Origin of the sequence: Facklamia hominis CCUG 36813, from assembly GCF_000301035.1 — a bacterium.
Taxonomy (GTDB): Bacteria; Bacillota; Bacilli; order Lactobacillales; family Aerococcaceae; genus Facklamia; species Facklamia hominis.
The window spans coordinates 1524848-1578416 of sequence record NZ_JH932292.1 but is presented as its reverse complement, the minus strand read 5'-3'; the positions used below and the strand labels follow the sequence as shown (position 1 = coordinate 1578416).

General features: G+C 37.6%; 55 protein-coding genes. 22 read left to right on the top strand and 33 right to left on the bottom strand.

Annotated elements, in window-relative coordinates:
* Positions 1 to 781: 781 nt before the first annotated feature.
* The 3 genes from HMPREF9706_RS07380 to HMPREF9706_RS07370 all read right to left on the bottom strand — a co-directional run bounded on the left by HMPREF9706_RS07380 (position 782) and on the right by HMPREF9706_RS07370 (position 3256).
* On the bottom strand, positions 782 to 1318 hold the full coding sequence (locus HMPREF9706_RS07380) for a G5 domain-containing protein (RefSeq protein WP_006908745.1): 537 nt from the start codon (positions 1316 to 1318) through the stop codon (positions 782 to 784).
* A gap of 56 nt (positions 1319 to 1374) precedes the next feature.
* Complete coding sequence (locus HMPREF9706_RS07375; protein ID WP_006908744.1) at positions 1375 to 2148, bottom strand: TraX family protein; 774 nt, start codon at positions 2146 to 2148, stop codon at positions 1375 to 1377.
* A gap of 532 nt (positions 2149 to 2680) precedes the next feature.
* A complete protein-coding gene (locus HMPREF9706_RS07370) occupies positions 2681 to 3256 on the bottom strand; it encodes a TetR/AcrR family transcriptional regulator C-terminal domain-containing protein (protein ID WP_006908743.1) in 576 nt (191 codons plus the stop codon).
* A 154-nt stretch (positions 3257 to 3410) separates the two neighbouring features.
* Between HMPREF9706_RS07370 and HMPREF9706_RS07365 the strand changes: the two genes are divergently transcribed.
* The 3 genes from HMPREF9706_RS07365 to HMPREF9706_RS09445 all read left to right on the top strand — a co-directional run bounded on the left by HMPREF9706_RS07365 (position 3411) and on the right by HMPREF9706_RS09445 (position 8075).
* Positions 3411 to 4115, top strand: a complete 705-nt coding sequence (locus HMPREF9706_RS07365) for an ABC transporter ATP-binding protein (protein ID WP_006908742.1) — start codon at positions 3411 to 3413, stop codon at positions 4113 to 4115.
* 7 nt (positions 4116 to 4122) lie between these two features.
* Positions 4123 to 7773: an FtsX-like permease family protein gene (locus tag HMPREF9706_RS07360; protein ID WP_006908741.1), complete on the top strand. Its 3651-nt coding sequence runs from the start codon at positions 4123 to 4125 to the stop codon at positions 7771 to 7773.
* Between the two features lie 164 nt (positions 7774 to 7937).
* On the top strand, positions 7938 to 8075 hold the full coding sequence (locus HMPREF9706_RS09445) for a helix-turn-helix domain-containing protein (protein ID WP_155949078.1): 138 nt from the start codon (positions 7938 to 7940) through the stop codon (positions 8073 to 8075).
* 81 nt (positions 8076 to 8156) lie between these two features.
* Here the strand turns inward: HMPREF9706_RS09445 and HMPREF9706_RS09105 are convergent, their stop codons facing one another.
* Positions 8157 to 8339: a hypothetical protein gene (locus tag HMPREF9706_RS09105; protein WP_006908740.1), complete on the bottom strand. Its 183-nt coding sequence runs from the start codon at positions 8337 to 8339 to the stop codon at positions 8157 to 8159.
* A gap of 1213 nt (positions 8340 to 9552) precedes the next feature.
* Between HMPREF9706_RS09105 and HMPREF9706_RS07355 the strand changes: the two genes are divergently transcribed.
* From HMPREF9706_RS07355 to HMPREF9706_RS07285, 15 genes are all read left to right on the top strand, one after another.
* Positions 9553 to 9873 (top strand): helix-turn-helix domain-containing protein, encoded by a 321-nt coding sequence (locus HMPREF9706_RS07355; protein WP_006908738.1) that lies wholly within the window; start codon positions 9553 to 9555, stop codon positions 9871 to 9873.
* Positions 9874 to 9891: 18 nt separating this feature from the next.
* Entirely contained in the window at positions 9892 to 11013 is a 1122-nt protein-coding gene (locus HMPREF9706_RS07350) for a hypothetical protein (RefSeq protein WP_006908737.1), read from the top strand.
* A gap of 14 nt (positions 11014 to 11027) precedes the next feature.
* Complete coding sequence (locus HMPREF9706_RS07345) at positions 11028 to 11579, top strand: sigma-70 family RNA polymerase sigma factor (RefSeq protein ID WP_006908736.1); 552 nt, start codon at positions 11028 to 11030, stop codon at positions 11577 to 11579.
* A gap of 58 nt (positions 11580 to 11637) precedes the next feature.
* Positions 11638 to 11841: a hypothetical protein gene (locus HMPREF9706_RS07340; protein ID WP_006908735.1), complete on the top strand. Its 204-nt coding sequence runs from the start codon at positions 11638 to 11640 to the stop codon at positions 11839 to 11841.
* Positions 11842 to 11855: 14 nt separating this feature from the next.
* Positions 11856 to 12107, top strand: coding sequence for a DUF2922 domain-containing protein (locus HMPREF9706_RS07335; protein ID WP_006908734.1), 252 nt, complete (start codon positions 11856 to 11858; stop codon positions 12105 to 12107).
* 246 nt (positions 12108 to 12353) lie between these two features.
* Positions 12354 to 12614: a hypothetical protein gene (locus tag HMPREF9706_RS07330; protein WP_006908733.1), complete on the top strand. Its 261-nt coding sequence runs from the start codon at positions 12354 to 12356 to the stop codon at positions 12612 to 12614.
* The gene (locus HMPREF9706_RS07325) at positions 12605 to 12856 is read left to right on the top strand and encodes a phage holin (protein ID WP_006908732.1); all 252 of its coding nucleotides are present in this window, start codon (positions 12605 to 12607) and stop codon (positions 12854 to 12856) included. The genes HMPREF9706_RS07330 and HMPREF9706_RS07325 overlap by 10 nt, the downstream gene beginning before the upstream one ends.
* Positions 12841 to 13887: a glucosaminidase domain-containing protein gene (locus HMPREF9706_RS08860; protein WP_006908731.1), complete on the top strand. Its 1047-nt coding sequence runs from the start codon at positions 12841 to 12843 to the stop codon at positions 13885 to 13887. Before HMPREF9706_RS07325 ends, HMPREF9706_RS08860 begins: the two co-directional genes overlap by 16 nt.
* Before the next feature lie 343 nt (positions 13888 to 14230).
* Entirely contained in the window at positions 14231 to 15511 is a 1281-nt protein-coding gene (locus tag HMPREF9706_RS07315; RefSeq protein WP_006908730.1) for a dicarboxylate/amino acid:cation symporter, read from the top strand.
* 525 nt (positions 15512 to 16036) lie between these two features.
* Positions 16037 to 17791, top strand: coding sequence for an oligopeptide ABC transporter substrate-binding protein (locus HMPREF9706_RS07310; protein ID WP_006908729.1), 1755 nt, complete (start codon positions 16037 to 16039; stop codon positions 17789 to 17791).
* Between the two features lie 568 nt (positions 17792 to 18359).
* Entirely contained in the window at positions 18360 to 19238 is an 879-nt protein-coding gene (locus tag HMPREF9706_RS07305) for a transporter substrate-binding domain-containing protein (protein WP_006908728.1), read from the top strand.
* Positions 19239 to 19303: 65 nt separating this feature from the next.
* Positions 19304 to 20035: an amino acid ABC transporter permease gene (locus tag HMPREF9706_RS07300; protein ID WP_006908727.1), complete on the top strand. Its 732-nt coding sequence runs from the start codon at positions 19304 to 19306 to the stop codon at positions 20033 to 20035.
* 5 nt (positions 20036 to 20040) lie between these two features.
* Positions 20041 to 20787 (top strand): amino acid ABC transporter ATP-binding protein, encoded by a 747-nt coding sequence (locus HMPREF9706_RS07295; protein ID WP_006908726.1) that lies wholly within the window; start codon positions 20041 to 20043, stop codon positions 20785 to 20787.
* A 9-nt stretch (positions 20788 to 20796) separates the two neighbouring features.
* On the top strand, positions 20797 to 21795 hold the full coding sequence (locus tag HMPREF9706_RS07290) for a sulfurtransferase (RefSeq protein WP_006908725.1): 999 nt from the start codon (positions 20797 to 20799) through the stop codon (positions 21793 to 21795).
* 10 nt (positions 21796 to 21805) lie between these two features.
* The gene (locus tag HMPREF9706_RS07285) at positions 21806 to 22807 is read left to right on the top strand and encodes a sulfurtransferase (RefSeq protein ID WP_006908724.1); all 1002 of its coding nucleotides are present in this window, start codon (positions 21806 to 21808) and stop codon (positions 22805 to 22807) included.
* Positions 22808 to 23481: 674 nt separating this feature from the next.
* On the opposite strand, the gene HMPREF9706_RS07280 is transcribed toward HMPREF9706_RS07285, so the two are convergent.
* The 7 genes from HMPREF9706_RS07280 to HMPREF9706_RS09095 all read right to left on the bottom strand — a co-directional run bounded on the left by HMPREF9706_RS07280 (position 23482) and on the right by HMPREF9706_RS09095 (position 30025).
* A complete protein-coding gene (locus HMPREF9706_RS07280; RefSeq protein ID WP_006908723.1) occupies positions 23482 to 24171 on the bottom strand; it encodes a response regulator transcription factor in 690 nt (229 codons plus the stop codon).
* Positions 24164 to 25564: a histidine kinase gene (locus HMPREF9706_RS07275; protein WP_006908722.1), complete on the bottom strand. Its 1401-nt coding sequence runs from the start codon at positions 25562 to 25564 to the stop codon at positions 24164 to 24166. The genes HMPREF9706_RS07280 and HMPREF9706_RS07275 overlap by 8 nt, the downstream gene beginning before the upstream one ends.
* A 54-nt stretch (positions 25565 to 25618) precedes the next feature.
* Complete coding sequence (locus tag HMPREF9706_RS07270) at positions 25619 to 27058, bottom strand: alanine/glycine:cation symporter family protein (protein WP_006908721.1); 1440 nt, start codon at positions 27056 to 27058, stop codon at positions 25619 to 25621.
* Between the two features lie 6 nt (positions 27059 to 27064).
* Positions 27065 to 27823 carry an alpha/beta hydrolase gene (locus tag HMPREF9706_RS07265; protein ID WP_006908720.1) on the bottom strand — a complete coding sequence of 253 codons (759 nt, stop codon included), beginning with the start codon at positions 27821 to 27823 and terminating at the stop codon, positions 27065 to 27067.
* 15 nt (positions 27824 to 27838) lie between these two features.
* Complete coding sequence (locus HMPREF9706_RS07260) at positions 27839 to 29107, bottom strand: serine hydroxymethyltransferase (protein WP_006908719.1); 1269 nt, start codon at positions 29105 to 29107, stop codon at positions 27839 to 27841.
* A 308-nt stretch (positions 29108 to 29415) separates the two neighbouring features.
* Positions 29416 to 29847, bottom strand: a complete 432-nt coding sequence (locus HMPREF9706_RS07255; RefSeq protein ID WP_006908718.1) for an OsmC family protein — start codon at positions 29845 to 29847, stop codon at positions 29416 to 29418.
* Positions 29848 to 29869: 22 nt separating this feature from the next.
* Positions 29870 to 30025 (bottom strand): hypothetical protein, encoded by a 156-nt coding sequence (locus HMPREF9706_RS09095; protein ID WP_155949077.1) that lies wholly within the window; start codon positions 30023 to 30025, stop codon positions 29870 to 29872.
* A gap of 248 nt (positions 30026 to 30273) precedes the next feature.
* Between HMPREF9706_RS09095 and HMPREF9706_RS07250 the strand changes: the two genes are divergently transcribed.
* The 4 genes from HMPREF9706_RS07250 to HMPREF9706_RS07235 are packed head-to-tail and all read left to right on the top strand — an operon-like array spanning position 30274 to position 34180.
* A complete protein-coding gene (locus HMPREF9706_RS07250; protein WP_231285862.1) occupies positions 30274 to 31242 on the top strand; it encodes a methionine ABC transporter ATP-binding protein in 969 nt (322 codons plus the stop codon).
* A gap of 11 nt (positions 31243 to 31253) precedes the next feature.
* On the top strand, positions 31254 to 31910 hold the full coding sequence (locus HMPREF9706_RS07245; protein WP_006908716.1) for a methionine ABC transporter permease: 657 nt from the start codon (positions 31254 to 31256) through the stop codon (positions 31908 to 31910).
* A 14-nt stretch (positions 31911 to 31924) separates the two neighbouring features.
* Positions 31925 to 32791, top strand: coding sequence for a MetQ/NlpA family ABC transporter substrate-binding protein (locus HMPREF9706_RS07240; RefSeq protein ID WP_006908715.1), 867 nt, complete (start codon positions 31925 to 31927; stop codon positions 32789 to 32791).
* A gap of 51 nt (positions 32792 to 32842) precedes the next feature.
* Positions 32843 to 34180, top strand: coding sequence for a rhodanese-like domain-containing protein (locus HMPREF9706_RS07235; RefSeq protein WP_006908714.1), 1338 nt, complete (start codon positions 32843 to 32845; stop codon positions 34178 to 34180).
* A gap of 281 nt (positions 34181 to 34461) precedes the next feature.
* Here HMPREF9706_RS07235 and HMPREF9706_RS07230 read toward each other — a convergent pair whose 3' ends face one another.
* The 22 genes from HMPREF9706_RS07230 to HMPREF9706_RS07125 all read right to left on the bottom strand — a co-directional run bounded on the left by HMPREF9706_RS07230 (position 34462) and on the right by HMPREF9706_RS07125 (position 53241).
* The gene (locus tag HMPREF9706_RS07230) at positions 34462 to 34716 is read right to left on the bottom strand and encodes a Txe/YoeB family addiction module toxin (protein ID WP_006908713.1); all 255 of its coding nucleotides are present in this window, start codon (positions 34714 to 34716) and stop codon (positions 34462 to 34464) included.
* On the bottom strand, positions 34716 to 34961 hold the full coding sequence (locus HMPREF9706_RS07225) for a type II toxin-antitoxin system Phd/YefM family antitoxin (protein ID WP_006908712.1): 246 nt from the start codon (positions 34959 to 34961) through the stop codon (positions 34716 to 34718). Before HMPREF9706_RS07225 ends, HMPREF9706_RS07230 begins: the two co-directional genes overlap by 1 nt.
* Before the next feature lie 542 nt (positions 34962 to 35503).
* Entirely contained in the window at positions 35504 to 35707 is a 204-nt protein-coding gene (locus HMPREF9706_RS07220) for an ATP-binding cassette domain-containing protein (protein ID WP_006908711.1), read from the bottom strand.
* Between the two features lie 110 nt (positions 35708 to 35817).
* The gene (locus HMPREF9706_RS07215) at positions 35818 to 36249 is read right to left on the bottom strand and encodes an OsmC family protein (RefSeq protein WP_006908710.1); all 432 of its coding nucleotides are present in this window, start codon (positions 36247 to 36249) and stop codon (positions 35818 to 35820) included.
* A 22-nt stretch (positions 36250 to 36271) separates the two neighbouring features.
* The gene (locus HMPREF9706_RS07210) at positions 36272 to 37390 is read right to left on the bottom strand and encodes an acyl-CoA dehydrogenase family protein (RefSeq protein ID WP_006908709.1); all 1119 of its coding nucleotides are present in this window, start codon (positions 37388 to 37390) and stop codon (positions 36272 to 36274) included.
* A gap of 2 nt (positions 37391 to 37392) precedes the next feature.
* Entirely contained in the window at positions 37393 to 38214 is an 822-nt protein-coding gene (locus HMPREF9706_RS07205) for a MetQ/NlpA family ABC transporter substrate-binding protein (protein ID WP_006908708.1), read from the bottom strand.
* A 23-nt stretch (positions 38215 to 38237) separates the two neighbouring features.
* Positions 38238 to 39038: a MetQ/NlpA family ABC transporter substrate-binding protein gene (locus HMPREF9706_RS07200; RefSeq protein ID WP_006908707.1), complete on the bottom strand. Its 801-nt coding sequence runs from the start codon at positions 39036 to 39038 to the stop codon at positions 38238 to 38240.
* Between the two features lie 10 nt (positions 39039 to 39048).
* Positions 39049 to 39708, bottom strand: a complete 660-nt coding sequence (locus tag HMPREF9706_RS07195) for a methionine ABC transporter permease (protein WP_006908706.1) — start codon at positions 39706 to 39708, stop codon at positions 39049 to 39051.
* Positions 39708 to 40667, bottom strand: coding sequence for a methionine ABC transporter ATP-binding protein (locus tag HMPREF9706_RS07190; RefSeq protein ID WP_040444741.1), 960 nt, complete (start codon positions 40665 to 40667; stop codon positions 39708 to 39710). Before HMPREF9706_RS07190 ends, HMPREF9706_RS07195 begins: the two co-directional genes overlap by 1 nt.
* Positions 40668 to 40688: 21 nt before the next feature.
* A complete protein-coding gene (locus HMPREF9706_RS07185; RefSeq protein WP_006908704.1) occupies positions 40689 to 41543 on the bottom strand; it encodes a phosphate/phosphite/phosphonate ABC transporter substrate-binding protein in 855 nt (284 codons plus the stop codon).
* A 640-nt stretch (positions 41544 to 42183) separates the two neighbouring features.
* Entirely contained in the window at positions 42184 to 42945 is a 762-nt protein-coding gene (locus HMPREF9706_RS07180; RefSeq protein WP_006908703.1) for an ABC transporter permease, read from the bottom strand.
* Between the two features lie 21 nt (positions 42946 to 42966).
* Positions 42967 to 44163 carry an ABC transporter substrate-binding protein gene (locus HMPREF9706_RS07175; protein ID WP_006908702.1) on the bottom strand — a complete coding sequence of 399 codons (1197 nt, stop codon included), beginning with the start codon at positions 44161 to 44163 and terminating at the stop codon, positions 42967 to 42969.
* A gap of 11 nt (positions 44164 to 44174) precedes the next feature.
* A complete protein-coding gene (locus tag HMPREF9706_RS07170) occupies positions 44175 to 44975 on the bottom strand; it encodes an ABC transporter ATP-binding protein (protein WP_006908701.1) in 801 nt (266 codons plus the stop codon).
* A gap of 36 nt (positions 44976 to 45011) precedes the next feature.
* Positions 45012 to 45803, bottom strand: a complete 792-nt coding sequence (locus HMPREF9706_RS07165; protein WP_006908700.1) for a phosphate/phosphite/phosphonate ABC transporter substrate-binding protein — start codon at positions 45801 to 45803, stop codon at positions 45012 to 45014.
* A gap of 17 nt (positions 45804 to 45820) precedes the next feature.
* The gene (locus HMPREF9706_RS07160; protein WP_006908699.1) at positions 45821 to 46951 is read right to left on the bottom strand and encodes an acyl-CoA dehydrogenase family protein; all 1131 of its coding nucleotides are present in this window, start codon (positions 46949 to 46951) and stop codon (positions 45821 to 45823) included.
* Between the two features lie 430 nt (positions 46952 to 47381).
* Complete coding sequence (locus tag HMPREF9706_RS07155) at positions 47382 to 48530, bottom strand: trans-sulfuration enzyme family protein (protein ID WP_006908698.1); 1149 nt, start codon at positions 48528 to 48530, stop codon at positions 47382 to 47384.
* Between the two features lie 13 nt (positions 48531 to 48543).
* Positions 48544 to 49476, bottom strand: coding sequence for a PLP-dependent cysteine synthase family protein (locus HMPREF9706_RS07150; protein ID WP_006908697.1), 933 nt, complete (start codon positions 49474 to 49476; stop codon positions 48544 to 48546).
* Positions 49477 to 49732: 256 nt separating this feature from the next.
* The gene (locus HMPREF9706_RS07145; RefSeq protein ID WP_006908696.1) at positions 49733 to 49969 is read right to left on the bottom strand and encodes a DUF3343 domain-containing protein; all 237 of its coding nucleotides are present in this window, start codon (positions 49967 to 49969) and stop codon (positions 49733 to 49735) included.
* Positions 49969 to 51249: a double-cubane-cluster-containing anaerobic reductase gene (locus HMPREF9706_RS07140; RefSeq protein WP_006908695.1), complete on the bottom strand. Its 1281-nt coding sequence runs from the start codon at positions 51247 to 51249 to the stop codon at positions 49969 to 49971. Before HMPREF9706_RS07140 ends, HMPREF9706_RS07145 begins: the two co-directional genes overlap by 1 nt.
* Positions 51240 to 52052: a 2-hydroxyacyl-CoA dehydratase family protein gene (locus HMPREF9706_RS07135; RefSeq protein WP_006908694.1), complete on the bottom strand. Its 813-nt coding sequence runs from the start codon at positions 52050 to 52052 to the stop codon at positions 51240 to 51242. The genes HMPREF9706_RS07140 and HMPREF9706_RS07135 overlap by 10 nt, the downstream gene beginning before the upstream one ends.
* Positions 52049 to 52804, bottom strand: coding sequence for an acyl-CoA dehydratase activase (locus tag HMPREF9706_RS07130; protein ID WP_006908693.1), 756 nt, complete (start codon positions 52802 to 52804; stop codon positions 52049 to 52051). The genes HMPREF9706_RS07135 and HMPREF9706_RS07130 overlap by 4 nt, the downstream gene beginning before the upstream one ends.
* A gap of 11 nt (positions 52805 to 52815) precedes the next feature.
* Positions 52816 to 53241 carry a metal-sulfur cluster assembly factor gene (locus HMPREF9706_RS07125; protein WP_407918969.1) on the bottom strand — a complete coding sequence of 142 codons (426 nt, stop codon included), beginning with the start codon at positions 53239 to 53241 and terminating at the stop codon, positions 52816 to 52818.
* Positions 53242 to 53569: the final 328 nt, after the last annotated feature.

Sequence of the window (53569 nt, the reverse complement as noted above, 5' to 3'; positions counted from 1 at the left end):
GCAACAAGAGTTACAGTTCGAGCCCATTTTTGTACTCTCAGGGCAACAAGAGTTACAGTTCGAGCCCATTTTAGTACTCTCAGCACAACGAGAGTTACAATTCGAGGCCAGTTTAGTACTCTCAGAGCGATGAGAGTTACATTTCGGGGCTAATTTAGTACTCTCAGCACGACGAGAGTTACAATTTGGGACCAATTTAGTACTCTCAGCACGATCAGAGTTACAATTCGGGGCTAGTTTAGTACTCTCAGCACGATCAGAGTTACAATTCGGGGCTAGTTTGGTACTCTTAGCACGACGAGAGTTACAATTCGGGGCCAATTTGGTACTCTCAGGGCGATGAGGGTTACAATTCAGCGCCAGTTTAGTACTCTCAACACAACAAGTGTTACAATTCGGAGCTATTTTAGTACTCTCAGCGCGCTCAGAGTTACAGTTCGGGGCCAGTTTAGTACTCTCAACACAACGAGTGTTACAATTTGAGGCTAATTTGGTACTCTCAGCACATCGAGAGTTACAATTCAGGGCTAGTTTAGTACTCTCAACACAACAAGAGTTACATTTCGGAGCTAATTTAGTACTCTCAGAGCGATGAGAGTTACATTTCGGAGCTAATTTAGTACTCTCAACACGCCAAGGGTTACAATTAACGATCACGATTCTTGGCAAGCCATGAGGAGATTTATGGGGTGGGATTACCAACAAAGTATAGACGCCACAAAAAAAGAACCAAGCCCCTTCCAGTTGCTTAGTTCTTTTGCTTATTCCTATCCATCAGCCTCTAAAGGCCGATCTGCCTATTTAATCGCTTATTGACCTTAGAGCGAGGCTTAACTAATCCAACACTGGCAAGAATCGATAAGGCTGCCATCCCAAAAATCAAGCTAGGATCACTTTCGCCCGTTTGAGGCAACACCGCTACTTGAGGTTTAGCAGGAGCTAGCGCCCCTTTGTCCGCTGGACGGCTTTGAGCCTGTCCTTGAGAAGCTTTATTGCTTTCCTTTGGTTGGTCTTGAGCTTGTCCTGGAGAAGGTCGGCTTGTTTCCTTGGATGGTTGTTCTGGTTGAACTGGCTTCTCATCACCAGCTTGTCCTTGGGATGGTGAAGATTGGCTTACCAACTTGGTTCCCACTTCGATAATCTCATCGATTGGTAGACGATCATCCGCAGTATAGTCTAAGACTTTTCGAGTTACTTTCCCATTAGCATGGGTCGTCACTTCGGTAAAGGTACGTTTCAAGCCCATTTGCCCTTTTTGAATGATCCGACGCTCGCTGAAATTGATATCGCTTAAAGCGGTATAGGGAATCTTCTTCATATACCTTGCCGAGATGTTTTGTTGGCAATATAGACGTTATAAAACCTCCGTTGTTGTTATGCAAAATAGCTTATGATCGCAATAATCCACAAATGGGCAGGATAAAAAATATAAAAGAAATATTTTGTAAATTTGTTATTTTTGCCTCGTTCCCCATTGTAAAGATACATAAATGGAAGAACTGTAATAAATAACCAGTCCGAATTATATAACATCATATCCAAAGCAATCATTGGATCCTCATAATTGAATATATCACTTATAGACAACGCTGCAAGAATTACTGCATATATAATATATATCAAATTTCGCTTTTTAGGTGATCCTCTAAACAAATATGTAATAAGCATAAATGGAATTACAATATTACCACCTTCGGCAAATATGAATCCTACAATAAATACACCAATTTCCAACAACACTTGAAGCACTCTTGTTAAGCTATTTTTTACGAACCACTTTTTGGAATCCGCATTTATATTCAGAATCAATACACCCAGTGCCAGTGTCAAAAAGATATTATTATCAATATGAATATCTTTGCTTCTTAATAATACTTCCATCAAACTGTTTCCAGCAGCCATAAATACAGCCCAGCCAAACAATCTCAGATTGTATTGAATCTGACTCCTTGTATGCAGAAAACCTTCTACAGCATTAAATGCAAACCATACCGCCACGCAACGTGTTACTGCATGGAATATACCTACCAATAAAGGTGGCACCAGTCCTGGAATATGTGGCAAATGATCTAATACCATAAGCATTGCCATAAACAGCTTAATTTGAAATTGGTTAAATTGATATCGTTTATTATTTTGAACAGACATTGATATAGTCTCCTTTCTCGTTCTGTAGTCAGTATAATAAAAAACTTCATATCACCAGTTGAATATAGACATTTAGGATCAGCTATCAGTTATTGGTTATTCTTAAATTACTACGTTCGATTTTAGATTGTACAAATAGATGTTGACAATCCAATGATAGTTATAATTTAATTGATCGAATAAGCTTATCGATTAATTGTTTCCATCGTTCAATTATCTAGTTGGTCTGCTGTTTTTAAAATAACTTAAACATTTTTTACACTTACCCTTAAGTATAATTGATCAAGGCCTTTATGTAAACTCTTCCGCTATTCCACTTTTATAAAATAGGTGAGGGATTATCCCTAAATTAAACTTAATCGTCAAACCTCTAAAAAATGGAGACTACTTAACTAGAATTGAAAATTTGAAAGAATAGCTACCTTCAAAGCCTGAATACCCATAAAAAAATTAAGCAGAACGTCCCTTATCGATGACATTCTGCTTAATCTTTTTATGATTGATTATTTGTTTTAAGGATTCATCTTGGCGTTCACTCTTTATACGCCTTTAGAGAGGCAATGATGGTATTAACCGTCGTGACTTGAATAAAGTGGTTGATTTTCTCGCGAGGGATCGCCTCTTTAGCATAAATAAGTTCAATTAAAATCCCTGCCGTGGCTTCTGTAACATAGGTTGTCAGGAAATTTCTGTAATCTTCATCGATCTCGACCATTAATTCTTTTTCCGCCAGACGAATAAAGTTTCCAATTATTTCCATAAAATCCTTGGATAAAAATCTTTTTAAGTCACGCTCCCCCACAGAATTGATGATATTTGTCAGAAAATCGCGATTCTCATCAATATAATCCAGTGTAAAATTAATCGCATCATCAATATCATCAATCGTATTGTAGTCACGGACTTTCTTTATCGCCTCCTGCTCCAAAAGCCAACATAATAAATCGTAGATATAGTCAAAATGATAATAAAAGGTATTCCTATTGACTTCACTCAGCTTGGTAATTTCAGTCACTGTCACTTCTGAAAAGGACTTGTGTTTTAATAGTTCTTTTAGGGTATTTGCCAGTAAAAGCTTGGTATTATAGGAATTGATCGCGTTTCTCATAGGCCCTCCTAATCTAAGTTTTCTAAAATTCTACACCACTTTTATGCATTTGTCTAATAAATAGACACTAGTTATAAGTTGCTAATTGTACCCCTATAGTTATCTTTGTAAAATATGGTCTTACTAGTCAATAACGAAAGGAGCTATATTTAAGATGAGTTATATAAAAATGAAAAACTCTTATAAAATATATAACGAAGGCAGACAAAACGAAATCGTTGCGAATCGTGATGTGAATTTTGAAATCGAAGAAGGTGAATTGGCGATCATCCTTGGAAACTCAGGAGCTGGTAAATCAACTATCCTTAATATTCTAGGCGGTATGGATACCAATAGTAAAGGGCAAGTCATCATCGATAATAAGGATATCTCCAATTACAGTAAAAAAGAATTAACCGACTACCGAAGAAATGACGTCGGATTTGTCTTTCAATTTTATAATCTGGTCCAAAATTTAACGAGCAAGGAAAATGTGGAGTTGGCATCAGACATTGTCAAAGATGCCCTAGACCCTGAGGAAGTTTTAAAAAGTGTCGGTCTTGAGAAAAGAATGAACAATTTTCCCGCAGAGCTATCAGGTGGAGAACAACAGAGGGTAGCTATAGCCCGTGCCATTGCTAAAAACCCAAAAATTTTGTTATGTGATGAACCAACCGGCGCCCTCGACTATGAAACAGGTAAGCAAGTCCTCAAAATCTTACAAAATATGAGTCGTCAAAAAAATACCACAGTCGTCATTGTCACCCACAACTCAGCCATTGCTCCCATTGCAGACCGAGTTATTAGAGTCCGTGATGCCACGGTGGAAAAGATTGAAGTCAATCCACACCCCGCAAATATCATGGATTTAGAATGGTAGGTGTGTTATGAAATCACTCAAGAAAAGCATCATCAGAAGTTTTAAATCATCAACCGGCAGATTTTTTTCAATTTTTATGCTAATGATGATCGGATCTTTTGCCCTTGTAGGGTTAAAAGTTACCGGACCGAATATGGTAACAACAGGCGAAAACTATTTTAACCAGACCAATCTAACAGATGTCACCGTCATAGGGTCTATGGGAATTGATCGTGATGATGTGAAGCAAATCGATAAAGTAAGTGGCATCAGTCAGATTGAATATGGCTACTTAAAAGATGTATCGATCGATGACAGCAACAGCTCGATTAGAATCTTATCCCAACCTAAAGAGATTTCTAAATATATCATCCAAGAAGGAAATGACTTGAAAAATCAAACAGATATCCTTCTTTCAAAAAACTTTGAAGATCGCTATAAAATTGGGGATAAGATCAGCTTTATCGAAAAAACAGGTATCGATGATAAAATGGTCCTCAAAAATCATAGCTATAAGCTAGTAGGTTTTGTCGATTCGGCAGAATATATTTCCTATGCGAATATGGGAGCTTCCCAAGCCGGTGATGGTAACTTGACCGGTTTTGCTTATGTCATGGATGACAACTTTGACTCGGATTATTTCATGATCGCAAGAATGCGTTATGAAGATACCAACAATCTCAATCCTTTTTCTGATGAATATCGGCGTAAAATCGAAGCCCACACCGATGAACTGAACGATCGATTAAAAGACCGAGGAAGTCATCGCTTGGCAACGATCAAATCGAATATCCAAGATGAAATCGATGAGGGGCAAGCTAAGATCGATGACGCTCAAAGTAAAATAAATGACAAGCAACAAAAATTAGACAGTGCCAAAGATAAGATAGCCGATGGTAAAGATCAATTAGCTGATGCGGATAAAAAATTAAAAGACGCCAAAGGATTACTTAGTTCCAGTAAAAAGACCTTAGATCAAAAATGGCAGGAACTCCAAGCTGGAAAAGCCAAATTAGATGCTGGTAAATCTTCCTTAATCATGGCAGAAAATCAATTAAACAATGCTTTTGGACTCATTAACCAAGGCAAAAAAGACCTCGCAACCGCCCAAAATACCTTAGCCAACAAAGAAAATGAGCTGGCTAATGGCAAAGACCAATTGGCTGCAGGACTGGATCAATATGAACAGAAGAAAGCAGAAGTGGATAGTAAGAATGAACAGCTAACCGCCGCTGAAAATGAACTACAGCAAAAACAAGATCAAGTGACTAACTTATTAAACGGAATTTCCGAAGTAGAAAACAACATAGCCCCACTTGAAGCAAGAATTGATCAAATAACGATCGACCTTTCGAATCCGGATATCGATGATGAAACAAAAGAGAATCTTACCAGCGAACTCGTGGCCAATCAAGCAAATCTGGACGGACTAAAACAAAAACTTAATGAACTCAATCAAACAAAAGCAGCAATGCTTACCCCAGAGGTAGAAGCACAATTAGAAACTGGCAAAAAAGAACTCGACAACAAACGCACTGAACTTAATGTCGCTTATGAAAAATTAGGTACTGCAAAAGCCGACTTGGATGAAAAACAAGCTGAAATTGCGGCTGGTGAAGAAAAATTGGAAGCTGGCAGAGCAAATCTCCAGCAAAAAGAAGCGGAACTCAATCAAGCAAAAGCAGACTATCAGTCCGGCAAAGCTCAATATCAGTCAAGTGTCAATCTCTACACACAAAATTTAAATACCTACTACCAAGGCCTTAATAATTGGAATGCAGCTTTTGAAAAATTAAATCGCAAAGAAGCTGAATATCAATCCAATCTTGATAAATACAAGACAAATGTCAAAGAACTAGAAGAAAAAGAACAAGAATACCAAGATGGCTTGAAAGAATTTAATGAAAAATCAACAGAGGCCAACGATAAAATCAAAGATGGTGAAGAGAAAATAAAGGCTGCCAAAGAGCTAATGGATTCCATCGAAACACCTGTTTATAATATTTATAACCGACGTGAAGCGCTGGGTTCTGCTGGATATACGATCTATCGAACCATTTCAGATATTGTCGATAAGCTATCTAATATCTTCCCAGTCTTCCTCTATTTTGTAGCAGCTTTAGTCACACTTACAACAATGACAAGATTTATCGATGAGGAACGAATCAACTCCGGCACCTTAAAAGCTCTAGGTTATCAAGATAAAGATATCATTAAGAAATTTACTATCTATGGATTTATTGCTGGAATCTTAGGAACGCTATTTGGCGTCATCCTCGGTCATACGCTTCTTCCATTAATAATATTTAATGCCTATGGCAAACACTTTAGTGTGCCTAAGATACAGCTAGCCTTCTACCCCAAGCTTGTCGTGATCTCTCTCATTCTTTCTCTGATAAGTTCCGTGATACCGGCGTTCATTGTGGCTAAAAAACAATTAAATGATAAGCCAACCAACCTACTTCTACCTAAACCACCTGCAAAGGGTTCGAAAATTTTACTTGAGAAAATCACACCCATTTGGAGTAGGATGGGCTTTATCCAAAAAGTAACGGCTAGAAATATTTTTAGATACAAAAAAAGAATGTTCATGACAATCTTTGGGGTAGCGGGTGCAGCCACCTTGTTATTTGCAGGTTTTAGCGTTCAAAGATCCATTGAAGGAATTGAAACTACCCAATTCGGTGAACTCATCAATTATGATCTCATCGTCGCCTTTAACAATCAACAAAGCGATGATGATAAGAAACAAATCGACGACCTGCTAACTAGTCACCAAGTAACCAACCACACAGGATTACATTATGATAAAGTCACAAAAGTTGCCGGAGATTTCAATGATAAACAAGAAATTAATCTGCTGGTTAGTAATGATGTTGATAAGGTCAATGAATTTATTATCCTAAGAGATCGTAAATCCGGAAAAACCATTAAGCTTCCTGAGGATGGCGTGGTCATTAGTGAACGGCTAGCAGATATTACCGGAACAAAAATTGGCGATGAGTTAACCATTCAAGATAAACATGACCATGATAAAACTGTAAAAGTTGCTGCTATTTCAGAAATGTATGCAGGACACTTTATGTTTATGACCGATAAAAACTACGAAAAAGCCTTTGGCGAAAACTATGAGGCAAATGCCGAGATTGTTACACTCGCTGACAGTAGCCTTGATAATGCCAATAAGGTTGCTAAACAATTCATGAACATCGACGGCGTAAAGGGCGTTGTTTCAAACACACTCATTGAAAATCAAACCAATATTGTGGTAACCGCTCTAAACAAAATTATGTTACTTATTATCGTTGTAGCCACCTTATTAGCCATGGTAATTCTCTATAATTTAACCAATATCAACGTACAAGAGAGGATCAGAGAGCTTTCAACCATCAAGGTTCTAGGTTTCCACAATAGGGAAGTTACCATGTATATCTATAGAGAAACCATTTTCCTTACACTTCTCGGAATTTTTGCCGGCTATATTCTAGGGGACGCCTTATTTATATATATCCTAAAAATTGTCCCTCCTGCAGAAATCATGTTTAATCCCGCTCTAAGCTGGATCTCTTTTGCAATTCCATTAGGAATCATTGGAATAATCACCCTCATTTTAGGAAGATTAGTATTCCATAAACTAAAACATGTGGACATGTTAGAAGCATTAAAGTCGGTAGAATAACCAAAAGATACATATACATAAAACGAATCCTCGATTATAGTCGGTAAAATAAAATCCCCAAACAAAAAGGTTGATGACGCTTCGGCGTTCATCAACCTTTTTGTATTAACAGAAGTGATCAAAATCATTTATCTTAAGGGGATTAAGACTTTATTGAATAATCGTTGCTGCCCCATCTTCTAAGAGCTCGAATTACCCGAATCGAGAGCATCCTCAATATCGACATGAATAACAGTAGCGACCGCATGCAGCTTCAAATCGCCATCACGCTCTATCATTTATTACACTTTATCTTTTCTTAAAAGGCCACATTCAATGGGCTAATATATAACAAAAACCCGCCCTAGTTGCTGACTGCGAATAGGGCGGGTTTGATTAACTTTTTAGAACAAGAGTTGGGCTAGGGGGATACCTACTAAGACAATAATGAGGATCTCTCCTAGGACGAATAGGCTGGTATATCGATAGACATCCTTAGCTGTCACAAAATCCTTCTGGGCAAAAATTGCTGCCGCTTGACGCAATTTAGTACTCTCCGCACAACGAGTGTTACAATCCAGGGCCATTTTTGTACTCTCAACACGACGAGAGTTACATTTTGGAGCGATTTTAATACTCTCAGCACGATGAGAGTTACAATTCGGGGCCAGTTTAGTACTCTCAGCTCATCGAGAGTTACAATTCGGGCCTAATTTAGTACTCTCAACACAACGAGAGTTACATTTCGAGGCTAGTTTAGTACTCTCAACCCATCGAGAGTTACATTTCGGGGCCAATTTGGTACTCTCAACGCAACGAGAGTTACATTTTGGAGCGATTTTAGTACTCTCAGTACGATGAGAGTTACAGTTCGAGCCCATTTTAGTACTCTCAGGGCAATAAGAGTTACATTTCAGAGCTAATTTAGTACTCTCAACGCAACGAGAGTTACATTTCGGGGCCAATTTAGTACTCTCAGCACACTGAGAGTTACAATTCGAGCCCATTTTAGTACTCTCAGGGCAATAAGAGTTACATTTCGGGACCAATTTAGTACTCTCAGGGCAATAAGAGTTACAATTCGAGGCCATTTTTGTACTCTCAGCACAACGAGAGTTACAATTGGGAGCCAAATTAGTACTCTCAGAACGATCAGAGTTACAATTCGAGGCCAATTTAGTACTCTCAGCATACCAAGAGTTACAATTCGAGGCCATTTTGGTACTCTCAGAGCAACAAGAGTTACAATTCAACGCCTTTTTAGTACTCTCAAAACCCGCAGAGTTACAGTTCGGGACCATTTTTGTACTCTCAGGGCGCTCAGAGTTACATTTTGAGATCATTTTAGTACTCTCAGCACGCCAATTAACGATCAGCTCAATCAAAATCATGCGCCTAGCTTATCTAACTACTTCATCCAACGATGTTTCGTTTTGAAAACGATACCAAATAAACCGATTTTTCACTCCTCAACTTCGTCTAAAAATTTAAAAATTTATTTATTTGAAAACTCAATAGATCAAATTAGACTATACAAAATCTTATCTAAATAGCTTTTAGATCATAATTATTAAAAATCATCCAGGTCACCATTCTGGCGCTTTCATTCTAATTAAACACACTAAGTCACGCCAGTCAAGCCTTTTAGACACTTTTCTCAAAAATCCCAAAAGAATGGCGTTTTTTCATCTATCAGTAATCATATATTTACAAGGCTATCCATAATCGCTTATACTAAGCCTTGGGTCAAGGAAGCGGTATCAGTCCTAGGCCTAATACATTAAGAAAGAAGGTCATTCCATGACTAAGAATAAATCATATATCAACCACCGATTGGATGAAGCCATTCGGCGCGCAGGCTTAAATTACAAGCAATTTGCCAAATTCATCAAGGTCTCACCCAATTGTATCTATAATGTGCTCTATGGCTACAACTCTCCTTCTTATAACTTCATCTACAAGACTTGTCTTGCCCTCCAACTTAGTCCCAGAGACCTCTTTCGCACCTTCTTCTATGATGACGAAGCTCAATGTCATCAACCTTATCTGAATGACGATCTAATGAACTTTCTCGATGAGATGTCCGATAACGACAATTCCATCGACTCCAATGATCCCTAAGTGAAAGGAGGCCAAGCCATGACCATTAAACGCATTGTCGATGTTAGCTTCTGGGAAGATCCTCAAGTCATTGATCACTTCTCCATCGAAGACCGCTACTTTTATCTCTATCTGCTCACCAATCCCAACACCAGCCAATTAGGGATCTACACCCTCCCCATCAAGACCATCTCCGACAAAACCGGCTTCAGCCGAGAAGTGGTCCTCACCCTCCTTGACCGCTTCCAGGAAAAACTCCAGGTCATCCGCTATTCCAAGAAGACCCAGGAGATCGCCGTCTTGAATTCCTTACGAACCTCCATCGTCAAAGGAGGCGTCGCCGTTGAACGCTTGCTCAAGAAGGAAGTCGCCCAAGTTAAGGACCTAACCCTAATCCAGGCCACTCTAACTCATAACACCCGCTACTTCCGCCTTTCCAACCGGTCTTTCGACCAAAAAATCTACACTCTCTTACAAGAAGAAATTCAGCTGCGTCAAAAACTTTTGGAGAATCCCCAGAAGATTGACCGCCAATTCGATAATGATAATGAGAATGAGAATGAAAAGGAGAATGAATCCCTATTCGCTAATGAGAATGAGAATGACAATGATAATGAAAATCAAAATAAAAATGATAATGTAAATGTCAATGTGAATGATAATCAGAATGAGGATGCCCTGGAAACGAGCGTTTGGCCCCCTCAGCTAAGTCCGCTCTGCATAGATAGCACGGACATCCTAGCAGCCAAGCCTTCCACCTTGCTTGATGACTTGGGGCTAGATCCCAATCTCCCTCCAGCCATCTATCAATCCGAACGAGCCATCCTACGCCAACGCCTAGAAGATCCCTACCTCTTTCGGGAGGGGGTCATCAACAATCCAGACTTGACCTTAGACCAGGACATCATCCAACCCTTTTTAGACTTTTGCCAGGAAAAGGGCCTCTCCTTCAGCCGGACAGAACTGGTCGCTTATAACCAGTGGCTCCTAAAGCTGCCCTTTGATATGGTCCGCGAAGCAGTCCTACGATCCATGGACAAGGAGGAAGTCTTTTACTACTCCATGAAGATCCTCTGGAATTGGCAGCGACTCAAGTTCAAAAGCCTCTTCCATGTCTTTGAAAACCAAAGCCGCGACTACTTACCGAATAGTGCATACTAAGAAAGGAGCCTCCCATGTTAGATGATCACCATGCCCGTTTAATTCTCGACCAATTCGAAGCCGTCATCCACCAAGTTCTGCGTTCCTACCAGGTCGATCCACGGTCCGCTGACTACCCCGATTATGTCCAGGAACTGCGCATCAAATTGCTAGAACTAGCTAAGAACTTCGATGGCCAACCTTTGAAGCTAGCCGATGACCGTTACCGCTTTGTCTATTTTGCCAAGCAAGGACTCAAATGGCATCTCTTAAATCTCTTTAAGAAGTCGCCCCAAGAGGTCAGCTTTATGGCCGACCCCGTCCTTATCCCCGACACCAGCTGCCCCTTTAGTGAAAAGGCCGAAGCTCGTATCAGTCTGGACCACTACCACCAACAAGTCCGGTCTTACCTCAATGACCGTGAATATTGGATCTATCGAGCCTTGATCGATGACCAACTCAGCCACCAAGAAATCCAAGACCAACTAGGGATCAAGCGGTCAACCTACTACAAGTATCGCCAAGCCATCCAACGAAAGCTAGCCGACTTTTATCCCCAACTCAAACAATGCGTGGACACTTTTTAGGAAATAATTGTTTATAGGGTGTAGCTACAAAAAACAAACATCCCAAGGAGGAATTACCATGTCACAAAAAACATTCAAGTCCGGTCGTTTGAGCTTGAAGAGCTTAGACCCTGAAAGCAAGAAGACAAGTTCTGTCTCACTAAACGGTCTGACCGAAACCGCCACGGTTGACCAAGTCCAAGGTGTCAAAGCTGCCATTGATAACCTGTTAGATATCCCTAGCCAAACGGTTGAAGGTGTCTACACCTATCAGTTCAACTAATAAGGAGGTAACTTATGGAAACTAAAAAAGTATTCGAATTGAAATTCTTAGACCCTACTGGAAAAGAACGTAAAATTACCCTCTCTCGCCCAGCAGAAGGGCTTGACGCCCAGACAGCTAAGGCTGCCATGGATGCCATCGTCCAAGCAGACATCTTCCAATCCGCCGAAGGTGTAGACCTCTATGCTCAAGCCGTCTCAGCCCGCTACGTGGTTCGCTCTGTCGAAGAAGTCTACGACGCCCAAGCTGACCCTGTATCTGCCTAAGACTCCCCCTAGAGGCTGTGACTTTCGAGTTACAGCCTTTTTTAATACCACTTATCAAATGAACTAGTGTGCGTTAGTGTTAGGTAAAGGTGAGCTGGCGCAGTCTGTTAAACGTGCTTCAACTTGCATCCCCTGAGTTCTAAGCAAATCACATCCTGTGCGATTTTCAATCGCCCTGTCCATGCTTTGCTTAGCCTACAGGGGATAAACGCAAGTTGTCGCACTCTTACTAGAAAGGAGTTTTTTATGTTTTTGATTGAATTGGGTGGTTATGCGGGGGCTTTGTTGGCTCTTGTTAGCTTGTCTCAGAAGATCTATCAATTGATCCACAAGGTTCAGGAGGTGTTGGATCAGATTCATCAGCTTCAAGAAGACCTGGCCGGCTATCAAGAAAGCCTCATTCCCTTGCAAAAACAAGTCACCCAGCAAACCAACCGTCTCAACACCCTAGAAGCCATTCTCTATGCCCCATTCCCCTTAGAAAGGAGTTCCCAACCATGCCCTTAAGTAACCGAACTTATGACCTAGGCAAGTGGCTAGTCCTCGTCTTCCTGCCAGCCCTGGCCGTCCTCATAAAAGGACTGGGACAGATCTATCCGCTGCCTCATATTGACCAAGTGGTCATGACCCTCAATCTGTTCGCCGCCTTCTTAGGCACCCTACTTCAGATCTCCAGCCAGCACTACGATCCTCAAGATCCTCAGCACCCCATCCCCATCGAAGGAGACCGCCTATGCCCCAACTATTAGAAAAAGTCGCCCCCCTCTTTCAAAAATACCCCTCGCCCATCTCGGTAGCCACGCGGATGGCCCAATTCGTGGTCGAATCTGGGGCCGGCCAATCGCCTCTCTACCAAAAATCCTTCAATGGTTTTGGAATTAAGGCCTCACCACCCTGGCAAGGCCCCCAGGTCCAGCACAGCTCCCTAGAAGCTGATGGCAAGGCTCAAGCAAGTTATTTTCGCAAATATGACTCGCTGGAGGCCTCCATTAAAGACCACGCCAGCTTCTTCACGTCAACCCCATACCGACGGGATGTTGCCTACAAGAAGGCCATTGAGGCTGGCACTTACCAAGAAGAAGCCCAAGCCCTAACTGGTATCTATGCCGGTGATCCGAATTATGGGGACAAGTTGATCCAAGTCATTGAACTCTATCAACTCACCCAATATAACTTGGCTCAAGCCCCTGCCCCTTGGCAACCCCAAATAATCGACCGCCGTGACCAAGCCCTGGGTGGTCAAGCCTATGACCGCCCTCGCAGTGCCATAAAGACCATTGTCTGGCATTACACAGCCGTTCCTAGAAAGTATCAACGCAAGATCTGGGACCATGAGCAATATTGGAAGAATCAAAAGGGCTGGGACCGAGGTGGCTATCACTATTACATCGACAGCCAAGGCGTCCTCTACCGCAACTACAATCTGGAGCGGATCACCTGGGGCGTCGCCGACCACAATGGCGATACCGTCCACATCTCACTGGAAGCCAATTCCAAGACCGATTATTCACCGGAACAGATCAAGACCCGGGACTGGATCACTCGCCAACTCATGGCGGAGTTAGCCATTCCCGCCAGCCAAGTTAAAGGCCACTGGGAGGTCAATAACAACACCGCTTGCCCCGGTTATAACCAAGCCGAGATGGACGCTTTTCGTAAAGCATTAGCCCTTCCCCCAAAAAATCCAAACTGTAAACCAGCAAGTTCCCCCACCGTCCAGCCAGACAGCTACCTTATCTGGCAAGGCATCAAATACCAATTGGTCCCAGTTAACGACTAAGCCCCAAAAAACCGCCCCTTGTGACACACGAGGGGCGGTTAGTATTTTCTTCAAATTTGGAAGAAAACTTATTAAAAAAATAAAAAATATCCCTGCTTTTATATAATAATTCAATCAATAATTCGGATGAAAACTAAGGATAACTGTTTCATTTGTGATAATATAAACAAGGATCATTTAGGATCCAAATGCTGCATGAAAGGAGGAAAACAGAGCGTAAGACCCCTTTATCTAACCGCATTCATTGCAAATAAGGGAGGCTTACTGGATTTCCCCCTTCTTTAAAAAAGTTGGGGCAAGAAGTTCCTAGGAACTTTATAAAATATTTAAGGAGTGTTTTTTAATGGTAAATAGTTTACTAGCTCTGGCGCTAGCTTTAGTTTTTTGCATAGGCATTAATGAATTAAAGAAGCGAAAAGTCTCCTTCATGATTCGGATTCTCCTAGCTACCGCTCTAGGAATTATCGTAGGCGTGCTTTTCAAAGGACACACTGAATACGTGGCTATTTTTGGTCATATCTTCACTAATTTATTACAAGCCTTTGTTATTCCGCTATTATTATTTTCTATTATTACGACCGTGGCTTCTGTAGAATCCATCGCCAAGCTTAAATCTCTTGGCAAAAATACGATCGCCATTTTAGCGTTACATAATATTTTAGGATCCATCACGGCCTTAATTATTGGTAAATTGGTCGGTCTTGGCTTACACTCATCAATCAAGATGGATGTCGCTGATGAGATCAAGGAAGTTCCTTCTTTTGCGGAAGTGGTAGCTTCATTCTTCCCTAAGAATATTGTCGACAGTATGGCCAACAATAAGATCGTCCCCATCGTGGTCTTCTCAATCATTATTGGGATTGTCGTCTTAAAATACACCAAAAAAGAAGAAATCAAGCCCTTTGTTGACTTTGTCAATGCAGGGAGCAAGGTGATGAGCCATATTATCGGGGATATCATTCAATTTACCCCTTATGCCGTTTTATCCTTAATCTCTAACCAAGTGGCGACCTTAGACTTAAGCTTTGTGAAGGACTTATTATTCTTACTCTTATTGATCTATGTAGCTTGCTTCTTCCATACCTTTATTACTTCTACGGCGATGATCAGCTTGATTGCACGGGTCAATCCATTCAAATTCCAAAAGAAATTCTTCCCTGCTTGGTTAATCGCCTTCACCACACAAAGTTCCTTGGGAACCTTACCAGCTAATATTAAAGCGCAAGAAGATATGGGGGTTCCTACCGAGATCGCTTCCTTTGCAGGATCGATTGGAACCACCTTTGGAATGCCAGGATGTGCCGCTATTTGGCCTGTCTTATTGGCAATCTTCACCATCAATGCCTTGAATATTCCTTTCACCACCACGCAATACATCATTATGGTGGGATCAGCCTTAATTGCTTCCTTAGGAACGGTCGGCGTCCCAGGAACCGGAACCATCCAAGCGACCGCCTTATTTACAGCAATGGGGCTACCGCTTGAAATGATCTTAGTCCTAAGTCCGATTGCCGGAGTTGCCGACATGGGTCGGACGTCAACCAATGTGCATGCAGCTGGATCAACCGGCTTTATGGTTGCCGCTTTGCAAAAAGAATTAGACTTAGACAAGTTCAACGCCTAATTAGCAGACCATACTGAGAGGGGTCCTTTCGTCCCCTCTTTTTTGGTGACAAAAAGCACCTTGAAAGTTTTTTAATTTTAGGCCTATAAAGCGCAAAATTTGCCTTGAGATCTATTTATATTAGTGAGGGGGACTAGTCATCGACTAGACTAACCAGTCCTTCAAATAACAAAAAGCTGCGGGAAGCAAATGAAGTGATCCTTAAAAGTTGGACCAAAAATCTAACTTTTTGAGGGCACTACAAAACTTCCTGCAGCTTTTTTATTGGGGCTGGGTGGTCCTACATAAGGTGAGGCAGGTGGCAATCATGGAGGTAAGAGCAAAGGAGCATGCTTATTTTCAACTATTTTTCAATGAATGGATCGTGTTCAGTTGAATAAAACATCTGCTTTTTTGGCAGCTCATATATTAGATTAATCAATAAATTCTATCTATATATTATCTTTAATATTATGATAAAACTCTTACCCAAATGAGAAAACGCCTATGCCATAATGGAAATACGATCATGAAAGGAGTCTTTAAATGAATAAATTTAAAAAAGCAATGATCCTATTGGCAAGTAGTGTTTTATTGGCTTCAACAGCACCCGCAACGCTTAAAGCCGAAGAAGATCTCAAGACCTATCCGGAAACCGTTCAAAACGAAGGCGAAGCGATCAAGGGTGGCACCTTAAAAGTGGCACTCGGTGGCGATTCTTTTGCCGGTGTCTTGAACAGTCTTTATTATATGACGGGTCCCGACTATAACTTGATCCGCTATATGAATCCGGGCCTTTATGGCAGTGATGAGAACTCAGTTATCGATGAATCTGGCTTTGCCAAGGTGGATATTGATTATGACAACAAACAAGTGACCATCACCATCCCACAAGACCAAAAATGGGATGACGGCGAACCGATCACCATTGATGATGTCATGCTTCCTTATTATATTGTCGGTCACCCTGATTATACCGGCCCTCGCTATGGCGAAAATGTCGAATTAGTGGAAGGCATGGCTGACTATCACGCTGGCAAGACGGAGGAAATCTCAGGCCTTGAACGGGTCGACGACCATACGCTAACCATTCACTATACCGGCCTCAACCCATCCGTGAATATTGAAAGCTCCATTATCCTTAACTACATGGAACCTTCTCACCTCTTAAAGGATGTCCCAGTTGCTGAATTGGAAGACAACGAATACGTTCGTCAACATCCAGTCGGCTTTGGTCCCTTCAAATTCGATTCCATGGTTCCAGGTGAATCCGTCACTTATGTGGCTAACCCTTATTACTACAAAGGTCAACCCAAGATAGACAAACTCGTTGTCCAAACTGTCGGTAGTGATAAGATTGTTGCCGAAATGAAAGCCGGCCACTTTGATATCGCTGCTTTACCGACCAAGGCTTTTGACGAATATAAGGACGCCGATAACTTCGACTTACTCGGTTCCATGAGTAATATCTATTCCTTCATTGGCTTTAAGATGGGAACATGGGATGACGAAAAGAATGAAGTGAACTATGACCCAGACCGGATCGTCTCCAATAAGGCAATCCGTCAAGCCATGGCCTACGCTTTAGACTTTGAATCCATCTCTAAAGAATTCTATGATGGCTTAAGAAAGCCTGCCAATTCCCATATCCCACCGGTCTATACCGATGTTTATAATCCAGATCAAGCCGGTTACCACTATGATCCAGAAAAAGCCAAAGAAATCTTAGACCAAGCAGGCTTCAAGGATGTTGATGGTGATGGCCTTGTTGAAGATCCAAACGGTCAACCGATGACTATTCATTTTGCAGGGTTAGCTGGAGGCGACAATGCTGAGACCTTGGTTCAATATTACCTGCAAAGCTGGCGCGAAATCGGGCTTAATGTTGAATTAGTCGATGGCAAGCTCTTGGAATTCAATAGCTATAACGAACGCGTGGAAAGCGATGACCCAGCGATCGATGTCTTTGAAGGTACTTGGGGACTCCTAGCCGATGCAGATCAAAGCTTTATCTATGCTCGCAACTCGATCATGAATGACTACCGTTGGGCAACGGATGAACACGATGCCATCCTCGACCAGATCCACTCCGAAGAAACCTTGGATCCCGAATTCCGCAAACAAGCCTACCTAGACTGGCAAGCCTATATGATCGAAGAAGTTCCAACCATTCCGACGCTTTACTCCTACACACTGACTGCTGTCAATAAGCGAGTTAGCGAATACGGAGTTGGCAATGACTATGATATTCCATGGGAAAAAATTGAATTATTAGCTGACGAACCGATCGTTAACGAATAAACACTCAACCAAAGAGGGCTAATGGAAATCTATCTTCCATTAGCCCTCTCTATATGCCTATAAAAGTAGGAACGCCCTGGGTGAAGCGTACAAATTCCTTATCAAAAAAGCATTCCTATCCGACTACCCTATTCTAAATCTAGCGATATTGCAAACCCTCAACAGCATTTTAAAGGTATTTTAGGAAAAAGTCGAGTCTGCTTGCCGTCATTGTGTGGCTTGATTTGGTTTATGACGAGCGGAGTGATTGCTTGAAAGCTATGAGGGGGAATTTGGGGGATTTTAAAAGAGATATGTCGGAAAATAAAGGACTTTAGATACTGGAAAATTATCGTTCTATATTAGTTATCTCAAATATCGAGCCAATCCATATTCGTTTGGACTCGATAATAATTCTTGCTAAATTTTAATAACCCTTATCCTAATAATTATCTTCACTAATCACTACTTTCTTTAAATATATTTAAAAAACAGATAAATCTATGTTAATTATCTAATATACCAATTTGTCTTTTTCTGTTTCCAATGTGATACTAATGATATAAAACACATCTATGGAGGTTCTAACATGAAAAAACTTTTTAAATCTCTAGTTTCTCTTGCTTTACTCGCAACCACATTTAATCCCGTAAGTGCTTTTGCTGGTACCCCAGTAAAAATTGCTACAACAGGTGATAACAAACCTTACACTTATGTTGATGAATCAGATAAATTAACTGGTTATGATATTGAATTAGCCCGTGCAGTTTTTGAAAAATTAGAAGACTACGATATTGATTTCGAAGTAACCGCTTTTGATAGCTTATTTACTGGGCTTTCGTCAGGCGTATATCAAATGGGTGCAAGTATGTTAAGTTATAATGACGAACGAAGCGAAAACTACTACTACTCACGTCCAATTAACGAATCTCCTTATTATTTTGTCTACCGTAAAGGTGACGAAAAAATCACAAGCTTAGCACAATTCGCTGAAAAGAAAATGGTCTTTTATGGACTACCTGGGATCTCTGCTTCGATTATGATGGAAAATTGGAACGCTTCTCAAGATGATGATAAAAAAGTTGAAATCTATTATATCGATGGTTCTGGTGGCCAAACTTTCTTAGGTGCTCTCGAAAATGGAACGATTGACTTTACCGTCTTTGAAGCTCAATTATTAAAGAACTTTAGAGAGTCTAACGATAAAGTAGATGATTTAGTTGATTACACCTTAATCGATGACAAAGTGCTTGAAGGGTTACCTCAAGAAAAAATTGATGAGTTTGTAGGTAACGCTCAAACTTATTTCGTCTTCCCTAAGACAGAAGAAGGTAAAAAATTACGCGATGCCGTTGATGAAATTTTACTAGAATTCTATAAAGATGGTACTATGGAAAAATTACAAAAAGATATTCTTAATGAAAATCAACTTCCAAAACCTGAGAATATGGAAAAACAAACAAACTAACAACAAGTTAATAGTAGATACTATAAAAGGTGCCCCAACGGGGCACCTTTATTTAGGAGGATATAATGAATAGTTTTTTTGATATACGTGCGGTATTTGAACAAATGCCCTTATTACTAGAGTATTTAGGCAATACGTTAATATTAGCATTGCTTTCAATGTTGGTTGGTATACTGCTTGGATTTGTCATTGCGATTATTCGTCAAAGAAAGATCCCTATTTTAAATGCTCTTTCTATTTTTTATGTGTCATTTGTTCGAGGAACTCCTATCATCATTCAACTCTATATTGCTTATTTTGGAATTCCCATCTTTTTTAGGTATTTAAACTTTAAATTCGGTCTCAACTTACAATTAGAATCTATTCCAAAAATGTTCTATGCTGTAACCGCTCTAGGTATTAATCAATCTGCTTATTTATCTGAAAGTTTTAGGTCTGCCCTTTTATCAGTTGATAAAGGAACGATCGAAGCTGGGCTTACAATTGGCATGAACCGACGACAAATTGCCCAAAGAATTATTATTCCTGAAGCGATGACCGTCGCCTTGCCAAACATCGGTAATTCATTTATAAGCTTATTAAAAGGAACCTCTTTAGCCTTTTCAAGTGGAGTCGTTGAAATGACAGCTGCTGCAAAATTAGTTGGCGGAAGAACTTACCGGTTTATCGAGGCATATGTTGCTTTAGCCATCATCTATTGGCTATTAACCATTATTTTAGAAGTGCTTTTTTCATTTTTAGAGCGAAAAACAGCAATTCCTGTTGAAGCACCAGAGCTAGTAAATTCCCAGAGGTGATAAAAATGATAAAAGTTGAAAATTTAACAAAACGTTTTGGAAATAATACCATCCTCGATAACATCTCCTTCGAGGTAAAAAGTGGAGAAATTATTGGTATTATTGGATCTTCCGGATCTGGTAAATCCACCCTTTTACGTTGCTTAAACTTGTTAGAGAAACCTCAAAGCGGATTGCTAACCATCGATGGAGAAACATTTGATTTAGCTAATCTAAATTCAAAAGAAACACTTCGACTCCGAAAAAAAATGTCTATGGTTTTTCAGAACTTTAATTTATTTAATAAAAAAAATACCTTACAAAACGTTACAGAAGGACTTTTAACTGTCCAAAAACTTTCAAAAGAAGAGGCTAATCAAAAAGCATTGCATTACCTAACACAAGTGGGTATGGCTAATTATTTAAATCATTACCCTGTACATTTATCAGGCGGACAAAAACAGCGCGTTGCCATTGCACGAGCCCTAGCACTTACCCCTGAAATAATTCTATTTGATGAACCAACTTCGGCTTTAGACCCTGAATTAGTTAATGAAGTTTTAAAAATTATAAAAGCTATAAGTGAGTCCCATGAATTCACTGTATTTCTTGTCTCACATGAAATGAACTTTATTAAATCAATTTCTGATCGAGTCATGTTTATTAATGAGGGTAAAATTCTAGACTTCGATCATCCAGATGTCATATTTAACCACTCCAAACACCAAAGAATTAGAGACTTCTTAGCTAAAATGGAAAATTTTAACGAATAGGAGATACATATGCGAACCAAGCCTTGGAAAATAGCTGTTGATAATAACCCAAATCCTAATGATATATATATCACCCCAAGACTCGCCAAAGAATTAATGGATACCGATCCAACTGTCGTTGTGTTGGACTTTCCTTTCAATGAATCTGTTCAAAATATAAACGGCCAAAAATATATCTCAAGAGTAGACAATCGGTTTAACCGCCTTTACAAAGATGCACATATTCCTAATTCAGTAAAGGCCTGTGTTTTTGACTTTGAGGAACGTGATACAGGCAATATTAAAGATGCTGAGAAGATTAAAGAATTTCTCTTATCAAAGGGGATTAACTGTGATACACACTTGATTGTTTATTCTGATCTAGTTATTGTTGCAGCCTATGCTGCATTTATCGCTTATTGGGTTGGTGTAAAGCAAGTTCGCATTATTGATGGGGGTATTCAATGTTGGAATGATCATAATTACCCTCTAACAAGAGTTGAATCAATTACAGAACCAGTCAATAATTTTGGAACCAACGTTCCTGCAAGGCCTGAAATTTTATTACTGAGACCTGAGGATGTCTACGTTGAACAGATGCTAGATTCCAATTATCTTTGTGCCTCAATTCGATCTTGGGATGAATTCATAGGCAAAGAAACTGGTTATTCATTTGTAACCTATAAAGGCGAACCTGCCCATTCGGTTTTTACTCGTGCTAGTGATAAAAGTACTGATATTGCATTTTTAACAAATGATAAAGAGGAAATTCTAGTAGATCCCGCTATCCTCGAAGAATGGGCATCATGGGGAGTGACACCTTCCAAACATGTTAGTTTTCATTGCGGTGGCGGCTACCGAGCTGCAGCTGTCTATTTTATTACCTTACAATTGGGTTGGAAACACACTTGTGTTTATCAAGGTGGATCTGGCCAATGGAATAAGTATCATTTAAACAATCCAAAGGAATACCCCATACAAAAGGGAGATCCTCTAACTCAAAGTTCTGTTCTCATTGATTATATTTAGGAGGTAACATATGTTAAAATACGGTAAATCACTTGCAAAAGATCAAAATGTAACCAAAGAAGACTTTTTTATTACTGCACAATGGCTTAATAATCACCTAAAAGATCCTAATTCAGATATAGTTGTGCTAGACTTCTCTTACAACAATTCTATTCAAAACGAAGCGGCTAGAGAGAAATTATCACAAACAGATCCATCTCATCCTTTTCACCGAATATATGAGCAAAAACATGTTCCCACAGCTTTACCCATCTATATCAATGAAGTAGAAGACAAATCAACTTTTAATATTAAATCAGCTGAAGAAATTAAGAAGGCCCTCGAAAATAAGGGTATTTCAAATGATACAACGGTCATTGTTTATTCCGATGATCAATGTATTGCAGCTTATATCGCCTTTATAGTTTATTGGATTGGTATCGATAATATAAAATTCTTAGATGGTGGATTAAAAGGTTGGGAAGATGCTGGATATTCCTTTGAAAGTGGAACTAACCAACCTACTCTTACTGGTAAAATTACATTCGATGTTCCTAAACGTCCAAATATACTTTTAAAAACACCCGATGACTTATTAAAAGCTAAAGACGATAACCCTGAACTAATTATTGCCTCAGTTAGAAATTGGCAAGAATACATAAATCAAATTAGCGGTTATTCCTATATGACAACGAGCAACAATAAGGAAATTGCTGGAGCTGTATATGCAAAATCAAGTTTCAATAATGATTGTGCTTATTTTGTTAATAATGAGTTTGTATGCGAATCAAAAGAAGCAATGGACTCCTGGAATCAATGGGGAATTACTCCAGAGAAAGATATCGTATTTTACTGTGGTGGAGGATATCGAGCTGCTCTTGTTTACTTTATTGCTAAAACACTAGGTTTTAAAAAGGTTAAAATGTTCCAAGGGGGATCTTTCCAATGGAATAAGTATCATCAGAAAAATCCATCCAAATACCCTGTTCAAGTAGGCAATCCGAGAACGAAAGAATTTAGGATTATTAATTAATCTGAATCGCTGTCAATTTAAATCAAATTGCTTATAACCTTAATATTCAAAATTAACTAAAACCTAACAAAAACCCGCTCTAGTCGCTGGCTGCGAATAAGGCGGGTTTGATTGACTATTCTTTTAGAACAAAAATTTCGCTAGGGTATGCCCACTTAGACGATAATAAGGATCTCTCCTAGGACAAAGAGGCTGGTGTATCGATAGACATTCTTGGCCGTCACAAAGTCCTTCTGGCAAAATTACTGCCGCATAGGGTAACGCACTCAGTGACTGCCGCAAAGTCAATCATAGCGTAGGTCATCAAGATCACAATTGGGATCACGTTTGCCCCCGAAATTACGGAATAAGTAAAACCCCAAGCACGATGGGTGCTTGGGGTGATATATAAGATGACCAATCTCTTTTAATGTTTTAACTAAGTAATAGTAAATAAATCAGAAGGAAGAGTAGTAAATTTATTTGTCATTAACTCTAGTAAATGAGCCCATTGCAATTTCCCTATCCTCTTTTGTCCATCCCATACACAATCTCAGTTAATTCTCTTTTTAAGTCTTCAGTAAAACTACCCTGTCTGATGTTGACCCAAACTCTTTCTTTTGATCAAGCATTTCATTACACACACTCCTTTATGCCCTTAATTATGAGTACACATGGAAGGATGTTTGTGCTACTTAACTTTTATGTTCTCTTCTATACTTTGTAGGTGTATGATTTGTCTGCTTATTAAAATGTTTAAAAAAAACTTCTGGAGAATTATACCCAACCTTGTAACTAATTTCCTTAACGCTATCATTGGTATCGATTAATAACTTTTTTCCTTCATTAATTCTAATCATTGATAAATAATTCATAATAGTCATTCCAGTATGCTTTTTAAACAGTCTTGACAAATTACTAGGCTGCATGTAAAAGTGTTCTGCTAATTTTGAAACCGAAAAATCTCTTTCATTATATTTATGCTTCATAAGGTATATGATCTCGTTAACAATGGAATTACCAGAATCCTCAGAACCAAACAATCTCTGTATCATTTCCGTTAACTTTCTTCTATCAATAGGCTTTAATAGAATATCTTTTGCACCAAGTCTTAAAGCTTCCTGAGCATAAGAGAATTTGTCATATGCTGTTACTACAACGTAAGTATTATCAGGATAGTTTCTCATAACATCAAGTCCTGAAGCAAAAGGCATTCTAATATCTATAAAGATCAATTCTACTTTGTTGTTTTTTAAATACTCTATCGCTGATTTCCCATCTGAGATATAATTCGTAATTTTAATGGGTAAGTTTTCAATTTTAATAATCTTATCAATTATTTCAAAGACAGATCTTTCGTCATCAATTACTATGGCATTAATCATCTTTTACTCCTTTTGGAAATACAATACTTACACCTGTTATGTCATTGTCAGAAAAAACATTCATGGTAAAGTGATTAGAAAAGTTAATTTTAAACTTTTGGTACACTAAAGAGAGTCCTTTATCATCTAAGTTAGTAAGGCCTTCATTGATCAATTTTAGGGAGCTCATATCTATTGATTTTCCATTATTTACTACTTGTAAATTAATATTGTCTTTTTTATATTCCTTGATCGCTATCAATATTTTTTTCTTACCATTATAATTGATGAACCCATGGGAAAAGGCATTCTCTATAATTGGTTGAATACAATTTATAGGAATCCTCTCGTTAAGAAGCTTGTTATCAATCTGATACTGTACTTCTAAATTGTTTTCATACCGGTATTTTTGCAATTGTATATATGTTTTTAGATATTCAAGCTCTTGATAAATAGGAATTAAGTCGTTTGAATTATCTGACGTGTACCTTACCATATCAGAAAATAAAATGATAATATCATAAAGCATCAAGTTTTTCTGACTAAGTGCTAAATTCGCAATATAATTCAAGGTATTAAACATAAAGTGATAGTTTACTTTCATACTGGAACTTTTTTCTTTTTCCAGATCTAATTGATGTTCAATTTGTTTGATTTCTATTTTATTTTCTTGTAATTCATCCATTTTTTTCATAAGTTCTTTATTAATCGAATACCTCGAAATTAAAGAAGAGATGCTTTCCGATAGGCTAATAAAATAATTTTGAATACTTTTTTTAGTTGATTCTGGTATATTATCATAATCAATATCCAAATGGTTGAAGATAATATAACCACAGTTTTTATCAACCACTGATATAGGAAATACTATATAACTTGGTTTTTTTATTGTTTTCTGATTAACTAAATCATCTTCATCTAAACATATTTCTGAATAATCAAGATCATAATAGTCACTATAGTTGCTATAAACGATCGAATTATTATTGTCCACAACATAAAAGTTTAATGACAACTCTTTGTCAAAATTTATTAAAATTTGATCAGTCGCATATTTTAAAAGACTAAAATCATCTGATTTCTTTAAGAAAGACGGTTCCATTTCCTTCTTTTCGATAATCCTAGGAACAGATATGACTAAGTCAACCAGCTCTTCATCACTCTCATTTAAAGTAGCATGTTGAGAATTAAACGGAAAATGTAAATAATCGCCTGCTTTTAATCGAAAAGATTCCCCGTTACGTTCATAAACTCCCCTACCTTTTAGAACAAAAAGAAATTGTTCATTTTCATAATGCACATGTGGTTTTTGATAAGTATGTGGGAAAATTTTTGAAATTCCTATATTAATATTATAATTTAATTCCTCAATCCATCTAACTTCTCCCCAATAAAACTCTTGTATGTTGTCCATAATAACTCCTAAAAAGTCTTCCCGAAAAATAACGGGAAGACTATGTTTTCTTAATTAGTTCCAAATATTTTTATCTGTTTTAATATTAAGGCTCTCAGGATCAAATGTCGGAGATAAAACTCCTTCTGATTTCTTAGAACAATAATCATTTACAGTTTTAACACCCTGACTACCAACGAATATCAACGCTATAACATTGGTCCAAGCCATTAAACCATTACCAATATCAGCCAAAGCCCAAATAGTATCTGATACTACCAGTGTACCACCAAATACAGATACTAAAAACATAATCTTAAGGATCAAAAATGCAATTTTATTGTCACCTACTATATAAGAAAGGCTACTTTCAGCATATAGATAAAAAGCAGTTAATGCAACAAAAGCGAAAATTAAGACCGCTAGGGCTACGAAAATATTCCCAAAATTGGGGATTGGGATTGTTGATTGAATAGCATTAGCGACAAATGGATTTCCATATGCTACTCCTTTAAGTCCTTCATAAACTATATCTCCACTAGCATTAACAACATTATAACTATCGGTTATTAATATCATTAAAGTTGTTGTTGTACAGACAAATAAAGTTCCAATATAAACACTTAACCCTCCCAAAAGGCCTTGTTGAGCTGGATGGGTTACTTGAGAGGTTGCTGAAGTAATTGCAGAGGTCCCAATACCAATTTCATTAGCGTGGACACCACGACGAATCCCCCATTGTAGCGCACTACCAAGCATAGCCCCAAAAATAGCATCTCTTCCAAAGGCAGATTTGAATATTAATGCCAATACAGCAGGAAGCTTAGTAATATTAAATGCTATGATGATGATTGACATTAATACGAATAGCAAACCGGCAATAGGCGATAATTTTTGACTCGTCCTCCCCATACGTTTTAAACCACCAAATATTACAATGCCTAGTATTATAGTGAAAATTATAGCTAAGACTAATGTAGGTATGTTAAATGCCTCATTTAATCCTTGAACAATGTAAAAAGATTGAACTCCAGACATTAAGAAAGTTAGCGAAATTGTTGTAATTAAAGAATATGTAATTGCGAAAAACTTCCCTAAGTTTTTATTTTTAAAACCTTCTGCCATATAATTAGCTGGCCCACTCTTATATTCATTGTTAATTACTTTTTTATACGTTTGTCCTAAAGTACCTTCTAAAATTGCAATACTCGATCCAAAAATTGCTAAAATCCAAAGCCAAAATATTGCACCCGGTCCTCCAAAGTATATCCCAGTTGCCATTCCGGCTATATTACCTACACCAACTGTCCGTGCTGCGGTAAAAATAAAAGTTTGGAAGGGAGATAACCCTTGTTCAGACTCTCCACGTTCCTTCAATAGCCTAAACATTTCTTTTAATTGTGTAAACTGCGGGAACCTCATAACAATCGAATAGTAGATACTCACCCCTAAAATTAAGAATATAAGTGGCATATCCCATAAAGTTCCAGCAATTTTATTTAGAATATCAGCCATAATTATTTATTCCTTTCTCATATCTTCTAAGTATTCAATCGAAGTTTCAAAAAGCTCTTTTTGGTATTCAACATTATCGTAAGTATGTCCAGCCCCTTCCACATAATATAACTTAGAATTTTTCGCATAATGATTATAAAACCATCCATTTATCGGTAGTACATCAGCATCTTCCGATCCATGAACTATTCGAACAGGTATATCAATTTCTTTAATTATATCCAGCGGTCGAATATTAATTATATTTTCAAAAAATTCTTTACCTACCTCATCACCATCAATTGAAGTATCATGACCTTCCAACCCCTGTTTAAATCTTTCAACACCTAAGATATGGTAAAAATTCCATAAAGGATTTGAAACCGGAGACCATAAAATAAGACCGTCACAATCTATCTTATTACTTAGTAAGGTAGAGGTTGTTCCTCCCATACTATAGCCATGGAGAAATAACTTTTCCCATGATATTTCTGATTTGAGAACCTGCAAAACAGCAAGGTAGTCCTGAACTTGCCCTTCAATAGTCATATAATGATGGTCCCCTTCGCTATCTCCTGACCCCACACAGTCCGTTCTACACACTGTGTAACCTAGATCAACGAGTTTTTGTTGAAACTTTGGTAGCATCCTATGAGGAGTTATTTTGTGCCCTACAAACCCATGACAGAAGAAAACCAAAGAATGATTATCTACTTCTTGATTTGGCGTTTGGACTACTGTAAGGAGCTTCTTGCCACGGCTATCAACGATATATGATTTTAACAATGTAAACCCTCCTATCTATTTTACATTTAAATATTTAAAATCTTCCTCAGAATATAATGGAAATTCTGAAGATAGCTTATTAACCCTTTCCTTTAAATTATTTAGAATATCTGAGTTATTTATATTCTCAGCTGCTAAATTAATTATCTCAGCAATTTCTTTCATTTGCTCCTCTTTCATTCCTCTTTGAGTTGTTGCGGTAGTACCAATTCTTATACCACTAGTTTCGTTTGGTCCAAGAGGATCACCAGGAATTTGATTTTTATTCACCGTTAAGCCAATTTTATTTAGCGTTTCATCTAGATCATGACCTGTGATATTTTTTTCTCTTAAGTCTACTAATAGTAAGTGAGTATCGGTTCCTCCAGAAACTAATCTAAAGCCAAAGTTCTCAAGTTCATTACCTAAACATTTTGCATTAAGCAATACCTGCTCCATGGTTTTCTTGAATTCCTCTGACGCACAATGTCTGAATAACCAACACTTAGCAGCCATTGTTGTCAAATGCATAGATCCGAGACATCCAGGAAATACACCTTTATCCAATTTCTTGGCGAATTCCTTTTTACACATTACTAATCCAGCCCTCGGACCGGCAATCGTTTTTGTAGTTGATGCTGTTACAAAATCTGCATAGGGGACCGGAGAAGGAATAACTTTTGCTGCTATCAGACCAATTATATGAGCAGCGTCAACCATAAGATAAGCATTGTTTGCTTTAGCAATATCAGAAATACGCTTATAATCAATTAACCTTGGATAAGCTGACCCACCGGCAATGATTAATTTGGGTTTATATTCATGTGCCATTTCTTCCAAAATATCATAATCAATTTGTTCTGTATCCATACTGATTGGGTAATGTACAAAATTGTAAAAATTATGAATAAAGTTAGCTTTAGAACCGTGCGAGAGATGCCCACCCTGATCTAGTTTCATGGATAGGATAGTATCGTCTTTTTCTAAAACCGTTGAATACACACAATAATTAGCAGTCGAGCCTGAGTATGGCTGAATATTAATGTGCTCACAGCCAAAAAGTTGCTTTGCACGATTAATCGCTTCTATTTCAAGCTTGTCTGCATTTTCGCTACCTTGTTGATACCGCTTACCAGGATAGCCTTCTAGAGTTTTATTTGTGAATATTGAACCTGACAGCTCCATAATTTCAATTGGAACAGTACTTTCTGATGCGATCATTTCAATGTTCTTTTCTTGTCTATGTAGTTCGGCTTCTACAATTGAGTATAACTCAGGATCAGAAATTTTAGTTTTTTCTAGCATGGTTTACCTCCTATATTTTGACTTTAACAGATTTTCTAACTACTTTAATTCTATTTTAATATGAAACTGCATTCAATAGTTGAAAATATCCATTATATGATTAAAATTATCATAATTCTATAGGATCTAATTAACACCTTTATATGTGAAATATGATCATCAATAGATATATAAATATTAAGAGTCTAAAAAATAGGGTTAATGGAAGAAATTTTATCTTCCGTCAACCCTATTTACGTAAAACCCAAAATTATTCAATTAGATTTTTATTTGAAACTGAAGACCATACCGTCCTCTAACAAAGAACATTACTCTCTTTCATTTTTTATAACCAATTCACCATTAATGTAAGTTGAAAGAATCGGATTAAGCTTAGTCAAATGGTTAACTACCGGGCAATCGCTAAAGAAACGAACCATCTCATTAATATGTTCTGAAGGAAACGTCTCAGGAATATCGATTCTTATTTGATACTCTGGATTAGGATCTCTTCGAGTATCCGAAACAATGGGGACCAGTTCCATTTCTATCTCACTATAATCTAACTGATGTTCCTTACAATATTTTGCAAGATTGACTCCTTGGCAAGCAATAATCGAGGAAAGAAACACCTCCCAAGGACTAATCGCAACATTGTATCCACCGCGTTCCACTGGATAATCAGTGATCAATCGATGTTCTCCAACATGAATATCACACACTAAATTTGATGGATATTTTAACGTAATCTTTTTGTCCATGTATCTCACCTCAAGTAATTAGTTATTTTTCAAAAAACATTTCAGTAAGTTGTGATTCTAAACCATCTAAACTAGGTAGCATGACTTGTCCGGCATAGGAATCCCTAAGAATACGTTCAATTTCATTTTCATTATTGTATGAACGTCCCCGCTGATTATCCTTCCAATCCTTATACAACATCCTATTTAGAATTATATCTTAACAGCATCAATATTAAGTACAGTCAATTTATAATATTCCCTAATAAATATTATCTTATTATATGATGCCAGTGTTAAATATAATCATTAATAAATTATGGGTATTTATTAAATTTACTAATAAGTCTAGCCCTAATATCTTTTTATGCTAGAATGACATTGATATACAAACAACTTTCTCTGATTTATTATAGTAATAATATAGAGTTTGAAATGGTGATAAAGATGATAACTATTAGGCATCTAGAAAAATATTATGGCTCGAACCATGTCCTAAAAGATATTAACCTATCGATTCCTACTGGGAGTATATTTGGAATACTTGGTAAAAGTGGTAGTGGAAAATCAACACTATTGCGATGTATTAATGGTTTAGAAAAAATTAATAGTGGTTCAATAATTATTGACGACTCAGAAATTTCAACAATGTCTCCTAGTCTGCTAAGATTAACTCGGAAAAACATTGGCATGATCTTTCAGAATTTCTCGCTGATCGACCGAATTTCTGTCGCAGAAAATATTGCGTTACCAATGAAAGTTTGGGGATATGATAAATCAACCATCAATAATAAAATTGATGATCTACTTGATCTAGTAAACTTAAAGGATAAAAAGCATGTAAGAGCAAGAGACCTTTCTGGAGGGCAAATGCAAAGAGTAGCTATTGCTCGTGCTCTATCAACTGATCCAGATATAATTTTAAGTGACGAATCAACGTCTTCACTCGATCCCAACAGCACTGATTCAATTATTTCCTTATTAAAAGGTATTAATGAACGTTATAAAAAAACAATCATTGTTGTGACTCATGAAATGGAAGTTGTCAAATCTCTATGCGATTATGTAGCCGTTATCGAAAAAAGTGAAATAAAAGATGTTGGTTCTTCCGAAGAAATATTTTTTAATCAACCACAAAGTTTAAAAAATTTAATAGGAAAAACTAAATCCTATAGCAGCAGTCCTTCAAAAACAATTTTTCATGTAAAATATCTTGCACACGTGCACTCAAGCCAATTGATTACCCAACTGTTTCGAGAATTGACAATAAATATAGATTTAATTGATTATTATTCAGATAATTTAAAAAATACCCAAATCAATCACTTTATAATTTCAGTATCTAAAAACGATGAACTTACCTTAAAACAGTATTTAATCAGTAAGTCGGTCCGGTTTGAATTATTAAATGACTGAGGTGAATCTAGATGGATCAGATTATACCCCTCTGGAGCAAACTTATTGGCCCTGCTACTTTAGAAACAATTACGATCGTTAGCTTTACTGCTCTCATCGGTTGTACAATTGGTTTTCTTTTAGCTATGCTCTTAATTCTATGGGGTCCAAATGGCTTAACTTATAACAAAAAACTTTATAATTTATTTAATACAATTTTGAATCTTATTCGCTCAATGCCCCTATTGATTTTAATTATCGCTCTAATCCCCGTAACACGAGCAGTAATTGGGAGCATCATTGGAATGAAAGCTACCATATTCACTCTATCGATTGCTTGTTCAGCATTTACAGCAAAAATGTTTGAAGGAAACTTTCTAAGCGTCAATAAGCAAGTCATCGAGGCAGCTAGATCATACGGGGCTACAGATCTTCAGATATTTTTTAAGGTGATTGTCAGACAATGTTTACCGCAATTAATTAATTCTGTAACATTGACGGTAATTACTTATATTGCTGGATCAACAATCGCTTCTTCGATAGGAGGTGGAGGATTAGGAGCTGTTGCAATTACTTATGGTTACCAGAGTTTTAACCAATTTATCTTATACTATGCAGTCGTTGTCTTGATTATATTGGTGAATATTGTTCAATTCATCGGAGACTTAATCTATAGAAAAGTCAAATAAGAAAGGTGTTTATTATGAAAAGAAAAAATAGTTTTTATGTTGTCTTAATGCTTTTTCTAGGGATTATTACATTGTCAGTTTTTAATTATGGTAATCGTGACCTAGTACTTAATAATTCATCGCAAATTAAACGCTCTGCAAAAAAAGCAGATGAGAAAGAAAAAATTGTTTTGGGTGTCCATGGACTTAATCAAGATATTTTTACTTTTTTAACAGATCAAGTTAACAAAAAAGGAGATATAAAAGTTGAGTTGAAAGTTTTTGATGGCAACAGTCTTCCTGCAGAAGGGTTACAAGCAGGTGATTTAGATGTTATTATTGGTAATCATAAACCATGGATTGAAACCTTCAATAAAGAAAATAACGCAGACTTTGTAATGCTAGATGACCAATTTGCCTACGCTTCTCAATTTGGTATTTATTCAACAAAACATGAAAAAATTGAAGATATCCCAGACGGTGCTCAAATTTTAATTCCTAATGACCCAACCAATATGCAACGTGGTCTACAATTTTTAGAAAAATTAGGATTCCTAACTCTTAATGAACCTAGTGGGGAATTTATCTCACTTCTTGACATTAAAGATAATCCTAAAAACTTTAAATTTACAGAAGTGGAAGTGAGTATGATTGCTGGGGCATATAAAGATGCTGATGCCGCACTAGGAAATACTTCCGTCATGCAAAAAGCAGGAATTGACCCTCAAAGTTACATAGAAGAAGATGGAAAATCTGGTGACTTCCCTATTGGATTAGTTGTCCATGAAAAAGATAAAGATTCAGAATGGGTTAAAATTCTTCTAGAAGAATTAAATTCTGACGAATTTAAAGATAAATTCAATGAAATCTATCAAGGTTCCCAAGTCATTCTAGAAAAATAAAAATTGACCTAGCCCAAAATGGGCTAGGTTTTTTAGAAGGGATTTTACTATATGCCTATGAACTTATATACAGATACAAAACAAATACTACAACTCATTGATAATCCATTCGTTCAGCTTGTAGATACTCGACAGGATAGCTTTTTTAATGGCTATGCTGATGATTTGGGAGTTAAAGGACATATTATTGGAGCTGTTCAATTTCCAATAGAGTGGCTAGATAATATTAATGAAAATAAACTTGAAGCTTTTATTATTAATAAAGGAATTCTTAAAAATAAAGAAATCATTCTTTACGACTCTGACTCTGAGCGATCTATCAAATTTTTTCACATATTAAAAGAAAAACTAAACTTTCCATGTGTTAGCGTTTTTAATAATTTGGATCAGCTGTATAAGGAGAGACCAGATCTATTCTTTCAATTCCCAAACTTCCAATACTTTGTATCTCCTCATTGGTTGAAAAAATTGATGTGTGGAGAAAATGTTGATCAATACAATAATCAAGGCTACCAAATATTCGAAGTCAATAGTTCATTAATTGATACTATGCCTGATGAAGAATTCAATGCCTATGACTTATATTGTCAAAAACACATACCAACTGCTGTCTATTTAAATTTAAATTATCTAGAAGATAAGGATACATTAAATATTACCGATCATAAAACGGTATTAAATTATCTCTCTCAAATAGGTTTAGAAAATCAAAAAACTCATATCCTATACTCTAGAAATCCTTCTGCTGCTGCTCGAGCTGCTTTTATTCTAAAATGGGCAGGAATTGAAGATGTACGCCTATTAAATGGAAGTATAGACGCTTGGGAAAAGCTTGGATTTCCACTGGAACAAAAATCAAATATCTCAAATAAGACCAACATACACGTCTCCAAGAATTACCCAAACGAAACCATGCGAATTGAAGACGGTCGTGATATCTACAATCTACAACTAGAAAATAAAATTAAATTAGTTAGCGTACGCTCCTGGGAGGAACATGTAGGTATTAAAGGTGGTTACGAAAATCTACCAAGTATTTCTAATGAAATGACCGTAGGGGAGCCTTATAATGCAATATGGGGATTCGCAGGATCTAAAATCAAGAAAATGGAAGATTATTACGATCCAGACGGAAGTTATCGCAACCCTCATGAAATTGCTTACTTATGGCGGACACAAGACATAACTCCTGCAGATAGAGTCGCCTTCTATTGCGGAACCGGGTGGAGGGCCTGCTTACCATACTTCTATTCGTTGATTTTAGGTTGGGAAAACACATGTCTATATGATGGGTCCTGGATTGATTGGCAAAAGAAAAAACTACCTCGTTTAGATAAAAAGCAAGTAGAAAATAAAATGCGTCCAGATAATTTGAATGATTATTTGTAACGAATCAATAGAAATAGACCAAACAAAAAGGGTTGATAGAAGTAATCTCTTGTAGTGCCCCCAAAAATCTAACTTCTTGGGGGCACTTCATAATCCTATGAGCCTTTTCAATATCTATTATAAAATATGATAATCGTAAAATATTAATAAAATCCCTAACGGTGCAACAGTCGATCTTAAATTAATCAAAGTTTTTCTAATTCTAACTATCAAAAAAAACAAGCAATTTAAAATTGCTTGGTTCTAAAAATAAGTTATCACTCTCAGAAAATACGACACATTTAATAATGATACTTACAAGATAAGACTTCAATCGCTTGGTCAGTCACACGATAAACTAAACGATCTTGTCGAGTTAAACGTCTAGACCAATAGCCCGACAAATCAAACTTTAACGCTTCCCGTTTCCCTAATCCTTGATAAGGAGTTTCTTTAATTGCACCTAGTAATTGATAAAGCTTATCATAGACTTTTGGATTATGTTCCTTCCAATATTCACGTTCAATGACAGCTCGTCGACTCCAATGAATTTTCATTAGATATCCTCAACTTCATAGTCGCCACGTTCAAGTTCGTCCATCGCTTGGTAGAGGTTTTCACGATTAGCTCGACTGGATAATAGATAATAGGTTTCCATCATTTGGTCAAAATCGGACTTAGCCATAACAACTACATCATTACCATTTTTGGAAGTTACAGTATATTCGACTGATTCTTCATTAATACGATCCATATACTTTTTCATATTTTGTCTAAAATCACTGTAGTTTGTAATTTCCATACTTTTCACCCCTATTAATTGTACATCAAGTTGTACAATCGGTCAATTTAATTTTGGAGTCAACTTCTTTCAACGGCTTAAAAGCCTCTTTCTGGTCAAAAAGCGGGCTATGAGTAGTGGCAGCATAGGCTTCATTTTGGTCTTGATTAGCAAGCAAAATATATTTAAGCCGATGCGTATAAACTCTCAGACAATCGACAAAGTCAAAGAACCGGCTATTATGAATAAGAGTTTTACACTTACGCAGGAACACTTGCTTTAAATTATCCAGAACTCATAATGATGACCTTTCATCGACAAGATTTGCCCGTATCCGTAACATGAACAAGCATTACCCGCTTCCATATTGGATGTATATGCCTCTGTAATTTCTACACGTAAATTTTCAAACATTATTAAAGAACTCTGAAAAAAATCTGTCGCCCAGATCATCTGAATGACTATTTGTAACGAATAAATAGAAATAGACCAAACAAAAAGGGTTGATAAAAGTAATCTCTTCTATCAACCCTTTTTATTGTTAAAATTGTATTCATAGGAATCTATTTATGAAAATTCTTTAAAAACTGTCTTGTCCATTCTTCGCTTGCATTGGTAAAAATCTTCTCTGGGGACCCACTTTCAACAACAAGACCTTTTTCCATAAAATAAACTTTATCAGAGATATCTTTCGCAAATTCCATCTCGTGCGTTACTAAACTAATTATGGCTAATTTATCTGCAACAATTTCTCTAATAACATCCAAGATTTCAGACACCTTCTCCCATTATAATCAAAAAAAGAACCAAGCAACTCCAGGTTACTTGATTCCATACATTAAGTCATAACTATTATTTAAATAAATCCAACAGAACATTACTTTCTTTCATTTTTTATAACCAACTCACCATTAATGTATGTGGAAAGAATGGGATTAAGCTTGGTTAAATGATTAACTACCGGGCAATCACTAAAGAAGCGAACCATCTCATTAATATGTTCTGAAGGAAAAGTCTCAGGAATATCGATTCTTATTTGATATTCTGGATTAGGGTCTCTTCGAGTATCCGAAACAATGGGGACCAGTTCCAACTCTATCTCACTATAATCTAACTGATGTTCCTTACAATATTTTGCAAGATTGACTCCTTGGCAAGCAATGATCGAAGAAAGAAACACCTCCCAAGGACTAATCGCAACATTATACCCACCGCGTTCTACTGGATAATCAGTGATCAATCGATGTTCTCCAACATGAATATCACACACCAAATTTGATGGATATTTTAACGTAATCTTTTTGTCCATGTGTTTCACCTCAAGTTATTAATTATTTTTCAAAAAACATTTCAGTAAGTTGTGATTCTAAACCATCTAAACTCGGTAGCATGACTTGTCCGGCATAGGAATCCCTAAGAATACGTTCAATTTCATTTTCTTTATTGTATGAACGTCCCCCGCCGATTCTCATAGAAAATTTAGCCGATTCCATTGCACATTCCGTAGCAACAATTCTTGCAGAGTAAACCTTTTGAAGATAATCGCTATCCTCATTTTCATAACTACGAGCTGCATCAAATACGATTGATTTTGCAGAATTCATATAATTATAAACTTTCGCAAAGTGATATTTTATGGATTCATATTTTAATAAATCATTACCACTTTCTATTTCCCTTTTTTTAATATGATCATAGACTGCATCAACTAAACCACTGCATAACCCTGCATAAACACTTGCTAATCCTAAAACAAATGGAACACTTCTTATATTGAGACCTTTAATTCCATCACCGGACGCTCCTACTTTATTATACTCATCAACTTTTACATGGTCTAATAACATTGGGCATGATACATTAGCTCTCATACCAAGCCCGTTCCATTTATTTTCTTCGAAACTTAATCCTTCAGAATTTAATTCAATTAAAAAGTTATCCATCAAACCCTCTTCATTTGAAGCACAATGAACAAGGTAATATTTAGCATAACCACCAGTAGTTACCATTGATTTAATTCCATTTATTTCATATTTACCATCGTCTAATAAAATCGCTTTTGTTTGTGGCCCAGTAACATTAGCACCGCCTTTAGGCTCGCTTGCTGCTAATGCAATAAGTGCACCTTCATCTATAATCGACTGATAAACATCATTTTTTAATTTTTCAGATGCCATTTCATTAATTTGATGTAAGACAACATTATGCATCATATAAATTAAGCCAACACTGCCACTACTAGCCGCTAATGCCATACACGCTTCAGTGTGATTTAAAATGCCACCCCCTAAACCACCTTTTTCCTTAGGAATTAACAAAGAAAGATACCCTTGTTTATGGATATATTTCATGGCTTCTTTCGGATACTGACCATTTTGATCAAACTGGTTAGCATAAGGTTTTATTTTATCTTTTGAAAAAGCAACTATTTCCTCAAACATTGGTTTCATAACTACTCATCTTCCTTTAAATCTGAAACAGGTACCCAACTTCCTTTAAATGCCTCTTTTACAGCTTTTTTTACTTTATCAGATTCTAGTGCGTCGTGAACAACCATTGCCTTTTCTTCATTATAATTATCACCATTTGCTGATAAAATTATATCGTACATCGCTACATCATCACGAGTATACGTAGCTAATGCTTCATCAGCGGTAAAACCTGCTTCAGCAATATGCACACCTGTTAGAACTCCTAAAGCTGTATCTTCCATAGTTCTTACAAGTGCTGTACCTTCAATTTTTTTAAACACTAATCCAAGTGGATTCTCCTTTATATCTAAATCCGTAAGAAGATCCCCACTTTTAAGTTTTTCTTCATCTAAAACTATTAATCCAGCATCAGATAAAACTTTCATCGCCCGATCAATATTAGTAGGATCATTTTGAATAGCTACAATATCTCCTTCTTTTAATTCATCAATAGAATTTATATTTAACGAAAACAAACCAATTAATTGTCTATAAAGACCATCTCCGACTTTAATCAAGTTAGCATCCCTATCTTTATTAAACGAATTCATGTAGTTTTCGTGTTGGTGAAAATTAACATCAAAAAGGCCATCCCGCAATCCTTCATTCAACTGAACATTATCAGACAGATACTCAATATCCAAATCATACCCTTTTGATTCAATGTAATCTCTAGATGCATCAGCAATAGGCTTATAGAGTGTATGAGCTCCCATAATAATTTTATTATTATCATCTGCCTTAATTGTTGTAGATGGCAGCAAAATTAAAGATGCCATGAGCAATAAAACAATTTTTTTCATATTATCCCCCTAAATATAAGTTACTAATCAAAGAATACGTAACTGCCTTTATAACGATCTTCAATTTTTTGCTTAGTATCATCCGTTTGGAATGCTTTAATAACATCTTCAATCCATTCTGCATCCTTATCTTCTGGATTTACAACAAGACCAATGCCATAAGGCTTATTATCCGATTCCTTTACAAGATAACTAGATGGATCTTTCTCTGCTAAAAACATACTTGTTCCTTGAGCAAAGATCGCATCCATTTCTCCAATTGAAGTTACCAATACTTTACTTTGTAAGGGTTTGAAATAAATATTTTTCGGATTTTCTTCAATATCTAACACACTATATAGTTCACCTTCTGCTTTTTCTTTCAACTTAATTAATCCAGTCTCTTGAGCTAAAACCAATGCTCGATGTTGATTACTAGAATCATCAAAAATACCAATTTTTGCATTTTCAGGAATATCTTCTAGTTTATCGTATTTTTCTGAATATAATGCAGTAAATCCCCCAAATAATGGTTTAACAAAATATAGGTCTGTATCATGTTCCTCGTTATAAGCATTAAGGAAAGGTTCATGTTGATATAAATTAGCATCGATACTTTTCTCAGCTAACGCTGTATTAGGTAAAATAGTATCATCAAATGAAACTACTTCTAACTCATAACCCAATTTTTCCAAACTATCCGTCATAGCCCCAACAACATCTACAACATTAGGTGAAGCACCTATTTTAATTTTCTTTAATTCTTCTGCTGAGACTAAACTTGAATTAACTAAAGATCCACATAACACTATCGCTACCATTGATTTCAATAATTTTTTCAACATAATTATTCTCCTATTTCACATGATTATATATTTTTGTGCCTAAATACTGTATAAGTTGTACAATAACTATCAATACTACTACTGTAGAATACATAATTGTATCGTTAAAATTTTGATATCCATAAGTTAAAGCAACAGATCCCAATCCTCCCGCTCCTACAGCCCCTGCTGCAGCTGAGGCTCCAAGTAGGGAAATTACTGACATAGTAATATTCGATACTAAAAGAGGAACCGCTTCAACCATCATAACTTTAAATAAAATTTGAAGTGTTGTAGCTCCAAAGGATTGCGCAGCTTCAATAACTGCAGAGTTTATACTTAACAAACTACTCTCGAAAAGTCTTGCTAAAAATGGGGAAGCCGTTATAGTTAGCGGAACAATAGCTGCGTTAGTTCCAATACTTGTCCCGACCACAAATCTTGTAAACGGAATAATAGAAACAAGCAAAATAAGAAAAGGGAATGATCTTATAATATTAACAATTGTATCTAGTAACATATAAATTTTCCTATTTGGCTTTAAACCTACTGTAGGGTTAGTAACAACCATTATCATACTTATGATAGCGCCTATTAAAGTTGAAAAAATAATAGACATGGAAACCATATATAAAGTTTCTCCTAAGGCTGGTATAACCAATTTATTTATGTATTCTACCCCTTCACTCATTAAATCACCTCCCATTCCACTTTATTTTCATTGAGATAATCAGTTACTCGATTAACATCTTGGCTTTCAATATTGAGTTCCAAGAAAATAGCTTCTTTATTTTTAAATTTTTGTGTTTCACTTGAAAGAAGTTTAAAACGTACATCGATATCCCTACTAAAATTATTTAACAAAAATTTATCAGAATCAGTTTGAATATTTATTCTTAAATTCATACCATTTTGAGGAAGATGATCTATCGAATTATCACCAAGTAAGGTTTTAAGTATTTCTGGTTTTTCAAAAAAAATTTTTTCAGTGTTTCCTTCAATCATTATTTTCCCATGTTCTAGGATAGCTACTCTATCACAAACCTGTTTTACTACATTCATTTGATGGGCCACTATAATAATTGTAATAGAAAGATCTCTGTTAATTTTTTTTAACAGATCTAGTATTGATTTTGCAGTGTTAGGATCTAACGCTGAAGTTGCTTCGTCACAAAGTAAGATTTTGGGATTCATCGAAAGTGCTCTAGCTATTGCCACACGTTGCTTTTGGCCTCCGCTTAATTCTTTTGGACGTACATTCCCCTTTCCATGTAAACCTACTAAATCTAATAGCTCTTCTGTCCTTTGTTTAATTTCATTAGACTTATATCCCCAACATTTCATAGGAAGAGCAATATTTTCTAAGACCGTTTTTCGCTCTAATAATGAAAATTGTTGAAAAATCATTCCAATATTTTTCTTTAATTCTCGCAATTGCTTATCTTTTAAATCCTTGATTTCATGGTTCTCAATTTTTAAAGAACCACTAGTATATTGGGTTAATCCATTAATACACCTTAACAAGGTTGATTTTCCAGCACCACTTGATCCTACCAAACCATAGATTGAGCCTTCCTCAATATTTAGATTAACATTAGATAATACCGAAACATCGTCAAACTTTTTTTCAAGATCTTTAATTTCAATCATAAATCCCACCAAGGCACCTTCTTACATCTTTTTATTAAACTCTATACTAGCATATTCTCCTTTTTCAAAGATCTTCAAAAGCTTCGCTCCATTCAGTATTTGATCAAAGCCTCCAATATCAGGCGCTTTCCAACTTTGTACATTTTCTAATTCCATTGCTTTTTGTATAATCGAATTACTTCCGACCATTTCTAAAGTTGCATCAAAGAACCGATTGAACAAATCGTGGTCCATATTTGGATTACCGGCAAAAATACAGTGACTGTACCTCGGTGTTTGAGTTAATATCTGTATCTCTTCTTCACTAATATCTCCATTAGAAATCCAATTCTTTAATCGATTCTCATAACAAACGGCTACATCAACATCTCCAGAAACTAAAGCTTTTACCGCATTCAATTCAGCAGTATTATATGTTCCATATAGTTGATTAGAAGTATTAACATTAAAAGAAATTTCTTTAAAATCTACTTCATGTTTCAACCCATTCTTATATAGAAAATATAACGGTACAATTCTTGATTCTACTGAATCAAAACTACCTGTTCCCACGATCTTCCCTCTTAAATCAGAAATTGTTGTAATATCACTTCCCGATCTAACAAGAAAAACAGAACTTACATCAAAGTCTGTATTTCTCATAGGACCATTAAGTTGCATGTCATTACAAAAATATCTAATAGCATTAAATCCTAATGGTCCATTCCAAGTTATGTCAATTTCATTTTTTAAAAATTTTTGTATTTGAGGAATATAACTATCATGATAAACCATTTCTATCATAATCCCATATTCTTTATAATGTTGCGATAACCCCCACCAAATTTCGGGAATAACTGGCGAAGAAATAACAGCACCTAAACGAATTTTATCCATTGAATCCTCTCTCCTTTATAATTGGTATTATAAGGTAATATATCATTATAGTTTGTGTATTTTTTATGAAGTTATACTATTTAATGATTTTAAAATTTAATACTTTAACCATCTCCCTATTTACTTCCAGTCAACCTTATATTGAAAAAATTTCATATCACTATATATTTATAATAAATCTATATAAACAAGGCCAACAATCAAAATGCATTACATACCTTTTATTCAAAATTGACTATATATCGTTTTTTTATAGTTATCTAATGTTTTACTCATCGACGTAAGACTATCATATTAAATATTTCACAACAATATTGATAATTTTTTCTAGGAAATTTTTAGTCTATTTATTATTTTTTTTAAATAGAGTGACTATCATTTACAATTACAAATCTCCTTGAATATTGTGATTAGGAACTTAAAAATTCTTACTTTTAACTATACTATTTAATTTACCCTTTATTTATAAAATTTTATAATAAATGATCTGACACAACGAGATCTTTTCCAGCCGTTCGAAAAAATCCAATGAATCAACCAAAAAAGGGACCAAGCAGTTCTAACTACTCGATCCCTTAATTCTTCTTATTCCCTTATGAGATAATGTACTACATTTTGAAATTAACTAGCACAGCACAAGTTATTCCATGGTCCATTTAAGATTTCGATCTTTAAGAGCTTCAAATATTCTCAAGATAATCACCAAAACAATTACTAAGAAAATAAATCCACTCCACACATTACTATAAATACCATAGTCCGCATTCTTTTTAACAAAGTATCCCATACCATACTTAGCCCCATACATCTCAGCAAAAATTAATACTAAGAAAGATCCTCTCAAAGAGGTTACAAATCCAGATAATGCGGTAGGAGAGGCTGCTGGAAGAATAACTTTGAAAAGCTTTTTAAATCCAGAAAGTTCTAGAGTTGCCGCTGTATCTAAATAAGTACTATCAATCGTTGCTATTCCGTACATAATCCCAAAACAAGTTGGCCAAATAACATTATAGATAATCATAATTCGAGAAGCCCATTCTAAACTAGGAGCTAGTAGTAATAAGAATGGTGATAATAATATCGATGGAATAACACTTAAAGCATAAACAACAGGTAGAGTACCTTCTCTAAGTCTTTTATTTAATCCAAGTGGCACACCGATAACTACCGCGATAACTACCGCAATAAATAAGGATGGGAATAACAATTTAAATGACGCAAACATATTTAAAAACATGGTTGAAAAATTCGCCTTAAAAGATTTTATAATCGCATCCGTTGTCGGAAATAAAAATGGATCAAGCAACTTATTATTAGCTAAATAAGCATATCCAAAGATAAGTATCAAAATCAGAACTAGGGTTATCCAATATTTTACTGCAAACTCCTTAATTCTTTTCATTTTTCCTCACCTATCTAGAATCTATTCTTTTGCATTTTTTGCTCTATTGTCATCAATCGTTTTCTTAACTTGATTGAAATACTCTTCTTCTTCTTTTTCGTCATAATACATACTATTGTATTTGTTGAAGTAGTCTAATTGTCCTTGCCAGTATTCAGGATCTTCGTCTCCGACTTCTTCAATTACTTCATCTAAAGCTTCTTTATATAATTCAACATCAATGTGGTCTCTTAAATTAATGTTCTTTGCATTTTCATCTAAAAGACCTAATTCATCTAAGTATGCCCAAGCACGTACACATGAATTATATAGAGGGTCAGGATTAATTTCGTAACCAGAGTCTAATGCATATGCTTCAACGAATTCCAATGGCATATCTAATTCTTCAGCTAATAATTTAGCGGCTTGGTCTGGATCATCGTGGTAAGCTTTCATTCCTCTTAATAAGGCTTTAACAAGAGCCTTAGTAGTATTTGGTTTTTCTTTAATAAATCTTGAGGCGGTTTCCATTCTACAGCATGAATATTTATCCATTAAATCCCCAAATTTTCCAATGATTTTAACATCCGGATCATTTTTAACTTGGTAGGCTGACTCTGTACCAATTTCAGCGAATTCAACTTGTCCACTCTTCAATGCACTTACTGCTTCAGATGAATTACCTAATTGAACCCAATCAACATCTTCCTTAGGATTGTAACCCATCTCTAATAACGGACCTGAAATGACATATTGACTAGGATCAGAAGCAACCTTCTTACCAATCAAGGATGACATATCTTTAAATTCTGAATCTGGTCGCCCAACTAAGAACATCCCACCTTCAACCATATGACCACCGAAGATAACCAAATCATCACCAGTAGCAATACGTTGTAATGGCGTATTAGTCCCTGCATTCGAAACGATATCCACTTGATTTCCTTTTACTGCCGCAAATGATTCGTCAGTTGTTTGCATTGGAACTTCTTCCACTTTCAATCCATATTCTTCTAGATAACCATTATGTCTAGCCATGGTCATCATTAAGTTTCCTGAGTGACCTCTCACCCATCTAACTACACCATCTTCCCCTTGTAGTTTATCTTTGAAATCATGTTTTTCTTCAGCAGCAATTGAAAATGGCTCTTCAACATCCAAATTAGTCAAATTAATTAGTGAAGGTAGCAAACTCATAGCCATCGTTGATGTTAATAATAATTTAATTCCTTTTTTCATTGTTTTTCTCCTTATAGTCTTGACTCTACATCTTGATTAATCGTATGAACGAGTTTATTTCTCAAAACAATTGTTTTCTCTCTGTCATTTTCATCACGTAACAGTCTTTCATCATCACTTACATGGACGTCTAGGATAACATCGCTACCACTTTGCCCTAAAACAAAGATTCTTTCAGCAAGCAATAACGCCTCATCCACATCATGAGTTACAAAGAAAACCGTCTTTTTAGGTTCCCCTTTTTCCCACAAATCCAGTACCATATCTTGTAACGTTGCTCGAGTGACAGCATCCAAAGCACCAAAGGGCTCATCCATCAATAATACTGGCGGATCAATTGCAAAAGCTCTGGCAATTGCACAACGTTGTCTCATACCACCGGATAACTCTTTAGGTAGCATCTTATAAACTTCTTCTTTAAGACCTACTTTTCGAATAATCTCCTTGGCTCGTTCTCTTTTTTCTGATTTAGATATTTTAGGATACTTCTGTTCAATAGCTAGTTCAATATTTTTCCCAGCTGTCATCCAAGGGTATAATCCATAATCTTGAAAGACAACACCCTTATCTAAACCTGGTCCCTTATTGGGTTGATCTCCAAAATAAATTTCACCCTTTGAAGGTTTTTCCAATCCGGAAATCAATCGTAATAAGGTAGACTTTCCACAACCAGATTTTCCTAAAAAGCAAACAAACTCTCCACCAGGCACATCCATGTTAATATTGTTGAAGATATTTTTATCACTTCCGTTGTATTTAAAACTTAAATTATTAATCTTTACACTATTATCAAGTATATTATTATTTTTCATTACTTATACTCACCTCCATAATAAAATTATAAAATTTTATTCGAAGTCTTTATAAATATCTAAATATTCGCATCCATCTAATAACAATTGATACTTATCTGGACGTCCTTCTACCCACTTATTAACGCCTTCCATTCTCATAGCGTCTTTAACCATTGGATCGTCTTTATCCATTTCTTTCATCAGCTCAACAAATTTTTGATAATCCTCTTTCTTTTCAACATCCAAATTAGGTTGAGCCGCAAAAATGCAGTGATCCCATGGTGAAGTTTTTGCAAACACCTTTACTTCCCAATCCATATATACACCTGAAGCTAATTGATTCAAGAAGTTTCGGTAAAAGCTAGTTGCCGCTGCAACTTCACCATCCATCATCGCCTGAATTCCTTCATTCTGAGTATCATAGTTTTTTTCATAATAATCTTTATTAATTTCTAAACCATGTTCTCTCAAATATTGAACTGGGATAATTCGAGATTCTGCCGAATATTTTGGTCCTGTACTAATCGTTTTACCCTTAAGATTCTCTAATGAATTAATATCACTATCCGCTCTAGTAATGAAGACCGAATGACAATCAATATCAGTATCTTCTGCTAAAGGATTTAGTTGAGCTCCTGATAAAGCATGATTGATAATTGCAAATTGAAATGGTCCTCCCCAAAACATATCCACTTCTCCATCAATAAATTTCTTCATTGCCGTTCCAACTGGAGAATAATGGAAAACTTCGATATCTAGTCCATTTTTTGATAAATACGAAATATACGCATCAAAAATTTCAACATAAGCAGGAGATGCATCCATTGCTATCGACAATTTTTTCATTTAATCCGCTCCTTAAACTATTTTATTTCAATATCTTTGTTAGTAATATTTTTACCTAAAGTCAATGAGAGTGCATCCACACTTGGTGCCATCACTTGGCCAGCATAGGAATCTCTGAGCCATCTTGTCATGCTGCCTTTATTATTGTAGGCTCTTCCTCCACCTATTCTCATCCCGAGTTTAGCTGCTTCCATACTTGCTTCAGTAGCCATTAATCTAGCAGCGACACATTTTTCATCTTGGTCTTCTTCATTGGCATCAGTTGCTCTACCTGCTTCTAAACATAGCGACTTTGTTGCTTGAGCCAAGGTATAGACTTTCGACACGTGTAGTTTTATAGTATCAAAATCAATCATCTTTTTACCATCTGGATAAACACGACTCTTAATATGTTCAATCGCATTTCGACAAACGCCAAAGGTAACCCCTGCGTTAGCACAAGCAATCCCCATAATGAAAGAATTATCTCCAATTTGAATGTCTCTCTTGTTGATCGTATCGGCATGTGCAATTAAATAAAGAAGGTCTACTTCGACATCTTTCAGGTACATTGAGCAACTTGTATTACCCCGCATACCAAATCCATTCCAATCATTCGTATCAAAAGTAATCCCCGGAGTATCACTAGGCACAATAAACCAAGACACTTGATTATTCTCTTCATTTGTACATACAACAGAATAATAGTCTGCATTTCCACCCATGGTAACTAAAGTTTTTGACCCATTTATGATCGCTTTGTCCCCAACAACTTTATAAGTTGTTTCAGAAGAGTTTGAGTTATTACCACCCTTAGGCTCACTTCCTGCAGCAGCAATAAATTTTCCATTCTTTACAATTTCTGGTAGGATCTTGTCCTTGATTTCTTTGCTTGCATTATAGAATTTAGGCATAACGTTATTATGCATCATATAGCATAAAGCTACGGTAGGAGCATACTGTGCAAAAGCTAAACAGACTTCAACATTTTGTTGAACACCTTTACCTTGTCCACCATATTCTTCCTCCACCATTAACCCCATATACCCATGCTCTCCCAATTTTTTGAAAACTTCCTTTGGAAATTCAGCTTTCGCATCCATCTCCTCGGCATATGGCGCAATATACTTTTTGGCAAACTCTAAAGCGTCATCGTAATACTTACTCAAACATTTTCCTCCTCAATATTTATTAATTAGGCCCAACAACTTCTGTTGACAGACCACAAACCAGTAATAATTTATCACTTACAATTAACTCATTCAATTTGTCGAATTATCATAGTTTTAAATAAATAATTTATATAACCACTTATTTATAATATCAATGACCATTTATAACTATTGTAATAAGGGTTATTTTTTATTACTTTTAAAAACACTTTATAAATAGGACTATTTAATAATTTGATAAATAGATTTATGATATTTTTTAATAGTTTGTTGTAAGCTTTTACATTATGTCCTCTTAAGAAATTAATTAATTTAATAAAAAAGAGCCCCATTCTAGTGGGACTGATATTAATCCTTGTATAATTGATTCAATAATGTTATATAAAGCAGAGTAGATTAGAAAGATTAACAAATTTAATAATAAAAACTATTTCTTAGATGCTTCAAAGGCTTGTTTTAAGTCTTCCTTCAAGTCTTCGGCACCTTCAATACCAATCGCTACCCGCAACAGATTCGCTTTGATTCCGATTTGGTCCAGTAATTCTGGATCATAGTCCTCATGGGTCATATTGGCAGGAAGACAGATCAAGGATTCCACCCCACCTAAAGAAACCGCTAAATCAAAGACTTGTAAGGCCTTGAAGAAGGCATTCAGGTCATAGCCTTCATTCAGTTCGAAGGATATCAAGGAACCAAAACCCTTAGCTTGCTTAGTTTGAATCGCATAAGCCTTTGATTCTGGATCCAAGCCCGTATAATAGACCCGATCACAAGCGGGATGGTTTTTTAAGAATTCTACCACTTCTTTGGTGTTGGCTTCTTGACGATCTATCCGCAGGGGCATGGTTTTGATTCCGCGACTCAATAAGAAGCAGTCAAAAGGTGCCAAAGGCGATCCATAGAGCTTCCGTTGCTTTTTGAAGTCATTGTAGCGTGCTTCATCATTTAAAGCGATCAAGCCAGCGATCAGGTCAGAGTGGCCGCCATAATATTTAGTGGCAGAATAAACCACAATATCCGCCCCTAATTTGAGAGGTTCTTGCAGGTAGGCGGTCATAAAAGTATTATCCACGATCACCGTTAAGCCTTTTGCTTTAGCTGCTTGGCTAACCGCTGCAATGTCCGTCACTTCAACCAAGGGGTTGGATGGGGTCTCGATGAAAACAGCCTTAACAGCCGGATCCACTTGATCAAAGTCATATTGATTGAAGTCGGTCACGATCTCATAGTCAATACCCTTTTGCTTTAGAAAATCCGATACATAAGTCCAGGTACCACCGTAGACATTGGAATTAATCAAGATCTTATCACCAGCTTGTAGGAAGGATAAAGCAATAGCGGTCGCCGCCATTCCAGAAGCGGTAGCTAAGACATATTGGCAATCTTCTAAGGATGCCACTTGTTCTTCCAAGTTGGACCGGGTAGGATTACCTGAACGGGAATACATAAATTCTCCGAACTCATCCAGCCCCTTTTGATTAAAGGTTGATGACAAATAAATCGGATAGGACGGCCCCGGATAATTCGTATCTTCTAAGCGTCCCCCATGAATCGCGCGTGTTAAAAAATCTTTCATACAATCCCTCTTTCTATTCTGCTTCTTGAATATTGATATCCAGTAATTCCATCGACAAATACCTTTCTCCCGAGTCGGGAGCAATCACCACAATGCTTTGGTCTGGCTCAAAACGATCGATCACCTGGTTGACAGCTGCTACTGCCGCCGCTGAAGATGTCCCTAAAAAGACCCCTTCTTCTTGCGCCAGGCGTTTGACCCAGTCAATGGCAGTCGCTGTATCGACGGTCAACTCTTGATCAATGAGGCTTTGGTCAATAATCCCCGGCAAGATCGAAGCCCCAATTCCTGAGATCTGGTGATCACCACTAGGGTGTCCTAATAAAGCCGCCGCTTCACTGGGCTCCAGGGCAAAGACTTGGCAAGCAGAATCTTGCGCCTTCAAATAGGCCCCGGTTCCCGTCAAGGTTCCACCAGTTCCCACTCCAGCAATCAAGGCATTCGGCACCCGTCCCAAGTCCCTTACAATCTCCGGACCGGTCGAATCATAATGAGCTTGAGGATTGGCTGGATTCCAGAATTGGGAGATAAAGTAATAGCCTTTATCTTTGGCAACTTGTCGGTAGTGTTCCACGTCCTCGGCAATCCCTCCTGGACTGGACGACAAGATCACCTGACCGCCATAAGCTGAGATCAATTGCCGCCGTTCTCGGCTAGCCTTTTCAGACATCACAATTTTTACCGGATAGCCCTTTAAAGCTCCCACCATAGCCAAGCCCACTCCAGTATTACCTGAAGTGCATTCTAAGATGGTCTGTCCCGGCTTCAATTCTCCCGATGCTTCCGCTGCCTCGATCATTCCAAGCGCTACCCGGTCTTTGACCGAACCCGCAATATTATACATCTCCAACTTTAGATAGACCTTTGCTTGATCCTCCCTGAACAAGTGATTTAACTTCAACAAGGGGGTATTTCCAATTAGGTCTAAGACCGAATCCACCCGCACACTATCCCATCCTTTCTAAGACACTAGTCCTATTCATTTTAGAATGTCTAGTCCCCCGCTTCAAATTAAGATCTTTGATAAATAACCCGCTTTTTACCGACCCTTCTTGACCAAATAAGCGCTAATCAAGGATCAAGGCGCATCAAAAAAACTAATAATTGTTTCAAAAAGAAAACTGGCACCCGTCAAGCAGATGCCAGCAGCTCGATAAAATCCTCCAACCGATCCCATCTAATCCCCCACCAAAAAAGGACGCCTAAGCGTCCCCTTCATCTTCAATAATTTCTTTAATGACAATATCCTTAGATTGAGCCAGATCATAAACGGCGCTTACCTGGTCCGCCCCTTGAAAGCGAACGGTAATCCCACAGACTGCTTCCACTTTCTTAGGGGAAAAGGATACGCTACAAGCCATTCCGGCCTCCTGCATGGCTTGATAGAGTGCCATCCCATCATTGACATTGCTAAAGAGCACTAGATAGTTCGTTTCCATTAGGCAATCATCTCCAAAAAGGCTTCAAGTCGGGTCAGTAGTTGTCCCGAAGCATCGTCCCCATAATCGACTTCCAAGCCAATGCAAGGTAAACCGTCCTTGGTCATTTCTTTTTCAATAAAGTAGTGTTCCACATCAAAAATCTGGCAAAACTTGAGGTGAATATCGATCAGACCATCCACCTTGTAGTCCTGGCGCAGGCGTCTTAAGTCTTCAATTCGACCTGGATTCGGGGTAAAGCAGGCACAATGGATGCCCCCAAAATACTTGGCCGTTATGGCATCCAGCATCTCATCCAGGCTAGCCCCTTCTTCAGCAACCAGACGTTCATACAAACGCAGACTGCCACAGGTCTCTTCAGCCACAACCATCCCTCCACAAGCTTCGATAATCGAATTAATATGCCAAGCCTGCAAACCAATCGGTGACCCCGACAACATAATCCGTGGGGTATCCTTAGTGGTTAGCGTCCGTCCTTCTACAATCCGTTGGTCTAACTCATCACAAAGGCGATTGACGAGGTCGATATACTGCAAAGGGGTTACATAGGCCGCACATTGTTGAACGATCAAGCAGTCCTTACCCGAAATAGGAATCTGATCGCGTTTACGGTAGGACCACATCCTGTGAATAGCTTTCTTTTGTTCATTCAGATAGTGGATGGCTTCCGCTAAGGACTCAGCGGTGATTTGGTTACCGGTGAGCTCTTCCAAGGCCTCGATCATTTTATATAACTCTGCCTTAAACTTAGCAAAATCTTCAGCCGTCTTACGGTTAGGAAGTTGCAGAACGAACATATCTGCTTCTTCTTGCATAATCGGCCAAGCCTTGGTCTTTGCGTCGCAGGAAGTCTCTCCGATCAATAAATCGGCTGAAGCCGCATAGGGACAGGAGTGAGTTAGACGCGCCCCTAAAGAAGCCTTGACTAATGGGCAGGTATTAACCGGCATAAATTGCTCACCCATCTGGGCAAAGGTCGTACTGGCTGAACAAAGACCAATCGGCAAGGCACCCGCCGCATAGATCAAGTCATTCGGGATATGGGCACAATAGGTTCCGACCACCTTGCCCCCTTTAATCCGGAAGTCCATCATTCGCTGCAGTAAGGAAGCACCGAACTCAGCCATAATGGCATCAAAGTATTTCATCATTTCAGGACGGTCTTCATCTGCTTTAAAGTATTTTCGATAGTTATCCGGTAATTCTTTAGCTAATAAGTCTGGATCTTCTAGATCGATATACATTTGGGTCCAGACATTTAATGGATCCTTTACTTGCATGATTGCTCCCCCTCATAAGTTAACTGCTTAGCCCCCTCATTGAAGGGACAGCCGCAGGGTTGATAGTCGATTTTCTTTTGCTGAGATTGGTATTTCTCCTTCAAAAAGGCCAGCCCGGATTGGTCACTGATCAGATGCCTTTCCTCTTCACAACCCCAACCTACTAGCTGGACTTGGTCTGCTAGATGTTCTTGAATGCCAGCCAACTGGTTCGTCGCCACCATGGGATGACTGACTACTTGATCGGTCATCAAGTCTTGCAAAAAGGCTAGCCGTTGGTCCAAATCAAAAATAAATTGAGCCTGGTAATGGGCTTGATTAATGATGGACGGCTCCAAGTCTGCTTGATTTAAGGCTAGATAGGCTTGAGAAATCGCCTGGGATTGTTGGACCACGGCCTCTAGCTTAACTAGATCCAGGCTCTGCTGAGTTTTTTCCTCTAAGAGGTGGATCAGTCCGTCAAGATCACGATAGATATAGACCGGACTCAAGTTTTGGGTCAAGGCCTCCAAGCGCAAGGGACAAAAGTCATCCACCATATAGGCCTTAGCAAAGTGCATATAGGGGCACTTGTTCAAGCGGTAGTACTCGATAGTTGCGTCCAGCATGGTGCAATAGCCCTGTCGCTCTTCAATGACATGTGCATCCGCCGCATAGGCACGAATGGGTAAGATGTCAAAAGCATAGAAGACTTCCCAGGGCACCCGACCAAAGATTGCCACGATGGTTTGTCGACTAGCTCGGTTCATCGCTTCAATAAATCCCTGACGACGGATGATCTCGAGATCTTCTAGCAAGGTCATTTGGCTTCCCTCGCAGCCCCAATGGCTCCAGCAAAGCGTCCATCAGGATCCGAGATCACTGGCGACCCCAAGCGTTCCGATAATTTTTCTAAGATCAGTGGATTCCCCGCAAAGCCGCCGGTCAGGAAGTAACCACCAAAGGTCCGTTTACGTTTAACTAGGCCGGCTACCTTGGAACAGATTGAATTGATCACCGCCGCAGCTATATCATCCTGGTCCCGTCCTTGCCCCATCAAGGAGATCACTTCCGATTCCGCAAACACCGTACAGACCGAGGATAGGGAGATCTCCTTGGATCCTCGACTCGCCGCATCAAACATCTCCTGCAGGGTCAAGCCGAGCCGGTTGGCCATCACTTCCACAAAGCGTCCGGTCCCGGCTGCACACTTATCATTCATCAGGAAGTCATTGACAATGCCATTTTTCATGAGGATGAACTTGGTGTCTTGACCGCCAATATCAATAATATTCAAGGTCTCACCAGATAAGAAGGCCGCCCCTCGAGCATGACAGGTAATCTCCGTGACCGTTCGGTCTGCAAAAGGCACCGAGATGCGTCCGTAACCTGTAGCAACAACAGTCGCGTCATTCAGGTATCCTTCTTGATCCAACCAATGGCGAATATTCTCCGAAGTTTCCCGCATGTTCCAACCTGAGGGTATCACCCGTTGCGTGACCACGGTTTCCTTATCCGGGCTCAAGACCGCCACCTTGGAAGCGGTCGACCCGATATCAATCCCGATATTATACATGTCCTTCCTCCTTACATGAATCCCAGTGCCATCCGGGCGTAGCGCGACAAGCGTTCCGGATGCCAAGCTGGCGACCAGACCAGTTCAATCTTAACTTCTTTGATGGCTGGAATTTCTTTTTGCGCTCGGCTCAAGTCGTCAAAGATCACATCTGCCAAGGGACAGCCCGGCATGGTGAGGGTCATCTTAATCCATAGATTCCCCCGACCATCATAGAGCAAGTCATAGATCAATCCTAGATTATAAAGGTCCAGCCCTAGCTCAGGGTCTTCCACTTTTTGACAAGCCGCCAAGACTTGTTCATAGAGGCTGGGGTCCACTTCTTGCAGCGGCTTAAAGGCCTCCTTCTGGTCAAAGGCAGGACTATGAGTAGCGGCAGCATAGGCTTCATTTTGGTCTTGATTGGCAGCCAACTGCTGATTTAGCCGATCTTGCATGGACTGGTGCATCCCTTGATCGGCATCCTTTAATTCCTTGAACCCCTTCATTTTCCCCACCCTTTCATTGAAAACAAGTCATTTTAACATACTAAGTCTATCCTACCATAAGCCTAAGGGGCGGTTGATTTGGATATTTAATAAATGGAGGAGATTGATTAGAGTTGATGAAGTGAGTTGCAAGGGGGGGCTGGCTTGCTAGCTGGTAAGCGTTACAGTCTCAGCTGATTTTGGTACTCTCAACTCAATCAGTGTTACAATTTCGACCCTTTTTAGTACTCTCAACGCTACAAGAGTTACAATTTCGACCATTTTTAGTACTCTCAAG

Bases quoted from the DNA above. Each gene is read 5' to 3' on its own strand.
- HMPREF9706_RS07230 (WP_006908713.1), bottom strand. From the start codon at position 34,716: ATGAAAATTCATTGGAGTCGACGAGCTGTCATTGAACGTGAATATTGG.
- HMPREF9706_RS07370 (WP_006908743.1), bottom strand. From the start codon at position 3,256: ATGAGAAACGCGATCAATTCCTATAATACCAAGCTTTTACTGGCAAAT.
- HMPREF9706_RS07140 (WP_006908695.1), bottom strand. From the start codon at position 51,249: ATGCAAGTAAAGGATCCATTAAATGTCTGGACCCAAATGTATATCGAT.
- HMPREF9706_RS07205 (WP_006908708.1), bottom strand. From the start codon at position 38,214: ATGAAAAAAATTGTTTTATTGCTCATGGCATCTTTAATTTTGCTGCCA.
- HMPREF9706_RS07300 (WP_006908727.1), top strand. From the start codon at position 19,304: ATGAATAGTTTTTTTGATATACGTGCGGTATTTGAACAAATGCCCTTA.
- HMPREF9706_RS07270 (WP_006908721.1), bottom strand. From the start codon at position 27,058: ATGGCTGATATTCTAAATAAAATTGCTGGAACTTTATGGGATATGCCA.
- HMPREF9706_RS07335 (WP_006908734.1), top strand. From the start codon at position 11,856: ATGGAAACTAAAAAAGTATTCGAATTGAAATTCTTAGACCCTACTGGA.
- HMPREF9706_RS07165 (WP_006908700.1), bottom strand. From the start codon at position 45,803: ATGAAAAAATTGTCGATAGCAATGGATGCATCTCCTGCTTATGTTGAA.
- HMPREF9706_RS07200 (WP_006908707.1), bottom strand. From the start codon at position 39,038: ATGTTGAAAAAATTATTGAAATCAATGGTAGCGATAGTGTTATGTGGA.
- HMPREF9706_RS07340 (WP_006908735.1), top strand. From the start codon at position 11,638: ATGTCACAAAAAACATTCAAGTCCGGTCGTTTGAGCTTGAAGAGCTTA.
- HMPREF9706_RS07310 (WP_006908729.1), top strand. From the start codon at position 16,037: ATGAATAAATTTAAAAAAGCAATGATCCTATTGGCAAGTAGTGTTTTA.
- HMPREF9706_RS07250 (WP_231285862.1), top strand. From the start codon at position 30,274: ATGATAACTATTAGGCATCTAGAAAAATATTATGGCTCGAACCATGTC.
- HMPREF9706_RS07145 (WP_006908696.1), bottom strand. From the start codon at position 49,969: ATGGAAACGAACTATCTAGTGCTCTTTAGCAATGTCAATGATGGGATG.
- HMPREF9706_RS07175 (WP_006908702.1), bottom strand. From the start codon at position 44,163: ATGAAAAAAGGAATTAAATTATTATTAACATCAACGATGGCTATGAGT.
- HMPREF9706_RS07280 (WP_006908723.1), bottom strand. From the start codon at position 24,171: ATGATTAATGCCATAGTAATTGATGACGAAAGATCTGTCTTTGAAATA.
- HMPREF9706_RS07130 (WP_006908693.1), bottom strand. From the start codon at position 52,804: ATGTATAATATCGGGATTGATATCGGGTCGACCGCTTCCAAGGTGGCG.
- HMPREF9706_RS07240 (WP_006908715.1), top strand. From the start codon at position 31,925: ATGAAAAGAAAAAATAGTTTTTATGTTGTCTTAATGCTTTTTCTAGGG.
- HMPREF9706_RS07350 (WP_006908737.1), top strand. From the start codon at position 9,892: ATGACCATTAAACGCATTGTCGATGTTAGCTTCTGGGAAGATCCTCAA.
- HMPREF9706_RS07380 (WP_006908745.1), bottom strand. From the start codon at position 1,318: ATGAAGAAGATTCCCTATACCGCTTTAAGCGATATCAATTTCAGCGAG.
- HMPREF9706_RS07290 (WP_006908725.1), top strand. From the start codon at position 20,797: ATGCGAACCAAGCCTTGGAAAATAGCTGTTGATAATAACCCAAATCCT.
- HMPREF9706_RS07155 (WP_006908698.1), bottom strand. From the start codon at position 48,530: ATGAAAGATTTTTTAACACGCGCGATTCATGGGGGACGCTTAGAAGAT.
- HMPREF9706_RS07125 (WP_407918969.1), bottom strand. From the start codon at position 53,241: ATGCAAGATCGGCTAAATCAGCAGTTGGCTGCCAATCAAGACCAAAAT.
- HMPREF9706_RS07235 (WP_006908714.1), top strand. From the start codon at position 32,843: ATGCCTATGAACTTATATACAGATACAAAACAAATACTACAACTCATT.
- HMPREF9706_RS07185 (WP_006908704.1), bottom strand. From the start codon at position 41,543: ATGGATAAAATTCGTTTAGGTGCTGTTATTTCTTCGCCAGTTATTCCC.
- HMPREF9706_RS07210 (WP_006908709.1), bottom strand. From the start codon at position 37,390: ATGAAACCAATGTTTGAGGAAATAGTTGCTTTTTCAAAAGATAAAATA.
- HMPREF9706_RS07375 (WP_006908744.1), bottom strand. From the start codon at position 2,148: ATGTCTGTTCAAAATAATAAACGATATCAATTTAACCAATTTCAAATT.
- HMPREF9706_RS07245 (WP_006908716.1), top strand. From the start codon at position 31,254: ATGGATCAGATTATACCCCTCTGGAGCAAACTTATTGGCCCTGCTACT.
- HMPREF9706_RS08860 (WP_006908731.1), top strand. From the start codon at position 12,841: ATGCCCCAACTATTAGAAAAAGTCGCCCCCCTCTTTCAAAAATACCCC.
- HMPREF9706_RS07195 (WP_006908706.1), bottom strand. From the start codon at position 39,708: ATGAGTGAAGGGGTAGAATACATAAATAAATTGGTTATACCAGCCTTA.
- HMPREF9706_RS07355 (WP_006908738.1), top strand. From the start codon at position 9,553: ATGACTAAGAATAAATCATATATCAACCACCGATTGGATGAAGCCATT.
- HMPREF9706_RS07190 (WP_040444741.1), bottom strand. From the start codon at position 40,667: ATGATTGAAATTAAAGATCTTGAAAAAAAGTTTGACGATGTTTCGGTA.
- HMPREF9706_RS09105 (WP_006908740.1), bottom strand. From the start codon at position 8,339: ATGGCCCTGGATTGTAACACTCGTTGTGCGGAGAGTACTAAATTGCGT.
- HMPREF9706_RS07285 (WP_006908724.1), top strand. From the start codon at position 21,806: ATGTTAAAATACGGTAAATCACTTGCAAAAGATCAAAATGTAACCAAA.
- HMPREF9706_RS07225 (WP_006908712.1), bottom strand. From the start codon at position 34,961: ATGGAAATTACAAACTACAGTGATTTTAGACAAAATATGAAAAAGTAT.
- HMPREF9706_RS07365 (WP_006908742.1), top strand. From the start codon at position 3,411: ATGAGTTATATAAAAATGAAAAACTCTTATAAAATATATAACGAAGGC.
- HMPREF9706_RS07170 (WP_006908701.1), bottom strand. From the start codon at position 44,975: ATGAAAAATAATAATATACTTGATAATAGTGTAAAGATTAATAATTTA.
- HMPREF9706_RS07360 (WP_006908741.1), top strand. From the start codon at position 4,123: ATGAAATCACTCAAGAAAAGCATCATCAGAAGTTTTAAATCATCAACC.
- HMPREF9706_RS07260 (WP_006908719.1), bottom strand. From the start codon at position 29,107: ATGCTAGAAAAAACTAAAATTTCTGATCCTGAGTTATACTCAATTGTA.
- HMPREF9706_RS07215 (WP_006908710.1), bottom strand. From the start codon at position 36,249: ATGGACAAAAAGATTACGTTAAAATATCCATCAAATTTGGTGTGTGAT.
- HMPREF9706_RS07325 (WP_006908732.1), top strand. From the start codon at position 12,605: ATGCCCTTAAGTAACCGAACTTATGACCTAGGCAAGTGGCTAGTCCTC.
- HMPREF9706_RS07275 (WP_006908722.1), bottom strand. From the start codon at position 25,564: ATGGACAACATACAAGAGTTTTATTGGGGAGAAGTTAGATGGATTGAG.
- HMPREF9706_RS07255 (WP_006908718.1), bottom strand. From the start codon at position 29,847: ATGGACAAAAAGATTACGTTAAAATATCCATCAAATTTAGTGTGTGAT.
- HMPREF9706_RS07315 (WP_006908730.1), top strand. From the start codon at position 14,231: ATGGTAAATAGTTTACTAGCTCTGGCGCTAGCTTTAGTTTTTTGCATA.
- HMPREF9706_RS07330 (WP_006908733.1), top strand. From the start codon at position 12,354: ATGTTTTTGATTGAATTGGGTGGTTATGCGGGGGCTTTGTTGGCTCTT.
- HMPREF9706_RS07345 (WP_006908736.1), top strand. From the start codon at position 11,028: ATGTTAGATGATCACCATGCCCGTTTAATTCTCGACCAATTCGAAGCC.
- HMPREF9706_RS07135 (WP_006908694.1), bottom strand. From the start codon at position 52,052: ATGACCTTGCTAGAAGATCTCGAGATCATCCGTCGTCAGGGATTTATT.
- HMPREF9706_RS07180 (WP_006908703.1), bottom strand. From the start codon at position 42,945: ATGAAAAGAATTAAGGAGTTTGCAGTAAAATATTGGATAACCCTAGTT.
- HMPREF9706_RS07305 (WP_006908728.1), top strand. From the start codon at position 18,360: ATGAAAAAACTTTTTAAATCTCTAGTTTCTCTTGCTTTACTCGCAACC.
- HMPREF9706_RS07295 (WP_006908726.1), top strand. From the start codon at position 20,041: ATGATAAAAGTTGAAAATTTAACAAAACGTTTTGGAAATAATACCATC.